Origin of the sequence: Paracoccus beibuensis (assembly GCF_026162625.1) — a bacterium.
Lineage (GTDB): Bacteria > Pseudomonadota > Alphaproteobacteria > Rhodobacterales > Rhodobacteraceae > Paracoccus > Paracoccus beibuensis.
The window spans coordinates 1-49661 of record NZ_JAOTBD010000026.1 but is presented as its reverse complement, the minus strand read 5'-3'; the positions used below and the strand labels follow the sequence as shown (position 1 = coordinate 49661).

Annotated in this window: 50 protein-coding genes, 1 tRNA gene and 1 pseudogene; 23 read left to right on the top strand and 29 right to left on the bottom strand. The window is 67.1% G+C overall.

What is annotated here, in order from left to right; all coding sequences use genetic code 11:
• The first annotated feature begins 450 nt into the window (after positions 1 to 450).
• The gene (locus OC159_RS14605) at positions 451 to 912 is read left to right on the top strand and encodes a tellurite resistance TerB family protein (protein WP_265501910.1); all 462 of its coding nucleotides are present in this window, start codon (positions 451 to 453) and stop codon (positions 910 to 912) included.
• A 108-nt stretch (positions 913 to 1020) separates the two neighbouring features.
• Here OC159_RS14605 and OC159_RS14600 read toward each other — a convergent pair whose 3' ends face one another.
• The 3 genes from OC159_RS14600 to OC159_RS14590 are packed head-to-tail and all read right to left on the bottom strand — an operon-like array spanning position 1021 to position 4390.
• Positions 1021 to 2331 carry an NAD(P)/FAD-dependent oxidoreductase gene (locus OC159_RS14600; protein WP_265501909.1) on the bottom strand — a complete coding sequence of 437 codons (1311 nt, stop codon included), beginning with the start codon at positions 2329 to 2331 and terminating at the stop codon, positions 1021 to 1023.
• Positions 2328 to 3683, bottom strand: coding sequence for a glutamine synthetase family protein (locus tag OC159_RS14595; RefSeq protein ID WP_265501908.1), 1356 nt, complete (start codon positions 3681 to 3683; stop codon positions 2328 to 2330). Before OC159_RS14595 ends, OC159_RS14600 begins: the two co-directional genes overlap by 4 nt.
• Entirely contained in the window at positions 3680 to 4390 is a 711-nt protein-coding gene (locus OC159_RS14590; RefSeq protein WP_265501907.1) for a type 1 glutamine amidotransferase, read from the bottom strand. The genes OC159_RS14595 and OC159_RS14590 overlap by 4 nt, the downstream gene beginning before the upstream one ends.
• 145 nt (positions 4391 to 4535) lie before the next feature.
• On the opposite strand from OC159_RS14590, the gene OC159_RS14585 reads away from it, so the two are divergent.
• Positions 4536 to 5675 carry an aminotransferase class V-fold PLP-dependent enzyme gene (locus tag OC159_RS14585; RefSeq protein ID WP_265501906.1) on the top strand — a complete coding sequence of 380 codons (1140 nt, stop codon included), beginning with the start codon at positions 4536 to 4538 and terminating at the stop codon, positions 5673 to 5675.
• A gap of 48 nt (positions 5676 to 5723) precedes the next feature.
• Positions 5724 to 6185, top strand: a complete 462-nt coding sequence (locus tag OC159_RS14580) for a GNAT family N-acetyltransferase (RefSeq protein ID WP_265501905.1) — start codon at positions 5724 to 5726, stop codon at positions 6183 to 6185.
• A gap of 38 nt (positions 6186 to 6223) precedes the next feature.
• On the opposite strand, the gene OC159_RS14575 is transcribed toward OC159_RS14580, so the two are convergent.
• Positions 6224 to 6520, bottom strand: a complete 297-nt coding sequence (locus OC159_RS14575) for a PRC-barrel domain containing protein (RefSeq protein WP_265501904.1) — start codon at positions 6518 to 6520, stop codon at positions 6224 to 6226.
• Positions 6521 to 6627: 107 nt separating this feature from the next.
• Here OC159_RS14575 and OC159_RS14570 point away from each other — a divergent pair, with 107 nt between their 5' ends.
• Genes OC159_RS14570 through OC159_RS14560 form a run of 3 tightly spaced genes read left to right on the top strand, consistent with a single transcriptional unit; the run spans position 6628 to position 9447 of the window.
• A complete protein-coding gene (locus tag OC159_RS14570) occupies positions 6628 to 7302 on the top strand; it encodes a GntR family transcriptional regulator (RefSeq protein WP_265501903.1) in 675 nt (224 codons plus the stop codon).
• Positions 7303 to 7312: 10 nt separating this feature from the next.
• Positions 7313 to 8527: a mannonate dehydratase gene (uxuA, locus tag OC159_RS14565; RefSeq protein WP_265501902.1), complete on the top strand. Its 1215-nt coding sequence runs from the start codon at positions 7313 to 7315 to the stop codon at positions 8525 to 8527.
• On the top strand, positions 8524 to 9447 hold the full coding sequence (locus tag OC159_RS14560; protein WP_265501901.1) for a sugar kinase: 924 nt from the start codon (positions 8524 to 8526) through the stop codon (positions 9445 to 9447). Before uxuA ends, OC159_RS14560 begins: the two co-directional genes overlap by 4 nt.
• Before the next feature lie 856 nt (positions 9448 to 10303).
• Here OC159_RS14560 and OC159_RS14555 read toward each other — a convergent pair.
• Genes OC159_RS14555 through uxaC form a run of 8 tightly spaced genes read right to left on the bottom strand, consistent with a single transcriptional unit; the run spans position 10304 to position 17888 of the window.
• Positions 10304 to 11704, bottom strand: coding sequence for a mannitol dehydrogenase family protein (locus OC159_RS14555; RefSeq protein WP_407674135.1), 1401 nt, complete (start codon positions 11702 to 11704; stop codon positions 10304 to 10306).
• 1 nt (position 11705) lies between these two features.
• Positions 11706 to 12431, bottom strand: a complete 726-nt coding sequence (gene kduD / locus OC159_RS14550) for a 2-dehydro-3-deoxy-D-gluconate 5-dehydrogenase KduD (RefSeq protein ID WP_265501899.1) — start codon at positions 12429 to 12431, stop codon at positions 11706 to 11708.
• Positions 12428 to 13252: a 5-dehydro-4-deoxy-D-glucuronate isomerase gene (kduI, locus tag OC159_RS14545; RefSeq protein WP_265501898.1), complete on the bottom strand. Its 825-nt coding sequence runs from the start codon at positions 13250 to 13252 to the stop codon at positions 12428 to 12430. The genes kduD and kduI overlap by 4 nt, the downstream gene beginning before the upstream one ends.
• Before the next feature lie 11 nt (positions 13253 to 13263).
• Positions 13264 to 13545, bottom strand: a complete 282-nt coding sequence (locus OC159_RS14540; RefSeq protein WP_265501897.1) for a cupin domain-containing protein — start codon at positions 13543 to 13545, stop codon at positions 13264 to 13266.
• On the bottom strand, positions 13542 to 14822 hold the full coding sequence (locus OC159_RS14535; protein WP_265501896.1) for a TRAP transporter large permease: 1281 nt from the start codon (positions 14820 to 14822) through the stop codon (positions 13542 to 13544). Before OC159_RS14535 ends, OC159_RS14540 begins: the two co-directional genes overlap by 4 nt.
• Before the next feature lie 4 nt (positions 14823 to 14826).
• Complete coding sequence (locus OC159_RS14530; RefSeq protein ID WP_265501895.1) at positions 14827 to 15432, bottom strand: TRAP transporter small permease; 606 nt, start codon at positions 15430 to 15432, stop codon at positions 14827 to 14829.
• A gap of 55 nt (positions 15433 to 15487) precedes the next feature.
• Positions 15488 to 16459: a TRAP transporter substrate-binding protein gene (locus tag OC159_RS14525; RefSeq protein WP_265501894.1), complete on the bottom strand. Its 972-nt coding sequence runs from the start codon at positions 16457 to 16459 to the stop codon at positions 15488 to 15490.
• A gap of 22 nt (positions 16460 to 16481) precedes the next feature.
• Positions 16482 to 17888: a glucuronate isomerase gene (gene uxaC, locus OC159_RS14520; RefSeq protein ID WP_265501893.1), complete on the bottom strand. Its 1407-nt coding sequence runs from the start codon at positions 17886 to 17888 to the stop codon at positions 16482 to 16484.
• An 81-nt stretch (positions 17889 to 17969) separates the two neighbouring features.
• Between uxaC and OC159_RS14515 the strand changes: the two genes are divergently transcribed.
• Positions 17970 to 18668, top strand: coding sequence for a GntR family transcriptional regulator (locus OC159_RS14515; protein ID WP_265501892.1), 699 nt, complete (start codon positions 17970 to 17972; stop codon positions 18666 to 18668).
• Here OC159_RS14515 and OC159_RS14510 read toward each other — a convergent pair.
• The 3 genes from OC159_RS14510 to OC159_RS14500 all read right to left on the bottom strand — a co-directional run bounded on the left by OC159_RS14510 (position 18665) and on the right by OC159_RS14500 (position 20570).
• On the bottom strand, positions 18665 to 19021 hold the full coding sequence (locus OC159_RS14510; protein ID WP_265501891.1) for a DUF983 domain-containing protein: 357 nt from the start codon (positions 19019 to 19021) through the stop codon (positions 18665 to 18667). The two genes, OC159_RS14515 and OC159_RS14510, sit on opposite strands and share 4 nt — an antisense overlap.
• 28 nt (positions 19022 to 19049) lie before the next feature.
• Positions 19050 to 20258, bottom strand: coding sequence for a glycosyltransferase (locus OC159_RS14505; protein WP_265501890.1), 1209 nt, complete (start codon positions 20256 to 20258; stop codon positions 19050 to 19052).
• Positions 20259 to 20483: 225 nt separating this feature from the next.
• A tRNA-Leu gene (locus tag OC159_RS14500) sits at positions 20484 to 20570 on the bottom strand.
• 117 nt (positions 20571 to 20687) lie between these two features.
• Between OC159_RS14500 and lipB the strand changes: the two genes are divergently transcribed.
• The 4 genes from lipB to OC159_RS14480 all read left to right on the top strand — a co-directional run bounded on the left by lipB (position 20688) and on the right by OC159_RS14480 (position 24249).
• The gene (gene lipB, locus OC159_RS14495) at positions 20688 to 21338 is read left to right on the top strand and encodes a lipoyl(octanoyl) transferase LipB (protein ID WP_265501912.1); all 651 of its coding nucleotides are present in this window, start codon (positions 20688 to 20690) and stop codon (positions 21336 to 21338) included.
• A gap of 106 nt (positions 21339 to 21444) precedes the next feature.
• A complete protein-coding gene (locus OC159_RS14490) occupies positions 21445 to 21885 on the top strand; it encodes a c-type cytochrome (protein WP_265501889.1) in 441 nt (146 codons plus the stop codon).
• 184 nt (positions 21886 to 22069) lie between these two features.
• Positions 22070 to 23746 (top strand): cytochrome c oxidase subunit I, encoded by a 1677-nt coding sequence (locus tag OC159_RS14485; RefSeq protein ID WP_265501888.1) that lies wholly within the window; start codon positions 22070 to 22072, stop codon positions 23744 to 23746.
• Positions 23747 to 23808: 62 nt separating this feature from the next.
• Positions 23809 to 24249: a DUF2244 domain-containing protein gene (locus tag OC159_RS14480; RefSeq protein ID WP_322626731.1), complete on the top strand. Its 441-nt coding sequence runs from the start codon at positions 23809 to 23811 to the stop codon at positions 24247 to 24249.
• Positions 24250 to 24324: 75 nt separating this feature from the next.
• Here OC159_RS14480 and OC159_RS14475 read toward each other — a convergent pair whose 3' ends face one another.
• Positions 24325 to 24786 carry a GatB/YqeY domain-containing protein gene (locus OC159_RS14475; protein ID WP_265501886.1) on the bottom strand — a complete coding sequence of 154 codons (462 nt, stop codon included), beginning with the start codon at positions 24784 to 24786 and terminating at the stop codon, positions 24325 to 24327.
• 168 nt (positions 24787 to 24954) lie between these two features.
• Between OC159_RS14475 and carA the strand changes: the two genes are divergently transcribed.
• Together carA and OC159_RS14465 are read left to right on the top strand one after the other, a co-directional pair.
• A complete protein-coding gene (gene carA, locus OC159_RS14470; RefSeq protein WP_265501885.1) occupies positions 24955 to 26103 on the top strand; it encodes a glutamine-hydrolyzing carbamoyl-phosphate synthase small subunit in 1149 nt (382 codons plus the stop codon).
• A gap of 69 nt (positions 26104 to 26172) precedes the next feature.
• Positions 26173 to 28269, top strand: a complete 2097-nt coding sequence (locus OC159_RS14465; RefSeq protein ID WP_265501884.1) for a glycosyltransferase — start codon at positions 26173 to 26175, stop codon at positions 28267 to 28269.
• Here the strand turns inward: OC159_RS14465 and OC159_RS14460 are convergent.
• A complete protein-coding gene (locus OC159_RS14460) occupies positions 28230 to 31061 on the bottom strand; it encodes a [protein-PII] uridylyltransferase family protein (RefSeq protein ID WP_265501883.1) in 2832 nt (943 codons plus the stop codon). The genes OC159_RS14465 and OC159_RS14460 overlap by 40 nt on opposite strands.
• 204 nt (positions 31062 to 31265) lie before the next feature.
• On the opposite strand from OC159_RS14460, the gene OC159_RS14455 reads away from it, so the two are divergent.
• The 3 genes from OC159_RS14455 to ilvN all read left to right on the top strand — a co-directional run bounded on the left by OC159_RS14455 (position 31266) and on the right by ilvN (position 34634).
• Positions 31266 to 32105 carry an arginyltransferase gene (locus tag OC159_RS14455; RefSeq protein ID WP_265501882.1) on the top strand — a complete coding sequence of 280 codons (840 nt, stop codon included), beginning with the start codon at positions 31266 to 31268 and terminating at the stop codon, positions 32103 to 32105.
• Between the two features lie 149 nt (positions 32106 to 32254).
• The gene (locus tag OC159_RS14450; protein WP_265501881.1) at positions 32255 to 34009 is read left to right on the top strand and encodes an acetolactate synthase 3 large subunit; all 1755 of its coding nucleotides are present in this window, start codon (positions 32255 to 32257) and stop codon (positions 34007 to 34009) included.
• Positions 34010 to 34073: 64 nt separating this feature from the next.
• On the top strand, positions 34074 to 34634 hold the full coding sequence (gene ilvN, locus OC159_RS14445; protein WP_265501880.1) for an acetolactate synthase small subunit: 561 nt from the start codon (positions 34074 to 34076) through the stop codon (positions 34632 to 34634).
• A 45-nt stretch (positions 34635 to 34679) separates the two neighbouring features.
• On the opposite strand, the gene OC159_RS14440 is transcribed toward ilvN, so the two are convergent.
• From OC159_RS14440 to OC159_RS14430, 3 genes are all read right to left on the bottom strand, one after another.
• The gene (locus OC159_RS14440; RefSeq protein WP_265501879.1) at positions 34680 to 35054 is read right to left on the bottom strand and encodes a hypothetical protein; all 375 of its coding nucleotides are present in this window, start codon (positions 35052 to 35054) and stop codon (positions 34680 to 34682) included.
• 116 nt (positions 35055 to 35170) lie between these two features.
• Positions 35171 to 36493 carry a DUF2254 domain-containing protein gene (locus tag OC159_RS14435; RefSeq protein ID WP_265501878.1) on the bottom strand — a complete coding sequence of 441 codons (1323 nt, stop codon included), beginning with the start codon at positions 36491 to 36493 and terminating at the stop codon, positions 35171 to 35173.
• Positions 36494 to 36496: 3 nt separating this feature from the next.
• Positions 36497 to 37264, bottom strand: coding sequence for a M48 family metalloprotease (locus OC159_RS14430; protein WP_265501877.1), 768 nt, complete (start codon positions 37262 to 37264; stop codon positions 36497 to 36499).
• A gap of 138 nt (positions 37265 to 37402) precedes the next feature.
• On the opposite strand from OC159_RS14430, the gene OC159_RS14425 reads away from it, so the two are divergent.
• Positions 37403 to 37648, top strand: coding sequence for a hypothetical protein (locus tag OC159_RS14425; RefSeq protein ID WP_265501876.1), 246 nt, complete (start codon positions 37403 to 37405; stop codon positions 37646 to 37648).
• On the opposite strand, the gene OC159_RS14420 is transcribed toward OC159_RS14425, so the two are convergent.
• Complete coding sequence (locus OC159_RS14420; protein ID WP_265501875.1) at positions 37645 to 37887, bottom strand: DUF167 domain-containing protein; 243 nt, start codon at positions 37885 to 37887, stop codon at positions 37645 to 37647. The genes OC159_RS14425 and OC159_RS14420 overlap by 4 nt on opposite strands.
• Before the next feature lie 90 nt (positions 37888 to 37977).
• Between OC159_RS14420 and OC159_RS14415 the strand changes: the two genes are divergently transcribed.
• On the top strand, positions 37978 to 38550 hold the full coding sequence (locus OC159_RS14415; RefSeq protein ID WP_265501874.1) for a nitroreductase family protein: 573 nt from the start codon (positions 37978 to 37980) through the stop codon (positions 38548 to 38550).
• Complete coding sequence (locus OC159_RS14410; protein WP_265501911.1) at positions 38547 to 39263, top strand: EI24 domain-containing protein; 717 nt, start codon at positions 38547 to 38549, stop codon at positions 39261 to 39263. Before OC159_RS14415 ends, OC159_RS14410 begins: the two co-directional genes overlap by 4 nt.
• Here OC159_RS14410 and OC159_RS14405 read toward each other — a convergent pair.
• Together OC159_RS14405 and mce are read right to left on the bottom strand one after the other, a co-directional pair.
• Positions 39220 to 39489: a DUF1467 family protein gene (locus OC159_RS14405; protein ID WP_265501873.1), complete on the bottom strand. Its 270-nt coding sequence runs from the start codon at positions 39487 to 39489 to the stop codon at positions 39220 to 39222. The two genes, OC159_RS14410 and OC159_RS14405, sit on opposite strands and share 44 nt — an antisense overlap.
• A complete protein-coding gene (mce, locus tag OC159_RS14400; protein ID WP_265501872.1) occupies positions 39489 to 39893 on the bottom strand; it encodes a methylmalonyl-CoA epimerase in 405 nt (134 codons plus the stop codon). Before mce ends, OC159_RS14405 begins: the two co-directional genes overlap by 1 nt.
• 129 nt (positions 39894 to 40022) lie before the next feature.
• Between mce and OC159_RS14395 the strand changes: the two genes are divergently transcribed.
• The gene (locus OC159_RS14395; protein WP_265501871.1) at positions 40023 to 40751 is read left to right on the top strand and encodes a response regulator; all 729 of its coding nucleotides are present in this window, start codon (positions 40023 to 40025) and stop codon (positions 40749 to 40751) included.
• 1 nt (position 40752) lies between these two features.
• Here the strand turns inward: OC159_RS14395 and OC159_RS14390 are convergent, their stop codons facing one another.
• The 6 genes from OC159_RS14390 to OC159_RS14365 form a co-directional block, all read right to left on the bottom strand.
• A complete protein-coding gene (locus OC159_RS14390; protein WP_265501870.1) occupies positions 40753 to 41895 on the bottom strand; it encodes a DUF1501 domain-containing protein in 1143 nt (380 codons plus the stop codon).
• Between the two features lie 4 nt (positions 41896 to 41899).
• On the bottom strand, positions 41900 to 43273 hold the full coding sequence (locus tag OC159_RS14385; protein WP_265501869.1) for a DUF1800 domain-containing protein: 1374 nt from the start codon (positions 43271 to 43273) through the stop codon (positions 41900 to 41902).
• Between the two features lie 65 nt (positions 43274 to 43338).
• The gene (gene aspS, locus OC159_RS14380; RefSeq protein ID WP_265501868.1) at positions 43339 to 45333 is read right to left on the bottom strand and encodes an aspartate--tRNA ligase; all 1995 of its coding nucleotides are present in this window, start codon (positions 45331 to 45333) and stop codon (positions 43339 to 43341) included.
• Positions 45334 to 45393: 60 nt separating this feature from the next.
• Positions 45394 to 46056: a CPBP family intramembrane glutamic endopeptidase gene (locus tag OC159_RS14375; RefSeq protein WP_265501867.1), complete on the bottom strand. Its 663-nt coding sequence runs from the start codon at positions 46054 to 46056 to the stop codon at positions 45394 to 45396.
• Entirely contained in the window at positions 46029 to 46838 is an 810-nt protein-coding gene (locus OC159_RS14370; protein WP_265501866.1) for a glycoside hydrolase family 25 protein, read from the bottom strand. The genes OC159_RS14375 and OC159_RS14370 overlap by 28 nt, the downstream gene beginning before the upstream one ends.
• A gap of 145 nt (positions 46839 to 46983) precedes the next feature.
• Complete coding sequence (locus OC159_RS14365; RefSeq protein WP_265501865.1) at positions 46984 to 47328, bottom strand: hypothetical protein; 345 nt, start codon at positions 47326 to 47328, stop codon at positions 46984 to 46986.
• 189 nt (positions 47329 to 47517) lie between these two features.
• Here OC159_RS14365 and OC159_RS14360 point away from each other — a divergent pair, with 189 nt between their 5' ends.
• The 3 genes and pseudogenes from OC159_RS14360 to OC159_RS20365 all read left to right on the top strand — a co-directional run.
• Positions 47518 to 48381: a glycosyltransferase gene (locus OC159_RS14360; protein ID WP_265501864.1), complete on the top strand. Its 864-nt coding sequence runs from the start codon at positions 47518 to 47520 to the stop codon at positions 48379 to 48381.
• The gene (locus tag OC159_RS14355; RefSeq protein WP_265501863.1) at positions 48381 to 49196 is read left to right on the top strand and encodes an NAD-dependent epimerase/dehydratase family protein; all 816 of its coding nucleotides are present in this window, start codon (positions 48381 to 48383) and stop codon (positions 49194 to 49196) included. The genes OC159_RS14360 and OC159_RS14355 overlap by 1 nt, the downstream gene beginning before the upstream one ends.
• A gap of 296 nt (positions 49197 to 49492) precedes the next feature.
• Positions 49493 to 49661, top strand: a pseudogene (locus OC159_RS20365) (IS30 family transposase); the annotation flags it as partial.

Here is a 49661-nt window from a genome sequence, read left to right as displayed (position 1 = left end):
GCCACGACTGCTGAGCGCATGAAGACGAAAGGCGGCATCGGCCGCGCACACCGTTTGCCCCGACAGGCCGGAAGCTCAACGCAGCCGGGCCCGTCCCAAGAAAACCGCTCCGCCTCGGCGACTTCTTTGGCAGTCTGGTAGGGCGGCGGCCAGGAACCGCGGGACGACGGGCTGCGCATTGCCGGCATGACTGCGGACCAGATCGGTCAGCACGTTCGAGCCATGACCTTCTTGCCGGCGGCGGCAGGCGCTGCCCGTCCCTGCCGTCGTTCCCGCCGCTTCATGCCGGTTCCAAGGCGCGAAAGTCATGAGGCGTCCGTCTGCCGGCGCATCGCAATCAGGCAGCCAAGCCGTTAGGGGAACGGGTCTCTGCCGCAGATGTGATCGCCGTCCAGGGATCGGACGGCAAGGCTGCTTGCCACAGGCGCGGGAAGGCGACAGTCTGGGCGCATGTTCAAGGATATCCTGACACGGCTGATGGGCGACGGCCCCAGCACCGCACCGCTGGACGGCGAAGAGGCCGAACTGGCCATCGCAGCCCTGCTGGTGCGGGTGGCGCGGGCGGACGATCACTATGACCAGGCCGAGCGTCAGCGCATCGACCGCGTCCTGGCGCGACGCCGCGGCCTCTCGTCCGACGGCGCTGCAGCTCGACGCGCCGAGGCCGAGGCGCTGGAGGCGGAAGCCGCCGACACCGTCCGGTTCACGCGCCAGATCAAGGACCGCATCGCGCTGGAGGACCGCACCGGCGTCATCGCCGCCCTGTGGGAGGTCGCCTATGCCGATGAGGATCGCGGCATGGACGAGGAGAGCCTGATTCGGCTGATCGCGGGTCTTCTGGGCGTCACCGACCGCGAATCCGCCCAAATCCGCCAGCAAGTTCTGGACCGTATGGGTCAGCGCCGGGGCTGATGGCAGCGAATGATCGGGCGCTCTGGCGGCAGGGAAGCCAGCAGCTTGCGGTACCGGCAGCGGACCACGATGCGGTGCTGGCGGACCGGTAGCAGCCGTTGCAGGGCGCTAGAACCCCAGCCGGTCGCGCAAGCCGAACCAGGCCATGCCCGCAACCAGCAGCGGCGCGCGCAGCATGGCGCCGCCTGGGAACGGACGCGTCGGCACGGCGGCCATGGCGTCGAACCCTTCGGCCTGCCCTGCCACCGCCTCGGCCATCAGACGCCCCGCCAGCGTCGCCAGTGCGACGCCGTGGCCGGAGTAGCCGCTGGCCGACAGGCAGTTCGGCGCGGGGCGCGCAAAGCAGGGCATCCGGTTCATCGTGATGGCCAGCGTGCCGCCCCAGGCATGGGTCAGCCCGACATCGCGAAGCTGCGGATAGACCGACAGCAGGTGCGGCCGCACGACGGCGAAGATGTCGCGCGGGAAGCGATAAGTGGCCGTCTCGCCGCCGCCAAAGACCAGCCGCCGTTCATCGTCCAGCCGCCAGTAGTTCACCACGAACTTGGTGTCGGCTGCGGCATTGTTGCCGGGCAGGATCTCGGGGTGCGTGTTCCCCAGCGGTTCGGTGGCCACGATGTAGTTGTTGATCGGCATCACGCGCGCGGCGATGCCCCGATCCAGCCCACCCAGATAACCGTTGCAGGCGAGGATCACGTGATCGGCGCGCAAGACCCCGGCGCCGGTGTGGATGCGGCTGGCCTCGCCCGCGCGGGTGGCATGGTCGATGCGCATCACTTCGCTGCGGTCGTGGATGGTGGTACCAGCTGCCTGCGCCAGCCTCGCGAGGCCCAGGGCCAGCGCCAGCGGCTGGACGTGACCGGCACCCATGTCCAGGTCGCCACCGACATAGGCGGTGCTGCCCAGCACCTCGGCCAGACCCTCGCGGTTCAGCGGGCGCACGCGATCATAGCCATAGTGCCCGGCCAGATGCTCTGCCATGTGGCTGGCGTGATCCACCTCGGCGGCCGTGCGGCAGGCATGGGCGATGCCGTTCCGGACCGGCACCCCGGCCTCGGTCGCAAGGGCGCGGGTCAGGGCCTTGGCCTCCTCGCCCAGATTCCACAGGCGGCGGGCGGTGTCGCGGCCCAGCTGCGCCTCCAGCCAGTCGACCTCTTGCCGCTGGCCCGAACCGATCTGCCCGCCATTGCGCCCGGACGCACCGAAACCCACCCGCTGCCCCTCCAGCACGGAGACCGACAGGCCCCGCCGCGCCAGGTGCAGCGCCGCCGACAGGCCGGTGTAGCCGCCGCCGATCACCGCCACATCGGCCCGCGCCTCGCCCTGCAGGGGCGTGAAGCCCGGCTGGGATCCAGACTGCGCGGCATAAAGGCTGGGCGGATATTCCCCCGGACGGTCGTTCAGGTGCAGCAGGTTCATACGTTCAGCAGCAGGTGTTCGCGTTCCCAAGGGCTGATGACCTGCAGGAACTCTTTATATTCGTTCCGCTTTACGGATTCGTAGACGGCGGTGAACTCCTCGCCCAGGACGCCGCGCATGGCCTCGTTCTCGATCATCAGGTCCAGCGCGTCGCCAAGGTTATAGGGCAGCTCGTCCTCGGACATGTAGGCGTCGCCCAAGCATTCCGCGCGCGGGTTCTCGCCCTCCAGCAGGCCCAGGTATCCGCAGGCGAGGCTGGCCGCGATGCCGAGGTAAGGGTTGCAGTCCATGCCCGCCAGCCGGTTCTCGATCCGCCGCGCCTCGGGCGACGAGATCGGGACCCGCAGCCCGGTGGTGCGGTTGTCGCGGCCCCATTCCAGGTTGATGGGCGCTGCGAAATCGGGAACATAGCGGCGATAGCTGTTCACATATGGCGCCAGCAGGGCCACCGCCGCGGGCAGGTGCTTTTGCATCCCCGCCACGAAGTGCAGGAAGGCCGGCGTCTCGCGGCCCTTGGCGTCGGAAAAGATGTTCTGCCCGGTCGCGATGTCGGTCACCGAATGGTGGATGTGCATCGCGCTGCCGGGTTCGCCCTCGATGGGCTTGGCCATGAAGGTGGCAAAGCAGTCGTGGCGCAGCGCGGCCTCGCGAATCAGCCGCTTGAAGTAGAAGATCTCGTCGGCCAGGGCCACCGGGTCGCCGTGGTTCAGGTTGATCTCGACCTGGCCCGCGCCGCCTTCCTGCAGGATGCCGTCGATCTCGAAGCCCTGCGCTTCGGCAAAGTCATAGATGTCGTCGATGACCTTGCCGTACTCGTCCACCGCCGACATGGAATAGGCCTGCTTGGCCGCCGCGCGGCGCCCAGTTCGGCCCATCGGCGGGATGATCGGTTGGTTCGGGTCGATGTTGCGGGCGACCAAGAAGAACTCCATCTCGGGCGCGACGACGGGGTTCCAGCCCTTGTCGCGATAGAGCTGCACGACGCGCTTAAGAACGTTGCGCGGCGCGATGGGGACCGGGTTGCCCTGCTGGTCAAGCGCGTCATGGATCACCTGGATCGTCCAGTCGGCGGTCCAGGGCGCCGCGGTGGCGGTCGAATAGTCCGGCGTCATCACCATGTCGGGCTCGGTGAACGCGCCCGATGGATTGTCGGCCCATTCGCCCGTGATCGTCTGCAGGAAGATCGAGTTCGGCAGGTAGAACCGCTCCTGCCGGGCGAATTTCGATGCGGGCATCGCCTTGCCGCGTGCGACACCGGCGATGTCGGCCACGATGCATTCGACCTCGTCCAGCCGCCGTCCGGCCATGAAATCTCTTGCGGCCTGCGGCAGCCGTTCGATCCAGTCACTCATGCGGCACCCTGTGCGTCGTGGCGCGACAGGGCGCGCGGTTGCTTGAAGAACGCCTCGATCCGGTCGGCAAGCAGGGCCGCGCCGTTGGCCGTGCCCATTCGGCGGTCGGCCTCGGCCAGAAGATCTTCGGGCACCACGCCCTTGGCGCGCGTCTCCATCAGACCCTTGATGAAGGCGTCGTCGAATTCGGGATGCGCCTGCACCGTGAAGGCGCGGTCGCCATAGATCAGCGCGGCGTTCTCGCAAAAGGCGTTGCGGCCCGCGACCTGCGCGCCGGGCGGCAGCGCCACGATCTGGTCCTGGTGCCAGGCATTCAGCCGCACCGGCCCGCCGCCGAAGTCGTAATCCTGCGCGCCGACCGCCCAACCGTCCGGATGCTTGACGACCGTGCCCCCAAGCGCCTGCGCGATGATCTGGTGACCGAAGCAGATCCCCACCATCGGCACGCCGGCGTCGTGGGCGCGGCGGATGAAACCCTCGAGCGGGGGGATGAAGGCGTGATCCTCATATGCGCCGTGGCGCGATCCGGTCAACAGCCAGCCATCGGCGTCGGTGACGTGGCCGGGGAACTCCATCTCCTCGACATGCCAGGTGCGGAACTCGAAGCCGCGCCCGTCCAGAAGGCGGACGAACATGTCGGGATAGTCGCCCAGGGCCTGCTTCAACTGGGCAGGCGACTGGCCGCATTGAAGAATGCCGATACGCATGGAAAACCTTGATGTTGCTGACAAGGGGAAGGTAGTCGCGCCACCGGGGGGGCCGCAAGGGGGGATCGGCGCTTGCGGCCTTTTGCGGTCTGGCCGCGGTACGGGTCGCGCGATACCTTTCGGGCAAACCACGAAAGGACCCGCCATGCCCCACCTACGCCCCGAGATCGACCCCGATGGCCTTGACGAGTTCTCGGTCGTCTTCACCGACCGCTCGCTGAACCACATGTCGGGCCGCTTTCAGCAGGTCATGCGCGACCTGTCGGCGGGCCTGGCCGAGGTTTATGGCGCCGCCCAGGTCGCAATCGTGCCCGGCGGCGGCAGCTATGCGATGGAAGCGGTGGCGCGACAGTTCGGCCGCGATGGCCACGCGCTGATCGTCCGCAACGGCTGGTTCAGCTATCGCTGGAGCCAGATATTCGAAACCGGCGGCTTCGCGCGCGAGGTGACGGTCGCGAAGGCCCGCCCGCAGGGAAACGAGCCGCAGCCGGCCTATGCACCCCCGCCCGTCGACGAGGTCGTAGCCCGCATCCGCGAGGCGCGGCCCGATGCGGTCTTTGCGCCGCATGTGGAAACCTCGGCAGGGCTGATCCTGCCCGACGACTATATCACCGCGCTGGCGCAGGCCGCGCACGAGGTCGGGGCGCTGATGGTGCTGGACTGCATCGCCTCGGGTGCGGTCTGGGTGGACATGAAGGCCACGGGCGTGGACGTGCTGATCTCGGCCCCCCAGAAGGGGTGGTCGGCGTCGCCCGCCGCGGGGCTGGTGATGCTCTCGGATCGCGGGGCGGAACGGTTGGCCGCGACGGACAGCGACAGCTTCGCGCTGGACCTGAAGAAGTGGCGCGCCATCATGCAGGCCTATGAGGACGGCGGCCATGCCTATCACGCGACCATGCCGACCGACGCTCTGCTGGGCCTGCGCGACACGATGGAGGAGACGCGCGCGATGGGCTTCGATGCCGCCCGCGATGCGCAGTGGCGGCTTGGCCGCGCGGTGCGCGAGGATCTGGCCGCGCGCGGCATCCGATCGGTCGCGGCAGAAGGTTTCCAGGCGCCCGGGGTGGTGGTCAGCTATACCACCGACCCCGAGGTGAAGTCGGGTCGCGCCTTCGCCGCAGAGGGCACCCAGATCGCGGCGGGCGTGCCGCTGGCGGTCGATGAAGGGGCCGACTTCTCGACCTTCCGCATCGGGCTGTTCGGGCTGGACAAGCTGAAGGACGTGGACGGCACGATGGCGCGGCTGAAGCCGGTCCTGGACAAGGTCCTGGGGGACTTTACCTGAAGGTCAATTCGGGGCTAATTCTGCCGGACAACGCCCGGAAGCCCCGACATGACTCTGACCATCGCCATCGAAAGCCCGCTCGGGCCCGACCTCGACCTGCTGTTCCAGCGCCACGCGGCGGACATGCAGGCCGACACCCCGCCCGAGTCGATCCACATGCTGCCCCGCGATCTGCTGGCCCTGCCAGGGATCACCTTCTTCGTGACGCGCGACGATGGCGTCGCGGTCGCGATGGGCGCCGTCAAGCAGTTGGGCGAGTCCGAGGGCGAGCTGAAGTCGATGCACGTCCTGGCCGAGCATCGGGGGCGCGGCCTGTCGCGCATGCTGCTGCGGCACATGCTGGGTAACGCCCGCTCTGCCGGGTTGCAGCGGCTGTCGCTGGAAACCGGCGCGCAGGCCAGCTTCGCAGCCGCGCGCGGGCTCTATGCCCGTGAAGGATTTTCGGAATGTCCGCCGTTCGGGTCCTATCGCACGGACCCGAACTCGGTCTTCATGACGATGTCAATCTAGCATGAAGGGCGCCCGAGAGGACCGAGGGCCCTTGCTGGTCAGTGTTCGTGACGCGGCATGGCCTGCAGATCGTCCTTGGTCCAGGTGGTCACGCCGTGTACCGTGCCGCTTTCGTCGCGCATGAAGTCGACCTGCCGCGCAGGCACCTTTACGGGCTTTGCGCCGATGCCCAGGAAGCCGCCCACGTCGACGACGACTTCGCAGGATGCACCGGCCCCATGGGTGTGCGAGACGCTGCCGATCTTCTCGTCGCCGGGGCCATAGATGGTTGCGCCGTCCAGGACGGCCTCGGTCAATTCGGTCTGGTCAAGGCGGGTATGGTTGGAATGGTCCATTATAGAGCCTCCTTTGCTCGTCCGCACCTCAACGCCTTTGCCGCAAGACCGTTCCAACAAGACTTTACTGGTATGGAAGTATGGTATAGAGAGGCAGCGGAGGATCCATGATCGACGCAACCCTCATCGCCCGCCCCGTCACGACCGCGCAGCAGGTGCATGACTGGCTGCACCAGCGCATCCTGCGCGGCGACCTGCCGCCTGGCGCGCGCCTGTCGGAAACCGATATCGCCGATCAGATCGGCCTGTCGCGCCAGCCCGTCCGCGAGGCGTTCATCCGGCTTGCCAGCGACGGTCTGGCCGAGGTGCGCCCGCAGCGTGGCACCTATATCGGCAAGATATCCGCCCGGGCGGTCCTGTCGGCGCGCCTGATCCGCGAGGCTGTCGAAAGCGACTTGGCCCGAATGGTTGCGGGCAGACAAGCCGACCTTGCGGCAATGGAGGCGGAACTGGGCGTCCAGGACCGCGCCAACGCGCGGGGCGACGTGGCAGAGTTCATCGCCTCGGACGACCGTTTCCACGGGGCGATGGCGCTGGCGGCGGGACAGGCGGCCGTATGGCAGGACCTTGAACGGCTGAAGTCGCAGATGAACCGCCTGCGCCACATGTCGATGCGGGTCTTCGACCGCAGCGAGACGATCGGCCAGCACCGCGCCATCCTGACTGCCCTTCAGGCGGGCGATGCCGACGCGGCCGAAACCGCTGTGCGAACCCACTTGCGCCAGATGCTGACCGAGCTTCCGCAGATCGCCGCCGCCCATCCCGACTATTTCACCGACTGAGAGGCCTTCGATGCGACAGACCTGGCGCTGGTTCGGACCCGCCGACCCCGTTTCCATCGACGACATTGTGCAGGCAGGCGTCCAGGGCGTGGTCACCGCGCTGCACCACGTCCCCACGGGTCACATCTGGACGCCCGAGGAGATCCGCGCCCGGCAGGACGCGATCGCCACCATGTCCGACGGCGCCCCCTCGGGCCTGGCATGGGAGGTGGTCGAGAGCCTGCCGGTCTCGGAAGCGATCAAGACCCAGACCGGCGACTGGCGCGCCCATGTCGAGGCGTGGATCGCCTCGATGCGGAACCTGCATGCGGCGGGCATCCGTGTCATCTGTTATAACTTCATGCCGGTTCTGGACTGGACGCGCACGGACCTGGCGTGGCGGCGCCCGACCGGCGCGCGCTGCATGCGGTTCGACCTTGTCGACTTCGCGGCCTTTGACATGCACATCCTGCAGCGCCCCGCCGCCGCGACCGACACGCCCGAGGCACTGCGTGACGCAGCCGCCCGCCGCTTTGCCGAGATGACCGAAGACCGCAAGGCGCAGTTGGCCGCCAACGTCGTCTTCGGCCTGCCGGGCGCCGCCGAGCGGCTGTCGATGGGGGACGTGCGCGACCTTCTGGCCAGCTATGCCCCAGTCACCGACCCGGTGTTGCGCCGCCATTTCCACGACTTCCTGGAACAGGTCGCCCCAGTCGCCCAGAAGCTGGGGATGCGGCTCTGCTGCCATCCCGACGACCCGCCCTTCCCCCTGCTGGGCCTGCCCCGGATCATGTCGACCGAGGCGGACTACGTCGAACGCCTCGCCGCCGTGGACCTGCCCGCCAATGGCGTGACGCTCTGCTCAGGCTCACTCGGGGCGCGGCCCGACAATGACCTGCCCGGCATGATGCGCCGCCTTGGCGACCGGGTGCATTTCCTGCACCTGCGCAACGTGCGCCGGGATGAAGACAGCATCCCGACCTCGTTCTTCGAGGACGAGCACCTGGCCGGCGAAACCGACATGGTCGCCCTGATCGACGCCGTCCTCTCCGAGGAGGCCCGCCGCCGCGCCGAAGGCCGCGCCGACACGACGATCCCGATGCGCCCAGACCACGGGCAGGACATCCTGGACGACATCGGACGCGGCGGTCAGCCCGGCTACCCCGCAATCGGTCGCCTGAAGGGGCTTGCCGAACTGCGCGGCGTCGAAGCAGCCCTGTCCCGCAGCCACGGGGTCACCGCATGACCCGCATCCTGTCCATCGGCGAGGCGATGGTAGAGATGTCGCAGGCCGAACAGCCCGGCCTGTGGCGGCTGGGGGTGGCGGGCGACACCCTGAACACCGCGTGGTACCTGCGCCGCCTACTGGGTCCGGACTGGCAGGTTGCCTACCTGACGCGCATCGGCATCGGAGAGTTTTCCCAGCAGATGCTGGACTTCCTGGTCGCCGAGGGCATCGACACCGCAGATGTCCGCCGCGAACCCGACCGCGAAATCGGCCTTTATGCCATCAGCCTGAGGGACGGCGAACGCAGCTTCGCCTACTGGCGCGACACATCGGCCGCGCGGCGCCTGGCCGACGATCCGGCGGTTCTGTCGGGGGCACTGGACGGCTGCCGACTGGCTTATCTGTCGGGCATCACCCTGGCGATCCTGCCGCCCGAGGGTCGCGCGAACCTGTTGGCCGCGCTGCGGGGCGCCAAAGCTGCCGGGACCACCATCGTCTTCGACCCGAACCTGCGCCCGCGCCTCTGGCCCGACGCGGCGACGATGTGCGCCGCCGTCCAGGCCGCCGCCGGAGAGGCCGACCTGGTCCTGCCCAGCTTCGACGACGAGGCCGCCTTCTTCGGCGACACCGACCCTGCCGCGACCGTCGCGCGTTATCTTGCCGCGGGTGCGGGACAGGTCGTCGTCAAGAACGGCGGCGGCGCAATGGCCTTCGGGGGCTTCGAGGGCAACGGAGAGGTCGCCGACCTCGCCCCCGAGACGCCGCTGGACACCACCGCTGCCGGTGACAGCTTCAACGCGGGCTACCTTGCCGCCTGGCTCTCTGGCACCGACTGCGCCACCGCCATCGTGGCGGGTCATGCCCTGAGCCGCCAGGTCATCCGCCACCGCGGCGCGCTCGTCCCGACCGCAGTGGACGCCCTGAGCGCCGGCGCCTGAGGGACCAGCCGCAGCGCGGCCGCAGGGCCAAGCTGCCGTTGCTGCACAACACCGTTCAAGCGGCGCCCGAAACCTTGGTGCCATTGGCCGCATCAGCGTCGCCAGCAGTTCGCTCGGCGGCCTCCTCCCGGCGCTCAGAAATCCGCCTCTCGGACACCGGAGCACGCCATCGCTACCCGAGAAGATCGCGCACCCGGTGCTTCCTTCAGCCACGATGCGATCTGGCGACAGTCCCCGAGGCCCCAGATCCTTTGCCCCCGAACAGCCTGTTGCACAGCCTCGAGGCCTTGTGCCGCTCCGAAAGCAGCGTGTCTTCTCGACTGCGCGGTTCCCCGCCGCGATGATCGGCGGCCGTGCCCCCCCCTCCAGGTGTCAAAGGCGATCTAGCGGTCCGGGCTGGTTCGCAGGCTGTTGCCGCGAAGCAATAGTGCTGCAAGCGGACATGTCCAGCTTTGCTTCAGCAATATTGAAGCAGCTTCCGATCCTTACTCGTCCCTCAGTCGCGCAATTAGCCGCTTGTGCGCCTGAGCGAGATCCGCAGGCTCTGGCACTTGCCGACACCGTATCTCCTGACGAGGCGTAGCAAAAACATAGCGGGAACTGACGCTCCGCACCGCCGGCAGAGCGGAAAGCGTCGGCTTCGTGAGGAGGCCCTGCTCCTCCATCTGGGCGCTGAGAGGTGCAGAGGAAGGTCAACTCCAGAACCGGCCACCCTCGCCCTCAGTAATCCAGCCGAACCTGCACCGGTCGGTCTGTCCTGCTGCTGGGATCGATGCGCTCCGGCCACCGGTTACTCTCCCGCTGCCGAGCAAGACTGCAGCGGCGACCCAGCCTGCCGCGGCCCCAACCATGTTCGTCAGACATCAGCTGCGGCGCGCGCACCGTCTCGGACAAGGCGTCGCAGGGCCTCTGTCAGGTCGGCGGCGAAGCCAGCGTCGTCGCGCAAAGCGGGTGGGAACACCTGAGAGAGGGAGAGGAAGCCCGCCACCGTCTCGGCGGGATCGTCGCGCCAGAGGGCGGCGAGCTGCGGGGCAAGCGGGTCCTTGACCTCGATCGCCCGCCCGGCCTCGTCCTGCCCCGAGGCATAGCGCATCCATGCCGCGACAGCCAAAGTCAGCCCCGGCACCTGGCGGCCTGCCGCGCGCCTTTCGGCGATGGTGCCCAGGATCCGCTGCGGCAGCTTCTGGCTGCCGTCCATGGCGATCTGCCAGGTCCGGTGCCGGATCGCCGGATTTGCGTACCGGTCGTGCAGGGCACGGGCATAGGCGTGCAGGTCCTCGCCCGGAGGGGGCGTCAGGGCCGGGATGATCTCCTCGGTCCACAGCCGGTCGACGAAGCGCGCAAAGACGGGATCGGCCATCGTGTCCGCGATGGTCTCGTGCCCGGCCAAGTAGCCGAGGTACGCGAGGCTGGAATGGGTGCCGTTCAGCATCCGCAGCTTCATGTGCTCGAACGGGGTCACGTCGTCGACCAGTTGCACGCCCACCGCCGCCAGATCGGGGCGGCCGTCCGCGAAGCGGTCTTCGACGACCCATTGGCGGAAGGGCTCGTGCATGACGGGGGCCTCGTCGCGCTGGCCGGTCAGGGCCTCCAGCCGATCGAGGTCGGCGGGCGTGGTCGCCGGGACGATCCGGTCCACCATGGTCGAGGGGAAGGCGCCCTTCTCCTCGATCCAGGACGCCAGCGCCGGATCGATCAGGCGGGCGAGGTCCATCACCACGCCCCGCACGACGCGGCCGTTTTCAGGCAGGTTGTCGCAGCAAAGTACCGTGAACGGCGGCAGGTTCGCCGCCCGCCGAGCCTGGAGCGCGCGCACCAGAAAGCCGGGCGCGGACTTCGGCAGCGGGTTCGAGATGTCGTGGCGGATGTCGGGGTGGTCCGCGTTCAGCCGGCCGGTCGAAGGTTCGTGGCAGTAGCCCTTCTCTGTGACCGTCAAGCTGATGATCCGAACCGTGGGCGCGGCCATGGCGTCCAGCACAGCCTGCGGATCCTCGGGGGCGACCAGCACGTCGCGCAGGACGGTGACGACCTGCGAGGCCTCTCCCTCGGGGCCAAGTTCCAGCGCGGTATAGGCCCAGCCCTGCGCCTTCAGCCGGTCACGCGTGCCGGGCGACTGCAACGAGACGCCAATGATGCCCCAATCGCCGTCCGTCGCTTCCATGGCCTCCGCGATGAACACGGCCCCGTGAGCGCGGAAGAACGCGCCGAGGCCGAGATGGACGATTCCTGCCGGTGCGTCGGAGGGCGGGCGGTGCAACCTACCTTGCAAGCCATCCTCCGTCGACATTCAGGATCGCGCCGTTGATGTAGTCAGAGGCGGGTGCAGCCAGGAACACGGCCGTCTGCGCGATGTCGTCGGGTCGGCCCCACCGGCCCGCAGGAATGCGGTCGAGGATCGCCTTCGACCGATCCGGATCGCCGCGCAGGGCCTCGGTATTGTTGGTCTCGATATAGCCCGGCGCGATGGCGTTCACGTTGAGGCCCTTTGCGGCCCATTCGTTCGCCATCAGCTTGGTCAGCCCGGCGACGCCATGTTTGGAGGCCGTGTAGGACGGCACCCGGATGCCGCCCTGGAAGGACAGCAGGGACGCGATGTTGACGATCTTGCCCATGCCCCGCGGCAGGGCGGCGCGGGCGAAAGCCTGGCAGGTGAAGAACAGTGCCTTGGCGTTCACGTCCATCACCGCGTCCCAGTCGGCTTCGCTGAAGTCGACCGCGTCGTCGCGGCGGATGATGCCCGCGTTGTTGACCAGGACGTCGACCCGATTGGCCGCAAAGACGTCGCGGGCGGCCATCGGGTCGGCAAAATCCAGCGTCAAGCTGCGCCCGGACCCCATCATCTCGAGCGTCTCGTCGCAGTCGCGGCGGCCGCTGGCGATGACATCCGCCCCAGCCTGGGCCATCGCCACCGCAATGGCCTGACCGATGCCCGTATTGGCCCCAGTCACAAGCGCCGTCCGTCCCTCCAGTGAAAAGGGGTTCACCGCATGTCCTCCGGCTGGATGAAGTCCATGTCGGTATAGTCGACATTGTCGCCGGCCATGGCCCAGATGAAGGTATAGCTGCCGATGCCCGCTCCGGAATGGATCGACCAGGTGGGCGACAGCACGGCCTCCTCGTTGGCGACGAAGATGTGGCGGGTTTCCTGCGGCTCGCCCATCAGGTGCAGCACGCGCGACTGCGGCTCCATCCCGTGATAGAGGTAGGCTTCCATCCGCCGGTCGTGGACGTGGCTGGGGATGGTGTTCCAGACCGACCCGTCCTCAAGCGTGGTATAGCCCAGCACCAGTTGGCAGCTTTCCATCACCAACGGGTGGATGAACTGCTTGATGGTGCGCTTGTTCGAGGTCTCGGCCGCGCCCATCTTGACCTCCTTGGCATCCGCCACGGTCACCAGGCGGCAGGGCAGCTGCCGATGCGCGGGGGCCGAGGTGATGTAGAACCGCCCCTGCCCCGAAAAGGTCACCGCCCCCGACCCCGCGCCCAGATACAGCACGTCGCCCTGCGCCATGTCCCAGCCCTGGCCCCCGGCCTCGACCCGGCCATTGCCGCCGATGTTGACGATGCCCATTTCGCGGCGATCAAGGAAGCTGGGGGTCTTCGTCTCCTCGATGGCATCCAGCACCAGGCTGGAGCCGTCCGGCACCGCGCCGCCGATCACGAAGCGGTCGTAATGCGTATAGACCAGCCGGATCTGTCCTTCCGCGAACAGGCCTTGGGCAAGGAAATGCTGCCGCAGCATTCCGGTATCCATGCCCTTGGCGTGGTCCGGGTGGATCGCGTGGCGGGTCTCGACATGGGTCATGGTGGATCCTTTCACAAGAAGTCGTCGCGGCGGGGGGTGAAGCTGTCGATCAGCACGCCCCCTTCAAGGCACAGGCAGCCGTGTTCGGCGCCCGATGGGATAATGAAGGCCTCGCCCGGCCCAACCTCGGATTCCTGGCCATCGACGGTGAAGCGATACCGCCCGGACTGGACGAAGGTCGATTGCACATGCGGATGGCTGTGCAGCGCGCCCTGATCGCCGGTCCGGAAATCGAAGCGGACGACCATGAGGTCGGGCGAATGCGCAAGGACGGAACGGAGGGGATCGCTCATCTGAACACCGAAGGCAGCCAAAGGGAGAGGGCGGGAATGTAGGTCACCAGCATCAGCGTCAGGAACGCAGCGCCGTAGAAGGGCCAGATCGTCCGCATCGCCTGCCAGATGCTGATGCGGCCGACGGCGCAGCCGACGAACAGCACGGCACCCACCGGAGGCGTGCAGAGCCCGATTCCAAGGTTCAGGATCAGGATGACGCCGAAATGCACCGGGTCGACGCCGAAGGCGGTGGCGACCGGCAGGAAAATCGGCGTGGTGATCACGATCAGCGGCGACATGTCCATGAAGGTGCCCAGCACCAGCAGGATCAGGTTCATCAAGAGAAGGATCACCAGCGGGTTGTCGGACACGTTCTGCAGCGTCTCGACCAGCTGAGTGGGCACGCGCAGATAGGCCAAGAGCCAGCCGAAGCAGGCGGCGGTGCCGATCACCAGCAGCACCATGGCGGTGGTGCGAACCGCGCCCTTGGTGGCCTCGACGAACTCGGACCACGGCAGGCTGCGATAGACCAGCGCCGTCACCAGCAGCGCATAGACGACCGCGATGTTGCTGCTTTCGGACGCCGTGAAGATGCCTGACCGGACGCCGCCGAAGATGATGGCGATCAGGATCAGCCCCGGCAGGGCCGACACGAACAGCGTGCCCAGCATGCGCAGGCCGGGGAAAGGCTCGGTCGGATAGCCCTTCTTGCGGGCGACCCACCAGCTGGCCCCCATCAGCATCAGCGCAAGCAGCATGCCCGGAATGATGCCGGCGGTGAACAGGTCGGCGATCGACAGCCGCCCCCCCGCCGCGATGGAGTAGATAATCATGTTGTGGCTGGGCGGGATCATCAGCGCGATGATCGAGCTGACAACCGTGATGTTGACCGCGAAGTCGACGTCATAGCCGCGCGCCTTCATCTGCGGCACCATCAGGCCGCCCACGGCGCTGGCATCCGCCGCGGCGGATCCGGACACGCCGCCGAACATCAGCGACGCCATGATGTTCACCTGCCCCAGACCGCCGCGCAGGTGCCCGACCATCGCGCCCGCAAGCGCCACCAGGCGCCGCGCGATATCGCCGCGCACCATCAGGTCGCCCGCGAAGATGAAGAACGGGATGGCCATCAGCGCGAAGACCGAGATCCCGCTGTTCAGGCGCTGGAACACCACGACGGGCGGCAGGCCGAGATAGAGGACGGTGGCGAAGCTGGCCGCGCCCAGGCAGAACGCGACCGGGGTGCCGATCAGCAAAAGTCCGGCGAAGCTGCCGAAGAGGATCCAGTATTCCATCGGCCTACTCCTTGACCGTGCGGTGCGGGGCATCGCCCTGCAGCATGTCGCGCGCGGGGGCGCCGGTGGCGGTGGCGTCAACCTCTCCATCGGCGGCATCGTCCATGTCGCCGAAGCGCATCGTCTTCAGGCCGGCGGCGCGGCGCAGGATGCGCTCGACCGAGAAGAGCATCAGCAGAACGCCGCCGGCAATTACCGGCGCGAAATCCCAAAGGCGGGAAATGCCCAGGCCCGGCACGACGCCGGATGCCGCACGCGCGGCCAGCTGCCAGCCGTACCAGGCCATGCCAAAGCCGAAGGCGGTGACGACAAGGTCCGACAGGCTGTGAAACCACGGCCGCCAGCTCTCCGGGACGACCATCAGGCCCACGTCGAAGGACAGGTGATAGCCTTCCTTGACCCCCACGGCGGCGCCCAGGAAGATGAACCAGCCCATCAGCATGACCGCGGCGGGCTCGGCCCAGAACAGGCTGGTGCCCAGAACATAGCGATAGACGACCTGCGCGAAAACGAAGGCGGTCATCAGGACCAGCCCTACCCCGGCAAGCCATAATCCGGCCTTGGCGACCGCGCCGGTCACCCTTGCCATCCGGATCAACGTGTCGCGCATCTCGCGCCCCCCGCAAGGAAAAGGGCCGCCTGCGGAACTGCAGGCGGCCGGTCGGTCACTCGGTTTCCTGGATGCGCTTGACCAAGTCCTGCGCCTCGGGGGTGGTGACGTACTTCTCATATACCGGGGCCATCGCCTCGATGAACGCGGTCTTGTCGATGTCGCGGATCACCTCGGCGCCCGCGGCGATGACCTTCTCCTCCGACGCACGCTCTTGCTCGGCCCACAGCTCACGCTGCACGGTGGCCGAATTGCGGGCCGCCTCGCGGATGATCTGCTGGTCCTCGGGACTCAGCTTGTCCCAGGTCACCTTCGACATGGCGACCAGTTCCGGCACCATCAGGTGCTCGTCCAGGGTAAAGTACCTGGCCACCTCGGCATGGCCCGAGCTGTCATAGCTGGGGAAGTTGTTCTCGGCCCCGTCGATGACGCCGGTCTGGATCGAGGAGTAGACCTCGCCATAGGGCATCGGCGTGGCGTTGGCGCCAAGCGCGTCCATCATGTCGACGAAGACGTCGTTCTGCATCACGCGGAACTTCATGCCTTCCAGATCCTCGATGGACTGGACCGGCTTTTGCGAGTTGTAGAAGCTGCGCGAGCCGCCGTCGTAATAGGCCAGCGCGACCAGGTCGCGCTCCTCGAAGGCAGCGCCGATCTCCTCGCCGATGGGTCCGTCCATCACGGCGTGCTGGTGGTCGACCGAGCGGAACAGATAGGGCAGCGACATCAGCTGCGTGACCGGCACGATGTCGTTGAACGACCCGAAGCTGGCGCGGACCATGTCGATGACGCCGAACTGTGTCTGCTCGATGGTGTCCTTTTCCTCGCCCAGCTGGGACGATGCGAAGACCTCGATGCAGATGCGGCCGTCGGTCTTTTCGCGGACCTCTTCGGCCATGGCTTTCACGCCCTCGACCGTCGGATAGCCGTCGGGATGGGTGTCGGACGAGCGCAGCGTGATCTCGCAGGCGCCGGCGATGCTCGCCGATGTCAGCAGCGCGGCAACGGTGGTGGTCAGGAACTTCATCTTATCCTCCCAAATATGAAGCTCAGAGCTTGTAGGCCCGCTTTGCCAGGCCATAGGTCAGGTCGTGCGCGACCTCGGGCGCCTCGTCTTCCGCAAGACGGCCCGTGGCGACAAGGGTCGCCAGATAGGAACAATCGACCCGCCGGGCGACGTCATGACGCGCCGGGATCGAGCAGAAGGCGCGGGTATCGTCGTTGAACCCCACGGTGTTGTAGAAGCCGGCCGTTTCCGTCGTCATCTCGCGGAAACGGCGCATTCCTTCGGCGCTGTCGTGGAACCACCACGCCGGACCAAGCCGCAGGCAGGGCCAGACGCCAGCCAGGGGCGCAAGTTCGCGGGCATAGGACGTCTCGTCCAGCGTGAACAGGATCACCGTCAGGCGCGGGTCCATTCCAACCGCATTCAAGAGCGGGCGCAGCGCCGTCACATAGTCGGTGCGGCCGGGGATGTCGAAGCCCTTGTCGCGGCCGAAGGTCGCCAGCACCTGGTCCGAATGGTTGCGGCGCGCGCCGGGATGGATCTGCATCACCAGACCGTCCTCGAGGCTCATCCGCGCCATCTCGGTCAGCATGTGGCCGCGGAAGGCGTCGGCCTCCTCTGCGGTGTATTCTCCGCGCAAAGCCTTGGCGAACAGCGCCGCCGCATCTTCCTGTGGCAGATCCTCGGTCCGGGCGCTGGCATGACCGTGGTCGCTGGAGGTCGCGCCGTGCCGAATGAAGAACGCCCGGCGCGCGCGGTGTGCATCCAGATAGCCGGCCCAGGTCGTCGTGTCGAAGCCCGTTTGTTCGCCCATCAGCGCAATGTTGTCGGCAAAGCCTGCCATCTCGGGGTCGATCACGCCGTCGGGGCGATAGGCGGTGATCACCCTGCCCTGCCAGCCGCTGTCGCGGATCATCTTGTGCCAGTGCAGGTCATCGGTCGCGGGTTCGGTGGTGGCGATGGCTTCGATCCCGAAGCGGTCGAAAAGGGCGCGGGGCCGGAACTCGGGCTGCGCCAGGCAGTCAGCGATATGGTCATAATACCAGTCCGCAGTGTCGGCCGACAGACGGCGGTCGATGCCGAAGACATGCTGGAAGCTGTGGTCCAGCCACAACCGCGACGGGGTGCCACGCAGCAGGTGATAGTGTCCGGCGAAGAGCCGCCAGATCTTGCGGCCGTCGGTTTCCGTCGGCCCGCCGTCGACGCGCGGCACCCCCAGGTCCGTCAGTGGCACGCCCTGCGAACAGAGCATCCGGAACACATAATGATCCGGCGTCACGAACAGCTGCGCCGGGTCCTGAAAGGGCTGATCCTCGGCGAACCAGCGCGGATCGGTATGGCCGTGCGGCGACAGGATCGGCAGGTCGCGGACCCCATCATAGAGCGCGCGCGCCAGCTCGCGAACGTGCGGCTCAACGGGAAGCAAACGGTCCTCTGCCAGTAGTGCCACGCGATCCTCCTCCGACTCGCTTGCCATCGGGCTGGTCTGGTAATATGCTAGTTTACGAGACGGGTCAACCGGAGCCGCAAGATGCCCCAGCCAAACTTCCGGTCGCCTCCCCTGCCCGAGGACCTGCGCCCCAGAACCGTGACGGACCAAGTGTTCGAGGCGCTCTATGCCAGCGTCGTGAACCTGTCGCTGCCGCCCGGCACGAAGCTGTCAGAGGCCGAGGTCGCCGCGCAGACGGGTGTGTCGCGCCAACCCGTCCGGGACGCGTTCTATCGGCTGTCGCAGCTGGGCTTCATCCAGATCCGCCCCCAGCGGGCGACCACGGTGACGGCAATCTCCGAGGAGGCCGTCACGCAGGCCTATTTCATACGCTCCGCGCTGGAGGAGGCAACGATGCGCGTTGCGGCAACGACGCTGACGCCTGCTGACTTCGACGGCCTGGAACGGCTGATCGACCTGCAGGACGCCGCGATCAAGGGCGACCGGCGGGCCGAGTTCCACGCGCTGGACGACCGCTTCCACCGCGACATCTGCCAGGCGGCGGGCTGCGATTTCGTCTGGACCCTGGTCAAGGACAACAAGGGACACATGGACCGGGCCCGCTATCTGTCGCTGGCCTTCAGCGCCTCGAGCGCCCACCTCGAGCACCGCCAGATCCTGCAGGCCCTGCGCGACCGCGACCCAGAGGCGGCGGCATCCGCCCTGCGCACGCATCTGAGCCATATCGTGGGCATCGTCGCGCGCCTGCGGATCGACCAGCCCGAGGTCTTTGCCCCCTAGGAGCCTCGGTCCCGCTCGTCATGCGCCCAGAGATAGCCGAGAAAGGCGCCCTTCACGAAGCGCAGCAGAACAAGCGTCATGATCGTCGTTATGATGATCAGCCCGATCAGCAGGGTCATGGGGTCGGACCGGAACACCGTCCAGCCAAAGCCGATCATCGGGATCAGCAGAAGCATCATGATCGTGATGGTGAAGAACGCCGGCCCGTCGGCCGAGGGATATGCGCCAAGCGGCTCATCGCAGGCCTCGCAGCGGGGCACGATCTTGAGGTAGCCGCTGAAGACACGCCCCTCGCCGCAGCACGGGCAGCGGTTCAGCGTGCCGCGCAGCATGGCGCTGCGGCTGTCGCGCATTTCGGGTGGCCCAGGGGGCGCATCAGTTTCAGCCTGCTCTTGCCGCATTCCTGCCCCGCAAGGTCAATAGACGCTCTATCTGCTCGACGGCACCGGCGGCACCCGGCAACTGGCTGGCCGCCGCGGCCATGCCGCGGGCATTCGCGGCGAAACCCGGCTCGGAGAGCAGCCGCGACAGCGCGGCTTCGATCCGGCCTTGCCCGCGCGACATTCGGCAAAGGCGCAGGCCGACGCCGGACCGCTCGATCCGCGCCGCCACGCCCGGCTGGTCATGCGCCAAGGGGATCGCCAGCATCGGCACCCCCTGCACCAGGCACTCGAGCGTGGTGTTCAGTCCGCCATGCGTCACGCACAGGTCCGCACGCGCCAGCACCGCCCGTTGCGGCACGAAGCTACGCACCCAGTCGGCGTCGATCCGGGCGGCCGTCGCGGCCTCGAGCATGTTCCCGTGCGAGACGATCACCTGCGCGCCCAGGTTTCGACAGGCCCGCGCGATTCGCGCCATCAACGGCCAGCGGTGCCCCTGCAGCGTGCCAAGGGACACATAGACCAGCGGCCGCGCCGTGTCGGGCTTGATGTCACGGGGGAATGTTTCCGGCGGGTTGCGGCGAAAGGGGCCAAGTTCGACCAGGCGGCCGCTGCTGACGGGCCGCGGGAAATCGAAGCCCGGAACGGTCTGCGCCAGCGTCCCCAGGGGCGAAAGACAGTCGGCGAAGCTTTCTCGCCTCCCAAGCCCCCAGCGGTTCGCCCAGTCCCCGATCACCTTCCGATGCGGGGTCATCAGCAGCCGCGCAACCGTCTGGCCGCCGTCGTTGCGCCGCAGGCCGTCCTCGGTCGGATCGTAGGGCCAGCCCAGGAAGGGCAGCGGCACGCCCGGCTCCGGATCGAACGGCAACGCACAGGCAACCGAGAGCATCCGCACCCCCAGGGCTTCCGACAGCAGGCCTGCGGCAGGCTCGGTCTGGTCGCCCAGGATCAGGTCAGGGGACAGTTCGGTGATAATCTGCGGCCCGAAGCGGCAGAGCCGGTCGGTCCGCCGTGCACCGGCGCGGATGTCGCGGATGAAGCCCCGACCGTGCGGTAAGGCCGTGTCCGGCGGCAGCGCATGGACGACGTGATGGGCCGAGACGCCCGCATCCGGCTCGGCCAGGAAGATGACCTGGTGGCCCCGCGCCAGCAGCTCGTTGCCGATGGCCTCGAAGGCCCTGAGATGGCTGGGAAGCGGCGGGCAGATCATGAGGATTCGCAGCGCACCGTCCGGCAGGGGCCCGGGGATCGCGACACAGGATCGTACAGGGAACGGCGCGGCAGTTGTCATGTGTTCTTGAACACGCCTGCGCATGGATTGTTCCCCAGTGCCAGGGCGCGGCGGCGGTTTCGAATTGCAACCTCTGCGCGCACCACCCCTGCGGGTCTGCATCGACAGCAGGCAGTGCCAGGGCATCGTTCTTCAGAGAAATGTTGGTGCGGTCGAGAAGACTCGAACTTCCACTCCGGTTAAGGAACAGCGACCTCAACGCTGCGCGTCTACCAATTCCGCCACGACCGCATCCGGGCAGTGGCCGCCTGATAGCCGAGCCGCGGGCCGATGAAAAGGGGCATTCTTGCCCCCGTGCGCGGAAATATCGTCATTGACGGCCGCCCTGCCCCGCGCCACATCCCGGGCATGGTTGAATGGATCATCAGCGACGGGCTGACGCCCTATCAGGACGCGGTCGCGTTCATGGAGGCGCGCGTGGCCGCCATCCATGCCGGCAACGCACCCGAGGCCATCTGGCTGGTCGAGCACCCGCCGCTCTATACCGCCGGGACAAGCGCGCGGGCGCAGGATCTGCTGGAGGCGCGCTTTCCGGTGCATCCGTCCGGGCGCGGCGGGCAATATACCTATCACGGGCCGGGGCAGCGGGTCGCCTATGTCATGCTGGACCTGAACCGCCGCGGCCGCGACGTCCGCGCCTTCGTCGCCCGGCTGGAGGCCTGGGTGATCGAGGCGCTGGCACAATTCGGCGTCAGCGGCCAGATCAGCGACGGCCGGGTCGGCGTCTGGGTCGCCCGCCCCGACAAGCCCGCCCTGCCCGACGGCAGCATGCGCGAGGACAAGATCGCGGCGATCGGCGTCAAGCTGCGCCGCTGGGTCAGCTTCCACGGCATCTCCGTCAACGTCGACCCGGACCTCGGTCACTACGGCGGCATCGTCCCCTGCGGGATCAGCGGGCACGGGGTCACCTCGCTGGTCGACCTCGGCTTGCCGGTCGCCATGGCGGATCTGGACGTGGCGCTGCGCCAGGCGTTCGACACGGTTTTCGAGGCGGAGTGATCAATTTTCGTCTTGCGACCTTTCGGTAGCTGGATTCCTTGCAGATCTTGCATGTAGGTTGCCCGTGGAGACATAGCCCATCCGGGTCGAGTGAGGAAAAAGACGCATGAAAGCAGCCATCGTTGGTGCCCTTGTGGGCGCGACCCTAGCCATTCCCGCCGTCGCACAAGAGGCCGGAGACGCCACCGCGGGCGAAAAGGAATTCCGCAAGTGCCGGGCCTGCCACATGATCCAGGACGACACCGGCACCGATATCGTCAAGGGCGGCGGCGTCGGCCCGAACCTGTGGAACATCGTCGGCGCGCCCATCGCCCACATGGAGGGCTATAACTACGGCGACGGCATCCTGGCTGCGAAGGAAGCCAATCCCGACTTCGTCTGGACCGAGGAAGAGCTGGCCGCCTATGTCACCGACCCCACCGCATGGGTCGAGGAAAAGTCCGGCGACGATTCGGTGCGCAGCAAGATGACCTTCAAGCTGAACCGGGGGCAGGCCGATGTCGCGGCCTACCTGGCCAGCGTTTCGCCGGATGCCCCGGCCGAGTAACGGGTCCTGCGGCGATGCGCCGCAGGTTCGCAGGCCATTGCCCCCGCCCGATGTGATATTCTGGCGGGGGCTTGTGGTTCAAGACCACAGTGACGCATTGCCCGGTCCGCGCCTCTGGTCTAAACACCGCGTGATTACGCCGGTCTGCCAGGCCGGCTCGAAGACATCTTGAGGGAGTTCGGGTATGGCAGACGCAGCCGCACACGGCCACGACGACCATCATGACCAGCGCGGGTTCTTCACCCGCTGGTTCATGTCCACCAATCACAAAGACATCGGCATCCTGTACCTGTTCACGGCCGCCGTCGCCGGCCTGATCTCGGTCAGCTTCACCGTCTACATGCGGCTGGAACTGCACGAGCCCGGCGTGCAGTACATGTGCCTCGAAGGCGCGCGTTTCATCGCCGACGCCGCGGCCGAATGCACCCCGAACGGCCACCTGTGGAACGTGATGATCACGTATCACGGCGTGCTGATGATGTTCTTCGTGGTGATTCCGGCGCTGTTCGGCGGCTTCGGCAACTACTTCATGCCGCTGCAGATCGGCGCCCCGGACATGAGCTTCCCGCGCATGAACAACCTCAGCTACTGGCTATATGTCGCAGGCCTCTGCCTCGGCATCGCCTCGCTGCTGACGCCGGGCGGTTCGCAGCAGTTGGGTTCGGGCGTGGGCTGGGTCCTCTATCCGCCGCTGTCGACCAGCGAGGGCGGTTATTCGATGGACCTGGCGATCTTCGCCGTACACGTATCGGGCGCCTCGTCCATCGTCGGCGCGATCAACATCATCACCACCTTCCTGAACATGCGCGCCCCCGGCATGACGCTGTTCAAGGTGCCGCTGTTCGCCTGGTCGGTCTTCATCACCGCCTGGCTGATCCTGCTGGCCCTGCCCGTCCTGGCCGGCGCCATCACCATGCTGCTGATGGACCGCAACTTCGGGACCAACTTCTTCAACCCGGCCGGGGGCGGCGACCCGGTGCTGTACCAGCACATCCTGTGGTTCTTCGGCCACCCGGAAGTGTACATCATCATCCTGCCGGGCTTCGGCATCATCAGCCACGTCATCGCGACCTTCTCGAAGAAGCCGATCTTCGGCTACCTGCCGATGGTTCTGGCCATGGCCGCGATCGGCATCCTGGGCTTCGTCGTGTGGGCGCACCACATGTACACCGTCGGCATGTCGCTGACCCAGCAGAGCTACTTCATGCTGGCCACCATGACGATCGCCGTGCCCACGGGCATCAAGGTCTTTTCCTGGATCGCGACGATGTGGGGCGGCTCGGTCGAGTTCAAGACGCCGATGCTCTGGGCGTTCGGCTTCCTGTTCCTGTTCACCGTCGGCGGCGTCACCGGCGTGGTGCTGTCGCAGGCGCCGCTGGACCGCGTTTATCACGACACCTACTACGTCGTCGCGCACTTCCATTACGTCATGTCGCTCGGCGCGGTCTTCGCGATCTTCGCCGGCATCTACTACTGGATCGGCAAGATGTCGGGCCGCCAATATCCGGAATGGGCCGGCAAGCTGCACTTCTGGATGATGTTCATCGGCGCCAACCTGACCTTCTTCCCGCAGCACTTCCTGGGCCGCCAAGGCATGCCGCGCCGCTACATCGACTATCCGGTCGAGTTTGCCTACTGGAACGCGATCAGCTCGTGGGGTGCCTATCTGTCCTTCGCGTCGTTCCTGTTCTTCTTCGGCATCATGGCCTACACCCTGTTCGCCGGCAAACGCGTGACCCAGAACAACTATTGGAACGAGTACGCCGACACGTTGGAATGGACCCTGCCCTCGCCCCCGCCCGAACACACGTTCGAGCAGCTGCCCAAGCGCGAGGACTGGGACCGCACTCCGGTCCACTAAGGCCCATGCCATATCAATGGACGGAAACGGCCCCGGATGCGTCCGGGGCCGTTTTGCAAACAGTGACCCTGTGGCCGCACCGCTCTCTGCCCCGCAAGGGCTTCGTGTGGTTCATCGGGACAACGGCGGTGCTGTTGCTGCTGCCGATCCTGGCGGTGCTCGGGACGCAGGTGCTGTGGGGGCTGCTGCCCTTCATGCTGATCGCCATCGGCGGCGTCTGGCTGGCGATCCAGCACAGCTATCGCACGGGCCAGACCCGAGAGGAACTGGTGCTCGACCGCGACCGCTTGCAGGTCCGGCGCAGCGATCCGGGGCGCCCGGTGCGGGAATGGCAGACGAACAGCTATTGGGTGCGCGCGGCCATCCGCAAGGGACCCGTCGAGGATTACCTGACCCTGACCGACGGCCAGCGCGAGATCGAGCTTGGCGCGTTTCTCACGCCCGAGGAACGTCGGGCGCTGCGCGATGAACTGACGCGCGCCATCGGGCGCTTGAGGCCCTGATCCGGATGGCGCCCCAATCGAAGGAAAAGGGGCGGCAGACGCGACTGCCGCCCCTTGATCGTCACGACCCGAAAATCACGCCAGAAGGCGGGCCTTCACGGCCGGTCCCACGGCACCGAAGTCCATCTGCCCGGCATGGCGGTCCTTCAGCGTCGCCATGACGCGGCCCATGTCGCGGATCCCCTCTGCACCGATGTCGGCGATGGCCGCGTCGATGGCGGCGCGGGTCTCGGCCTCTGTCATCTGGCGCGGCAGGAACTCCTGGATGATCCGGATCTCGTCCTCTTCCTTGGCCGCCAGCTCCAGCCGGCCGCCCTCTTCATAGGCCTTGGCGGATTCCTGGCGCTGCTTGACCATGCGCGACAGGATCAGCACCAGGTCGCCCTCGTTCAGCGTCTCGTCGCCCTCGCCACCGCGAGCCGCGATCTCCCGGTCCTTGATGGCGGCGCCGATAAGGCGCAGCGTCGACAGCCGCGCGCTGTCCTTGGCCTTCATGGCCTCCTTGGTCGCCGCCTGCAGCCTGGTGCGCAGTTCCATGATCCCGTCTCCGTGACTGAGGGCGCGGGGATGCGCCGGAAAGACTGCGATCTAGTTCCCCCGCCCCCGCTTATCAAGCGGCAGTGCGTGACGGCGGCGGTCGGAGCGACTTGACCTTGGGGCGCGTGGCCCCTATTCACCGGCTGATTTCAGACCAGAGGTGCCGACATGGCCGCAAAACCGACCGCCTGCCTAGCGCTTGCCGACGGAACCGTCTTCTACGGCCAGGGCTTCGGCGCACCCGGAGAAGTCGTGGCCGAACTGGTCTTCAACACGGCGATGACCGGCTACCAGGAGATCATGACCGATCCCTCCTATGCCAGCCAGGTCGTGACCTTCACCTTCCCCCATATCGGCAACACTGGCGTCACGCCGGAGGATGACGAGGCGCAGGACCCCGTGGCCAGCGGCATCGTCGTCAGGTGGGACCCGACCGAGCCGTCGAACTGGCGCGCCGCATCGGAACTGACCGACTGGATGTCTCGCCGGGGCCGGATCGGCATCGGCGGCGTTGACACCCGCCGCCTGACGCGGGCGATCCGCCAGCAGGGCGCGCCGCACGTGGTGCTGGCCCATGATCCCGACGGCAAATTCGACATCGAGGCGATGGTCGCCCGCGCCCGCGACTGGCAGGGACTCGTCGGGCTGGACCTGGCCAAGGATGTCAGCTGCGCGCAAAGCTATCGCTGGGATCAGGGCACCTGGGAATGGGGCAAGGGCTTCGGCCCGGTCGCCAGTGACAAGCCCTTCAAGGTCGTGGCGCTGGACTACGGCGCCAAGCGCAACATCCTGCGGTCGCTGGTGGCCTATGGCGCCGATGTGACCGTCCTTCCGGCAACCGCCACGGCCGAGGAGGTTCTGGCCCATAATCCCGAAGGCGTGTTCCTGTCGAACGGCCCCGGCGACCCGGCGGCGACCGGCGCCTATGCCGTGCCTATGATCCAGGGCCTGCTGGAAAAGGACATGCCGATCTTCGGGATCTGCCTCGGCCACCAGATGCTGGCGCTGGCGCTTGGTGCGAAAACCGTCAAGATGGGCCACGGCCACCACGGCGCCAACCACCCGGTACGCGACGTCGAAACCGGCAAGGTCGAGATCACCTCGATGAACCACGGCTTCGCGGTCGACACGCAGTCGCTGCCGCAGGGCGTGATCGAGACGCATGTCAGCCTGTTCGACGGCAGCAATTGCGGGCTGCGCATGCAAGATAGGCCGGTCTTCTCGGTCCAGTATCATCCCGAGGCAGCACCTGGCCCGCAGGACAGCCTTTACCTCTTCAAGCGGTTCGCGGACTCGATGCAGGCGCGCCGGGGCTGAGGCGCTGCAGCTTTAACCTGTTGTTAAGAACAGCATGTCAGGAAAGGGCGATCCAGAAGGGAATCGCCCATGGCCCTGCCCCTGTCGCTGCCTCGGCCAGCGAACCTGTCCGACCTGCAGGCCGATGATGGCGTCATCCTGCGGGGGCCGACGCTTGGAACCAAGGCGTCGCTGCCGCTCGGGCAGATCCTGCTCGAGGATGGGACGCTTGATCCGGGAGACCTTTTGAAGGCGACTCTTATCGGGCAGCGACGGAACCTGTCGCTGGCCAAGGTGCTGCTGGCCCAGGGGGTGGTCACGCCCGTGGCGCTGGCCAAGGGGCTGGCGCGGCAGTGGCGGACAACGGCGATCGATCCCGACGTGACGCCGCCCGATCCGCGCCTGATCGACGCGGCCGGCGCGGGCTTTTGCCTGACCCATGGCATCCTTCCATGGCGGCGGATCGGCGGCGTCACGTGGATCGCGACCGCGCGACCCGAGGAATTCGCCAGTCGCCTGAACCGACTGCCGCAGGACTTCGGCCATGTCCGCATGTTGCTGTGCAGCGAGGATCAGGCCCAGTCCGGCGTCCTGGCCCACCGCCGCACCCGACTTGTCCGGCAGGCCGAAACGCGCGTCCCGGCCGCTGAGAGCTGTCGCACGCAGAACCAGCAGCGCAGCGGGACGATCCTGGTCCTGCTGATGACCGCCCTTGTGCTTGGGCTGGTGCTTGCGCCGGCGGTCTTCGTGAGCATCCTGACGGGCTGGGCGGTGCTGACCCTTGTATCTCAGGCGCTGCTGAAGCTGGCCTCGTTCGTCGCGGCCTGTCGGGCCGAGAGCGATCGTGACCTTCCCGCGCCGGAGGAACCTGCCGACGACGACCCTCTGCCGATCATCTCGGTGATGGTGCCGCTCTTTCACGAAAGCGACGTGGCGGGCAAGCTGGTGGCGCGCCTGTCGCGCCTCGACTATCCGCGAGAGCTGACCGACATCCTGCTGGTGATCGAGGCCAGCGACAACGTGACCGAAGCCGCGTTGACGGGCGTGCGCCTGCCGCACTGGATCCGCGTGGTCCGCGTGCCCGACGGGCCGATCAGGACCAAGCCGCGCGCCTTGAACTATGCCCTGAACTTCTGCCGGGGCGACATCGTCGGCATTTGGGATGCCGAGGATCGCCCCGACCCCGACCAGCTGCACAAGGTCGCCCGCCGCTTTGCCCATGCCCCGGCGGACGTGGCATGCCTGCAGGGGGTGCTGGATTACTACAACCCGCGGACGAACTGGCTGGCCCGGTGCTTCACCGTCGAATACGCCGCATGGTTCCGGGTTCTGCTGCCTGGCGTGGCGCGGCTGGGGCTGGTCGTGCCGCTTGGCGGAACGACGCTGTTCTTTCGGCGCGATATCCTCGAACGGATCGGCGCGTGGGACGCCTGGAACGTGACCGAGGATGCCGATCTGGGTGTCCGGCTGGCCCGTCGCGGCTTCCGCACCGAACTTCTGGACACGACGACCGAGGAAGAGGCGAACTGCCGCGCACTTCCCTGGGTCAAGCAGCGTTCGCGCTGGCTTAAGGGCTATGCGATGACCTGGGCCGTCCACATGCGCGACCCGGTTGCGCTGCACCGGGACCTGGGGGCCTGGCGCTTCTGGGGGTTTCAGGTGCAGTTCCTGGGAACCCTGTCGCAATACCTGCTGGCCCCCGTGTTGTGGAGCTTCTGGCTGCTGACCTTCGGCCTCCCCCATCCTTTGCGCGCGCCGCTCGACGGTTTCGTGGGGGCATGGATGGTGCCGACGCTGTTCACGCTGTTCGTGGGGTTAGAGGTGCTGAACATCCTGGTCGGCCTCTACGCCGTGCGCCGCGACAAGCACCGGCACCTGATGCCCTGGGTCCCGACGCTGCACTTCTATTTCCCGCTTGGGTGCCTGGCCGGCTGGAAGGCCATCTACGAGGTCGTCGCCCGCCCCTTCTATTGGGACAAGACCGCCCACGGCCTCTTCGGAGAGGCCGAGACGCCGCCAGAGGCGCCGACCCTGCCGGAGGGGTTGGTCTCGATCCCGGTGCTGGGCCGGATCGGCGGCAGGAACCTGGCCGAGGTCGCGGCCGACCTGCAGGAAGCCGCCGAACAGGCCAGCCCCGGCGCACCCCGTCAAGAGGCCGAGGACCCGCTTCGGCTCGCCTCCGGCTGATCCTCGGCCGCAGGCAGCTTCGGCCCGATAATCGCGGCGGCCTCGGCCACAAGGGCCGCCAATTCCTCGACCAGCGCCTCCGGCGAGGACGCGCCGGCTTCCCGCAGCAGGAAGGCCTGGCCGCCCTGCCCGATCTCCTCCATGTCCAGCGGACGGTCGGTCAGCAGCCGCGCCGACGCATGCAGACGCCACAAGCTGCGCCAGATCACGGTCAACCGGTCCGCCTCGGCGGGCGCCAGCAGCCCTGCGCGGTGTCCTGCCCGCAGTTGCGCGACGGTCGTGCGCGCTGGCGCGGCAGCCCGCAGGGCGCAGGACTGCGCCAGAAGGTCGATGTCCTGCAGCCGCCCCGGCCCCTGCTTGGCGTCCCACTGCCCGTCGGGGCCCTTTGCCGAGAACAGCCGCGCCCGCATGGCCGCAAGGTCCGCCATCACGCGGTCGTCCCGCCCCCGCGCCGCCAGGACCTGCATCCGCAGCTCCTCGATCCGGTCGGACAGTCCTGCGGCATCGAAACCGACCTGCGCCACCGGCCGGGCGCGGGTCAGGGCCAGATGCTCCCACGTCCAGGCTTCCGTCATCTGGTAGGTCTCGAAGCTCTGGATCGAGGTGGCGACCGGCCCTTGGCGGCCCGACGGGCGCAGCCGCATGTCGACCTCGTAGAGCCGCCCTTCGGCCGTGGGTGCCGACAGCGCGGTGACCATGGCCTGGGTCAGGCGCGCGTAATAGGGCCGCGCCGACAGGGGACGGGGACCGTCCGACGCCTCGGCCCCGTCGGCGTCGTAGATGACGATCAGGTCGAGGTCGGAACTGGCGTTCAGGACCCGGGCGCCAAGCGACCCCATTCCCAAAACGACCGCGCCCCGACCCGGCGGCGCCCCGTGGCGCCGGGCAAAATCCTCGGCCGTGACGGGGCAGAGCGCGGCCACGCAGGCGCCGGCAAGCTCCGCGTATTGCGACGCGGCCTCGTCGGCGCCAAGAAGCCCCCGCAGATGGTGTACGCCGATGCGGAACTGCCATTCGTGCGCCCATCGCCGCGCCGCGTCGAGCGCGCGTTCGTAGCCGCCGCCCGGCGCCGACAGCGCCCGCTGCAGCACCGTCTGCAGATCCGCCCGCAATGTCGCCTCGCCCGGCCAAGGGGCGAAGAAGCTGCCCCCCAGAACCGCGTCCAGGACCGCCGGGTGCTGCGCCAGATAGCCGGCAAGCCCGGGCGCTGTCCCGCAGATGTCGACGATCAGGTCGATCAGCTGCGGGTTCGCCTCGAACAGCGAGAACAGCTGGACGCCCGCCGGCAGGCCGGACAGGAAGCTGTCGAACCGCATCAACGCTTCTGTCGGGTGGCCGGCGCGGGACAAGCGGTCCAGAAGCGGCGCCTCGATCCGCCGAAAGATCTGCTGCGCCCGGTCCGACCTCAGTGCGGGATAGCCTTGCCACCGCTGGATGATGGCGCGCGATTCCTCGCTCAGCGGCGGACGTTCGGTCGCAGGCTCGTCAGGCGCGAAGAAGCGTTCCGTCAGGGCATGGACGCGCGCCAGCCGGTCCTTCAGCCGCGTGCACCACGCGTCCACGTCGTCCTCGCCCATCAGGGCGGCGACGGTTGCCAGACCTTCGGCCTCTTTGGGCAGGCTGTGGGTCTGGGCGTCGTTCACCATCTGGATGCGATGCTCGATCTCGCGGTGTTCGCGATAGTGATCGGTCAGCTCCTGCGCAACGTCGGCGGGGATCCAGCCCTTTTCAGCCAGCGCCGCCAGCCCTCCGACAGTGTCCCGAAGCCGGAGGTCGCGGTCGCGCCCCCCCGCGATCAGCTGCCGCGTCTGGGTGAAGAACTCGATCTCGCGGATGCCGCCCCGCCCCAGCTTGAGGTTGTGGCCCGGCACCTCCAGCCGTCCGCCCAGCCCCTTGTGGTCGCGGATCCGCAGCCGCATGTCGTGGGCGTCCTGGATCGCCGCGAAGTCCAGGTGCTTGCGCCAGACGAAGGGCCGCAGCTCCCGCAGGAACCGTTCGCCCGCCGGGATGTTGCCGGCGGCGGCGCGGGCCTTGATGAAGGCCGCGCGTTCCCAGGTGCGGCCCTCGGCCTCGTAATAGGCCAGCGCGGCGGCGGTCGAGATGCAGACCGGCGTGACCGCGGCATCCGGCCGTAGGCGCAGGTCGGTGCGGAAGACATAGCCGTGGTCGGTCGCATCCGAGAGTGTGGCGGCCATCCGGCGGGTGGCGCGGATCAGCGCGGCCCGTGCCTCGGCCTGCGCGTCTTCGGGATAGGCGGTCTCATCGAACAGCACGATCAGGTCGATGTCCGAACTGTAATTCAGCTCTCTGGCGCCGCCCTTGCCCATCGCCAGCGCGAATATCCCGCCGGCGTCGGCGGCCGTCGGGGGCAGCTTGCCGCGCCGCGCCTCGGCCGCGACATGAACGCGCAGCGCAAGGTCGACCGCCCGGTCGGCCAAATCTGACAGCGCGCCGGTGACCTGCTCCAGCGACCAGACGCCGCCCAAGTCGGCCAGCGCCGCCTGCGCTGCCACCCGGCGCTTCGCCCGCCGCAGCGCGACCGACAGCGCGTCCGCGTCCAGATCCTCCAGACCGGCGGTTTCCCGCGCAACCACGTCATCATGGTCCAGCGCGGGGATCAGCCAATCCGCCTCTTGCCGGATCAGCCCGGCCAGGAACGGGCTGCTGCCGGCGGCGCCCGCGATCAGGTCGCGCAGCCGGTCCGGAATGCCGGGAAAGAGCCCCGCCACGTCCGCGGCGCGGACGTGGTCGACGGGCCGCGGAAGGCGGGTGATGCGGGTCGCGAAGGCCATAACGGCCACATTAGCCGTCGCGGCCGGGCAGTCAACGCACACAACCCGGGGCCGATGACGCGTGGTATCTTAGGTGTTTCCCGACTTGGCCTGTCAAGAAATCGTTGCTAGGCTTGCCGCGTTATCCCATGGATCGGCAAACGGAACTCGCAGCGCGCGCATGACCAGGCCTTATCTGAACAGATGCCGCAGGGGGGCTGCCTGATGCGCCACACCCTGCCCCATGCGCCGCAATTTTATGTGACGGCGCCGCAGCCGTGCCCTTACCTGCACGGCCGGGCCGAGCGCAAGCTGTTCACGGCGCTGCAGGGCGACAACGCGGCGGACCTGAACGACGCGCTGTCGCGGCAGGGGTTCCGGCGCTCGCAGAACGTGCTTTATCGTCCCAGTTGCGAAAGCTGCGTGGCCTGCATGTCGGCCCGCATTCGCGTGGCCGACTTCAAGCCGTCTCGCACGCAGCGGCGCGTTCAGTCGCGCAACGGGGCGATCCGCCGCCTGGCCACCAGTGCCTGGGCGACCGAGGAGCAGTTCGAACTGTTCCGCCGCTACCTCGACAGCCGCCACGCTGATGGCGGAATGGCCGACATGGACATCTTCGAATTCGCCGCCATGGTCGAGGAGACGCCGGTGAAGACCCGCGTGATCGAGTATCGCTGCAACGGCGACGACCTGTCGCAGATCATTGCGGGCGACGACCACCTGGCGGCGGTCTGCCTGACGGACGTGCTCGATGACGGTCTCAGCCTCGTCTACAGCTTCTATGATCCGATCCTGCGGCCGGCCAGTCTTGGGACCTATATCATCCTCGATCATATCGAGATCGCCCGGGCGGCAGGGCTGCCCTATGTCTACCTGGGCTATTGGGTGCCGGGCAGCCGCAAGATGGACTACAAAGCGCGCTTCGACGCGCTCGAAATCTACAAGGGCGGCGTCTGGCAGGACATCGGCAATCCCGGTGCCCATTCGAACGAGGCGCATCCCCTGTCGGTCGATCCCATCGTCGAGCAGGTGGCACGGATCGCTTTACCGCAGTTTGACCGCTAGGCCGCGAAACAAAGTTTCAATTTGCCCCTCGGCTGCGTCACTTTACCCGCCATTCCCCATTGACCATACCCGGAGGTGCCCCTAGTTTGCGCCGACGCCGGGTCGGAATGTTTGCACTTGGCGCATAACAGCATGGATGGAGCAAGACGATGTCCCGAACGATGACGGGTGCGAGAATGGTGGTCGAAGCGCTGCGCGATCAGGGCGTCGATACCGTATTCGGCTATCCGGGCGGGGCGGTACTACCCATCTATGACGAGATTTTTCAGCAGAACGACATCACCCACGTCCTGGTCCGCCACGAACAGGGCGCGGTCCACATGGCCGAGGGCTATGCCCGCGCCACGGGCAAGCCGGGCGTCGTTCTGGTGACGTCGGGCCCCGGCGCGACCAATGCCGTCACCGGGCTGACCGACGCGCTGCTGGATTCCATCCCGCTGGTCGTCCTGTCGGGCCAAGTCCCGACCTTCATGATCGGCACCGACGGCTTTCAGGAAGCTGATACCGTCGGCATCACCCGGCCCTGCACCAAGCACAACTGGCTGGTGAAGGACACCGACAAGCTGGCGGCGACGATCCACAAGGGGTTTCACGTCGCCACCTCGGGGCGGCCAGGTCCGGTGCTGATCGACGTCCCGAAGGACGTCCAGTTCGCGACCGGCACCTATGTCGGCCCCAAGCAGGTGGACACGGGCAGCTATCAGCCCGCGAAGAAGGGCGACATCGGCGCGATCACCCGCCTGGTCGAGCTGATGGAACAGGCCGAGCGGCCGATCCTCTATACCGGCGGCGGGGTCATCAACTCGGGCAGCGGCGCCAGCCAGCTGCTGCGAGAGCTGGCGGATGCGACGGGCTTCCCGATCACCTCGACGCTGATGGGGCTTGGCGCCTACCCGGCCTCTGGCAAGGGATGGCTGGGGATGCTGGGCATGCACGGCACCTATGAATCGAACCTGGCGATGCACGGCTGCGACCTGATGATCAACATCGGCGCGCGCTTCGACGACCGGATCACCGGCCGCATCGCCGATTTCAGCCCCGGATCGGTCAAGGCGCATATCGACATCGACCAGTCCTCGATCAACAAGGTCGTGCGGGTCGACGTGCCGATCGTCGGCGACGTGGGTCACGTGCTGGAAGACCTGCTGAAGGTCTGGAAGTCGCGCGGCCGCAAGGTGAACAGGGCCGGCCTGCAGGCGTGGTGGGCCCAGATCGAACAATGGCGCGCCCGCAACTGCCTGGCCTTCCGCAACAGCGACATGATCATCAAGCCGCAGCACGCGCTGCAGCGGCTGGAGGCGCTGACCAAGGGCCACGATCGGTATGTCACGACCGAGGTCGGCCAGCACCAGATGTGGGCCGCGCAGTATCTTGGCTTCGAGGGCCCGAACCGCTGGATGACGTCTGGCGGGCTGGGGACGATGGGCTATGGCCTGCCGGCATCGATCGGCGTGCAGATGGCGCATCCCGACGCGCTGGTGATCAACGTGGCTGGCGATGCCAGCTGGCTGATGAACATGCAAGAGATGGGGACAGCGGTGCAGTTCCGCCTGCCCGTCAAGCAGTTCATCCTGAACAACGAACGCCTTGGCATGGTGCGCCAGTGGCAGCAGCTGCTGCATGGCGAACGCTACAGCCAGTCCTGGTCGGACAGCCTGCCCGATTTCGTCAAGCTGGCCGAGGCGTTTGGTTGCGCCGGCGCCCAGGTGCGCGAACCGAAGGACTTGGATGCGGCGATCCAGCAGATGATCGACTATGACGGTCCCTTCATCCTGGACGTGCTGGTCGAGAAGCACGAGAACTGCTTTCCGATGATCCCCTCGGGCAAGCCGCATAACGAGATGCTTCTGGGCGAGGCCGAGACGCAGGGCGTGATCGAATCGGAAGGTGCGGTTCTGGTCTGAACCCGCGGGGGCACTGCCCCCCGCACCTCCACGATATTTCTGCACAGAAGATGAGGGCAGAGCCATGAATGCACTGAACATCCAGAAGGGCATGTCGAGCCATTCGGCCTACGACCTGCGCGACCCGCATGCGCAGGTCGAAGAAAGCCATACGCTGGCCGTCCTCGTCGAGAACGAACCCGGCGTCCTGGCCCGGGTGATCGGGCTCTTCTCGGGGCGCGGGTACAACATCGACAGCCTGACCGTGGCCGAGGTCGATCATACCGGGCACCGGTCGCGCATCACCGTGGTAACGCGCGGCACGCCGTCGGTGATCGAGCAGATCAAGGCGCAGCTTGGGCGGATCGTCGTCGTTCACGAGGTGCATGACCTGACGGTAGAAGGTCCGGCGGTCGAGCGGGAACTGGGACTTTTCAAGGTTCGCGGCCACGGCGAGAAGCGCGTCGAAGCCCTTCGGATTGCAGAGATCTTCCGGGCCAACGTGGTCGATTCGACGCTGGAAAGCTTTGTCTTCGAACTGGTCGGCCCGCCGTCCAAGCTGGACGCCTTTGCCGATCTCATGCGGCCCTTGGGGCTGACGGACCTGGCGCGGACCGGCGTTGCCGCCTTGTCACGTGGAGTCTGAGCGGAAGCGCCTGTCGCTGGCGCCTTTCAAGGGCCGGCGATTGCCCTAGCGGGCGACGCCGGTCCGGACCAGGTCGTGGGTCCGGCACAGCGGCGAATGCGACGGAGCGGAGGCCGCGCATTCAGGCAGATCCTGCGTCGACACCAGCCGCAGTTGCGGCTGCTTCACGGTGCTATCCGACTGTGCCAACGCTTCGGGGATCTGGGGGCAGCACCGTTCGGAGATCATCGACACGTTCAGGGCGTGGCGCAGGTTGCCCACGGTCATCGTTTCAAGCTCGACAAGATCGCCCGGTTGCGGCCATTGCCGGATATCGACAAGGTTCCCGGCTCCTTGCAGATAGGCCAGCGTCGCCTGATCCTCGCACCAGATGATCGCCTTTTCGCGCGATCCGTTGCTCCAAACGACAACGCCGATCATGGGCGCCCCTTCACAAGCTGGACGCCTCAGCGTCATGTTATCACTAAAGTTTGTATTTTTGTGTGAACCTGAGGCGACTAAAGCAGAAACCCGCCGATTAGCCAGCATTATTCTGCTTATAGCGTATTTTTTTTCATCTCGGGGTTGCTGAGTGGCGTCAACGGCACAACCGCGTCGCAGGTAGCGTAAACCTGACCTGAAAGGTTGGCGATCTCCTCTATGTCGACTGCCAGCGACAGGCCGTTGCGCGCATAGTCCAGCATCTCGCGGCTGAGGTCGGCGGCAGCGCGACCGAAGACCGGCGGTGACAGCTGGACCAGGGCAAGCAGGCAGTCCTGCAGCGTCCGCTGAACCTCGACCATGCCGGCACCGTCCCGTGACAGCGGCAAAAGGCTGTCACGCAGCATCTGCTCGACGGTCAGCCCGGGCACATAGACGCGGGGATGAACAACCTCTGGCGTCGCCGCAGACGTCCATCGGGACAGGACCCGCAGCATGCAGATCGTGACCGCCTGCGCCGTGCCGGGATCGTTGACGGCAGGAGAGAGAGCGCGCTGCCCGATCTCTGACAGGACCGCCAGGCCGAAGCGCGGGTCCTGGTCGAAGCTGCGGGTGCGGCGCAACGTGACGCAGGCGATCAGCCGGTCGTCGAACTTCGGATCGGCCGGACGCTGCGAGACGTGGAAGAGCGGACTGGACAGGTGCACCAGGTCGCCGGGCTGCATCATGACGTAGATCAGGATGCCCGCATCCTCGGCCAGGTCCGACAGAGCCTGCATGTCGCAGTTGCGCACATGCCCCACCTCGGGCGACATGATCGGGACGCTGCTTGCCGGGGGCGGACCACGCAGGGGGTTGCCGCCCAGCCAGGGCGCGGCCAGCCGGGCGACCAGCGCTTCCTCGGCCGCCTGCTCTACTCGGGTCAGGTTGTCGCCGATCAGCCCCAGTTCGCCAAGTCGGTTGATCCAGCGCAGCAGCGACACGATGACGATCAGGATCACCACCAGCGTGACCGCGAACAGGACCACCCGCCCGCCGTCGCCGTAAAGCTGCGTCTGCAGCATGATCAGCCCGACAAGGCTGAAGACGAAGGCGCCGATGAAGGTCGCCAGCACCGTCTGGCTGACGCCGTCGCGGACCAGAAGCTGCACCGCCCGCGGCGTCGATCCCGAACTGGCCGTCGCATAGGCCGCCGTCAGGATCGACAGCGAAAACGTCGTGACCGTCAGCATGGACGAGGCGATGATCTGCAGGATCGGCTCGATCGCGTCGGCACCCACGATCCCCGCCAGGCTGTCGGGGATCAGCGGCCGCAGCGCGAAGGCCGCAAGTGCCGTCGCCAACCCCAGCACCGCGAACGAGGTCACGCGGACCCACAGCTTCTCCATCAGCTCGCGAAGGCGAAACCGCAGCCTGCCGATCGTGTGCGGACCCGCCACGATCTAGCGGACCCGCCCCGCCTGCACGTCCTCGACCGCGCGGCGCACCTGCGCCAGGCGCTGCGCGCGCGACGGGTGGGTGCCCAGCACGTGATTGCCCGGATCGGGGATCCTCTGGAACAGCCGAGAGCCGTTGATCGGGTCATAGCCCGCGTTCAGCGCGATGATCGAGCCGAGGTAGTCGGCCTCGAGTTCCCATTCCTTGGAGTAATAGCGCGATCCGACCGAGGCACCGATCTGCTGCGCCCGCTCGACTGCGGCCGCGTCGCCGCCATAGGCGGTGGCCAGGCTGCCCAGCACGACCGCCGCTGCGGTCGATGCCCCCGATTTGCGGTCGAGGTGGTTCAGGATGTGGTGTGCGGCCTCGTGCCCAACGACGAAGGCGATCTCGTCCGGGCTGACGGTCTGGGCGATCAGCGACAGCGTGAACCCGACCACCGGTCGGCCGCTGCGGTCGATGGTCTGGAAGGCGTTCGGCTCCAGCCCCGGGCGGTCGTCGACCACGAAGATGAAGTCGCAGCGGATCGGGCGGGTGCGGCGGTTCAGGCAATCCTGCTGGACCGCAGGCTCCATCCGCCGCATCACCTGCACGAAGCTGCGTGCAGCGCCATCCGGCGTCGCCGCATGGGGGGCCGCGGGTGCCGGCAGGACAGGACGGGCCGGCTGCGGCACCGGCAGCGGTGTTACGACGGGGACCGGCGCACAGGCCGACAGCGTCAGTGCCGTCGCCATCACCGCTGCCCGCCAGCGCCGCCAGATCTGCTTGCCCATGAATCGCGCCTTTGTCCTTCCGGTGCCGTCCCGGCCTTCGTTTCGCCCAGTTTACCTTGCCGACTTCCGGCGTAAAGCCCGGCTGCTTGCCGTCGGACCAACATCACGCGAATGTCGCATCTGCCAAAGGAGATTCTGATGTTCACAATCGAGCATGACTTCGACGCGACCGTGATCACCTTGATCGATGAGGCCGAGCCCGGAGCGAGGCCCCTGAACGAGGATGTCGTGATCCTCAGCTTCGACGACCGCGTCGTGCTGGAGCAGATGAGCCCCGAGGGCGACGAGGTCGTCCGCGTCACCCTGTCGATGCACCAGCTGACCGAGCTGCGGCTGGCCCTGAACCTGCCCGAGGGCAACTACCGCATCGACAGGAGCGTCTAGTCCAGCTTGACCAGCTTGTCGCGGGCGGTATCGCCACGGTTCACCGTCAGGCGCGACCGCGCCACACGCAGGGCACGCGCCAGCAGCTTCAGGACGGCACGGTTGGCCTTGCCATCTTCGGGCGGGGCGGTGACGCGGATGCGCAGCAGGTCGCCCTCGGCCTCCACCGCATTGCGGCGCGGGGTCACGCGCAACGTCAGAAGAAGGCCGGAACGGGCCAGGTGCCTCAGGTCGGTCATGACCCTTCCTTGCGCAGTGCACAGCCGACGGCAAGCCTTGCGACGGCCCGGACCATCTGAAACACATGGCCCACCAAACAGGAGATCCGCATGGACCACCGCAACGACGAGGCGCTGCGTTTCCTTGCCACGCGCCGTTCCCATCCGCCGAAGCTGATGACCGGGCCCGCCCCCGACCAAGAGGACTTGACCCGGCTTCTGACCCTTGCAGCCCGGGTCCCGGACCATGGCAAGCTGGAGCCTTGGCGCTTCATCGTGCTGGGGCGGCAGACGCTGGACGCGCTGGCACCCGCGCTTCACAAGGCGGTGCTGGCCGATGGGCAGGACCAGGCCGCCGCCGACAAGGCCGCGTCGGCCTTTGCATCACCAGTGATCGTCGCGGTCGTGCATTCCCCCGTCAACAGCCTCAAGGTGCCGGAGTGGGAGCAGGTTCTGTCCGCAGGTGCCGTCTGCCTTGGCCTTGTAAACGCTGCGCTGGCGGCGGGCTGGGGCGCGGCCTGGCTGACCGGATTCGCGGCACTGGACGTCGGCTTCGCGCAGGCGCATCTGGGGCTTTCGCCCCAGGAACGCATCGCCGGCCTGATCCACATCGGCACCCGTGGCGCCACGCCCCCCGAACGCCCCCGCCCCGATATCAAGGCCAAGACCGAGTGGCGGCCATGATCCCGGTCCGGGCGCTTGCCAGGGGCTGGGCGGACCTGTTGCGCCCCTCGGTCCTGCGGCTGGTCCTGCTGGGCGTCGCCTTGACGATCGGCCTGTTCGTGGCGCTTCAGGCGCTGATCTTCTGGGCGATCAGGATATGGCTGCCCGGCGGCCTGACCCTGCCATGGCTGGGACAGGTCGAGTTCGGCGCCGTCCTGTCCTGGGGGTCGCTGGCGCTGTTCCCGGTGATGGGCATCTTCCTGATGGCGCCCGTCGCGGCGGGCTTCGCAGGGCTCTTTGCCGAGAACGTCGCCGACGCGGTGGAGCGCCTGCATTACCCGAACCGTCGCGGCCGGTCGCCGGATTTCCTGGACGGGCTTCTGGAGTCGCTGGCGGTGCTTGTCGCCATCCTGGGCGTGACCGTGCTGTCGCTGGTGCTGACGCCGTTCCTGGGCCCGCTGGCGCCCGTCCTGTTCTATGGCGCGAACGGCTGGCTGCTGGGCCGGGAGTTCTTCCAGATGGCCGCCCGCCGCCACCTGGCCGAGGGGCCTGCCCATGCGCTCCGCCGCGCCAACACGGCGCGGGTCACGCTAACGGGGGTTCTGGTGGCGATCGGCCTGACCATCCCGCTGGTCAACATCGCGCTGCCGCTGTTGGCCGCAGCGGCCTTCACGCACCTCTTCCAGATGGTCAGCGGATCAGCTGGTCCAGCATCGAGATATCGGTGCGGGTGATCATCCCGCTGAGGATCACGAAGGCGATGACGCCCCAGATGATCGCGGTGATTCCCGTCGTCCACAGCAGCTTGCGCCGCCAGGGCACGCCCGACGGTGCGCCCGCATGGGTGCCGGGAACGACGCTGCCGGCGTCGGCCTGGCTGCTCTGCCCGATGGGCATCACGCAGAACAGCGTCAGGAACCACAGCGAGGCAAAAAGGACGATGCCGCCGGTCAGGTTCATCAGACTTGCTCCAGTTCGATCAGGCAGCCGTTGAAATCCTTGGGGTGCAGGAACAACACCGGCTTGCCATGGGCGCCGATCTTGGGTTCGCCCGTGCCCAGCACGCGCGCCCCCTCGGCCTTCAGCGTATCGCGGGCGGCGATGATGTCGTCGACCTCAAAGCACATGTGGTGGATGCCGCCCGATGGGTTCTTGTCCAGAAATCCCCGGATCGGGCTGTCGTCGCCCAGGGGATAGAGCAGCTCGACCTTGGTATTCGGCAGCTCGATGAAGACGACGGTGACGCCATGGTCGGGCTCGTCCTGCGGCGCACCGACCTTGGCCCCCAGCGTGTTGGCGTATTGCGCCGCGGCGGCGTCCAGGTCGGGAACGGCGATGGCGACATGGTTCAGGCGACCGATCATCTGATCCTCCGTGTTCGAGCCCCTATCTAGTCGGTTTGACCGGCGCGGGAAAGGAAAAGCGCGGCGATTAACCGGTTCTTAGAGAATCGCGGCTTTAATGATCGTGAAGACATGGATGGGGACCAAGACATGTTGACGGAAACGCAGACCGACCCGGTCAAGCCCTTGCCGCAATGGCGTTTGTCGTTGCCGCAGCGGCCGCTGTCCGGCCTGACCGTGCTGGTGATCGAGGATTCGCGTTTTGCAAGCGAGGCCGTTCGCCTGCTTTGCCTCAAGTCCGGCGCGCGGATTCGCCGCGCGGACTGCCTGCGTTCGGCGGCGCGCCACCTGAGGACCTATCGTCCCGCCGTGGTCATCGTCGACCTGGGCCTGCCCGATGGCGACGGCACCAACCTCATCGGCGAGATGCACGCGGTCGAACCGCGCGTGCCGGTGATCCTGGCGATGTCGGGCGACCCCGACAAGGCGGCATCGGCGCTTGCGGCTGGCGCCGACGGCTTTCTGGCGAAGCCCGTGGAAAGCCTGGCCGTCTTCCAGCAGGCGATCCTGTCCGCGCTGCCGATGGAAGCGAAGACCCTGCGCGTCCTGCCCGACGACGTGATCCAGCCCGACAGATCGGGACTGCGCGACGACCTTGTCCATGTCGCCGAGGTTCTGTCGAACGCGCAGGACACAGCCGCCATCGACTATATCGCCCGCTTCCTGGCAGGCGTGGCGCGATCCGCCCACGATCCCGCGCTGGAGGCGGCGGCCACGGCGCTGGCGCGCGACCACATGGCGGGACATGCGCTGGCCACGGACTTGGCCCGGATCAGCGGCATGGTGCACGACCGTCTGTCCCGCGTGGCCGAGATGTGATCTAGGCGAGCAACCCTGGATCCTGCCCGATGTCGAGGCCGGGAAATACCGCACGTTCCAGCCGGTCCTTCGCAATGCCGAACTTGGCGTGCATCGCCCAGGCCGCATAGGCCCTGATGTCGCGCACCGGCATCAGGTCCCGGCCATCGTACAAAGCGCCCTCGGCAAGGCCGGGCCAACCACCCAGAACCTGACCGCCCCGGACCGCGCCGCCGGCGACCAGCATCGCGCCGCCCGTCCCGTGGTCGGTCCCGGCAGAGCCGTTCTCTCGGGCGGTCCGGCCGAACTCGGTCATCGCCATCACCGTGGTCGTGTCCCAATGCGCACCAAGGCCCGCTTGCAGCGTCAGGATGGTCTTTGACAGGCGCCCCAGCGCGCGGGTCAGCGTCCCCGCCTGACCGGCGTGGGTATCCCATCCCGCCAGAGAGAAGGTCGCGATCCGCGTCTCTCGGTTCAGGCGGTCGGCTGCGAAGCGCGCCAACTCCAGGTGCTCGGGCTGGCGCTTCTTGTCCGGCTGGCGCGGCGACAGGCCGGCGACGATCTCCAGCGCCTCTGCGCTGGCGTCGCGAAACAGCGGGTCGTTGTGGTAGATCCGCGACAACAGCATCTCGGCCTGCGGGCTGAGGTTCAGCGTAGCATCCGGGCTCCAGCTTTTCGCCGGGGCAGGACCGCGCAGAATCCGCATCTGCTCGGCCCCCATCGAATAGGCGGTTTCCGACACCTGACCCGGCATGACCTGCAAAAGGCGGTTCAGCCAGCCGTCCTGCTGCGCATCCAGGTCTAGGTCGGTACCCGTCCCCGCCTCGAGCATGTTCTGCCCGTCGAAATGGCTGCGCTTGTCGCGATAGGGCGTCGAGACGGCGGGCGCGAACGTCATCTGCCCTGCCCGCCACAGCGGCAGCAGGTCCGACAGCCCGGGATGCAGCGCAAAGAACCCGTCAAGATCGGTCGCCCCGTGATCCGGCCCCAGCGACAGCGTGCTGCGCAAGGCGTCGATGCCGTCCATGGCGCCGCGCAGGATGATGACGACCAGCCGGTTTTCCCCCGGCGCGCTGGCGAAGGCGGCGGACGACAGCAACGGGTGCGCCGCGGCCGAACATCCGATGACGGCCGAGGTCTTGAGGAACAGGCGGCGGCTCAGCATGGCGTCATCTCCGATTGAAGTCGGCGGAGGCGAGGACCAGCGCGATCCCCTCGGCCCGGCTTTCGGCGCGCGGCACGGCCCAGGCCACCGCCTCGGACGCCGTTCCGCCAAGGGCATGGGCCAGGAAGTCGCGCGGGTCGGGCAGATCGCCCGCAAGGCCGGCGACGTGGGTCAGCGCCCAGTTGATCCGCATCGCAATACCTTGCGGAGCGCCCCAGACCTCGGACGCCTCGGGCCACCCGTCGGGACCGTCAGGCAAGCCCCAGGGCTGGCCCATCACCGCCATCGGCCGCAGCAGGCGCTGGTTCAGCACGCCCGGCTTCAGCGCCGACACCTGCGGGCCGTCGGCACCAAGCGCCCGAAGGCTGGTCACCAAAAATTCGAATGGCTGGCGCAGCTTCTGGCGAAAGTGGCTTTCCAGCTCCGGCGCCTCGGCCAACGCCAGGTTCATTGCCGCAAGATCGCCGCCCGCATCGGTAAAGACACCCGCCAGCCGGTCCACCAGCGCCTGCGGAGGATCGTCCGCCACGAAATGCACCGCCATCTTGCGCGCGATGTGCCGCGCGGTCGCATCGTGGGTCGCCAAGTCGTCGATGACGTCGCGGATGTCGCTGAAATTCGCCACGGCCTGCGGGCTTCCATAGGTCTGCCCAAGCACCTCCTCGGGACCCGGCTCGGCCAGCTTTGGCTGGAATACGCCCGGATGCTTCGGATGATAAGTCAGGCCGGTCAGAAGGGCGGCCAGTTCCTCGACATCGTGCTGGGTGTAGCCCGCACCGACGCCCAGGCTGTGCAGCTCGATCATCTCTCGCGCCAGGTTTTCGTTCAGGCCGCCGGCCCGTTTGGGATTGCGCTGCGCCACGATCGAGTTCGGGCCGACCGACCGGCCCTGGTCCAGGTAGCGCAGCATCGCGGGATGTGTCTCGGCGGCGTACATCATGTCGGCGAACCGCCCCGCCAGGTGCGGCCGGATCGCGTCCTGCACGAATGCCGCCATCATCAGGTTGGTATAGAGCGTACCGCCCGCCACCGTGAAGTGGTCGGACCAGAACCAGACCAGCCGCTCGCCGAACCCGCCGGGATCGTCGACCGCCCTGGCGAAACGCGCCAGAATATCCGCCCTGTGACGCGAGCCGAGGCGCATCCGGTATTCGCGGCTGGCCCGGCCGGCCTCGGCGCCACCCTTTCGGGCGGCCCTGGCAAGCCTGTTGCCGGTCCTCTGCCATTCGCGCATCCGGTCGAGCGTGATCCCGTCCGGGTCGGGCGCGGCGCGTGCGACCGATGCCGCGACGGCGGCCGGGTCGCCCGGCGAGGGCTGTCGCGGCGACAATCCGAACCCCAGCCGGATCGCGGCAAGCTGGTCGTAGGGGATTGACATGGGCAGGCGCTCCCGTGGCATTCTGCTCTGCAGCAACATGCCACGGCGGGCGCCGCCCTGTCAGGTCACTCTTTCGGCAACGCGCGCAGGCGCAGTTCGCGCATCTGCTCGTTGGTGGGCTCGGAGGGCGCGCCCATCATCAGGTCCTCGGCCCGCTGGTTCATCGGGAACATGATGACCTCGCGGATGTTCTGCTCATCCGCCAGCAGCATGACGATGCGGTCGATACCCGCCGCGCAACCGCCGTGCGGCGGCGCGCCATAGCGGAACGCCTTGACCATGCCGCCGAAACGCTTCTCGACCTCCGACGCCGGATAGCCGGCGATCTCGAACGCCTTGAACATGATCTCGGGCTTGTGGTTCCGGATCGCTCCGCTGATCAGCTCGTACCCGTTGCAGGCCAGGTCGTACTGATAGCCCTTGACCGCCAGCGGATCTCCCTCCAGCGCCTCCATCCCGCCCTGCGGCATGCTGAACGGGTTGTGGCTGAAGTCGATCTTGCCGTCGTCGGTCTTCTCGTACATCGGGAAATCAACGATCCAGGCGAACTTGAACTGGTTTTCGTCGATCAGGCCAAGTTCGCGCCCGATCTCGGTGCGGGCACGGCCGGCAACGGCCTCGAACTGCTCGGGCTTGCCGCCAACAAAGAAGGCCGCGTCGCCCTCCGCCAGGTTTAGCTGCTGACGGATCATTTCGGTCTTTTCAGCGCCAAGCGCCTTAGCGATGGGACCGGCGGCTTCGAGCGGACCGAAATGATAGTCGATCAAAAACTTTGCTCGCAAGTATTCGCTAGAATCGATCGCCTTCTGTATTGCACCCTTCGCGTCAGAATTTTCTTTCTCGTGAAGAAAATCACGAACTTTCAAGAAAATCTCTCCAAGTTTTTGTGGGTCATCAACGTCGATTTGGGCAATTGGGCCGTTCGGCAGAGCATCAATACTCTCTATGAGGTCTGCGGCATCGGGAACCGGGGGTCTTTTACGCCAGAAGATATAGCCCATGCCGGGCAGGCCTTGGTTCTGAGCAAAGGCGTTCATGCGGTCGGCGAACTTACGCGATCCCCCGCCCGGTGCAGGAATGGCGCGGACCTCGGTTCCCTCCTGCTCCAGCAGCTTGGCGAAGATGCCGAAGCCCGAGCCGCGGAAATGTTCGCTGACCACCTGCATCTCGATCGGGTTGCGCAGGTCCGGCTTGTCGGTGCCGTATTTCAGCAGCGACTCGGCGTAGGGGATCAGCGGCCAGTCGGTGTCGACGCGGCGCCCGCCACCGAACTCCTCGAAGAGACCCTGCATGACGGGCTGAATCGCCGCGAAAACGTCCTCTTGCCGGACAAAGGACATCTCCATGTCCAGCTGGTAGAAGTCGGTGGGCGAACGGTCGGCGCGCGGGTCCTCGTCGCGGAAGCAGGGGGCGATCTGGAAATACTTGTCGAAGCCTGCCACCATGATCAGCTGCTTGAACTGCTGGGGGGCCTGCGGAAGGGCATAGAACTTGCCCGGATGCAGGCGCGAGGGCACCAGGAAGTCGCGCGCGCCTTCGGGCGACGATGCCGTGATGATCGGCGTCTGGAACTCGGTGAAGTTCTGGTCCCACATCCGGTTGCGGATCGAGCGGATGACCTTTGACCGCAGCATGATGTTGTTGTGCAGGCTGTCGCGGCGCAGGTCCAGGAAGCGATAGGCCAGGCGCGTTTCCTCGGGGTAGTCCTGGTCGCCGAAGACCGGCAGGGGCAGCTCGTCCGCGGGGCCCAGCACCTCGATCTCGGTCGCATAGACCTCGATCTCGCCGGTGGGCAGCTTGGGATTGACCAGCGACGCGTCGCGCAGCTTGACGCGGCCGTCGATGCGGATCACCGTTTCGGCGCGCAGCTTGTCCATCGTGGCAAAGGCCGGGCTGTCGCTGTCGGCCAGCACCTGCGTCATGCCGTAGTGGTCGCGCAGGTCCACGAAGAGCACGCCCCCGTGGTCGCGAACGCGATGCACCCAGCCCGACAGGCGGACGGTTTCACCGGCATTGGCGGCTTTCAGATCGCCGCAGGTATGGCTGCGATAGGCGTGCATGATCGGTCCCCGGTTGTTCAGCCCCCGCACAAAGCGCGGGACGGGCGGGAAGTCAACCGCTCAGAAGGGACGCACCACGTTGCCGGTATAGAAATAGACCCCCATCCCGACGGTGAAGAGAACGTTGCCCGCAACGGCATGCAGCACCCAAGCCGAAGGCAGGCCGTGGCGCAGATAGGCCCGCGCAAAGATCAGCCCGCCGACGAAGGTCATGATCGCGACGATCCAGGACCAGTACATCAAGTGGGCGAAGGCGAAGATGGCAGCGTTCAGGACGATTGCGGACTGGCCCTGCGGCAGGATCGCGCCATAGCGATGGAAGAACAGGGGCCGGAAGATCAGTTCTTGCGGCAGGGCGGACAGTATCGGGTAGAAGGCCCAGATGACGGGCAGGAACTCTGGCCGGTTTCGCGGCAGGGAAAACAGCGCCTCGGGCGCGGCGATCGACAGGATGGCGATGCCCGACACCAGCGTGGCGGCCGCAATGCCCATCACCTCCAGCCACGGGATCAACCGCCAGCCGCGCACCAGGACGCGCCAGCGGAACCCGCCGGTGAACCACAGAAGGCCCAGGCCGGCGACGCTGAAGATCGCCAGCGCCGTGAACAGCCCGTCCGGCGGCAGGAACAGCGCGATGGCCAGCGGCGCCCCGATATAGAGCGCCGCGAACTCGACCCGCAGCCAGCGGTGAGCCGTTATCGTACCAGACGTCTCTGCAACCATCTTGCCCAATCCGCTGCGGAGCCGGCAAATGCGTTCAGGTCCGTGTCGCCCTGGATGCCCGGGACGATCCCGGTGCCGGTATATTGCCAGAAGGCCCAGCTTTGACCGGGATAGGTCACCCTGGGATGAGCCGCGACCGAGCGCAGCCAGAATTCGGCGTTCAGGCGGCCCATCTGGTTCTCGCGGTAGAAATCAACGGTGGTGTAGATGATCGGGCGCTGGCCATAATGCCGGCCCACGATCTGCAGGAATATCTCGGCCTCTCGCAGGACCTCGGCAGCCGGGGGGCGGCGCGGGCAGTTGCGGGAATTGGACCATTCCATGTCCAGGACGGGTGGCAGCGAGCCTGCCTCGCGCGGGACGTTGCGGATGTACCAATAGGCATTCTCAGCCCCCGATCGGCAGAAGTAATAGAAGTGGTAGGCGCCGCGCGGGATGCGGGCCTGCGCGGCCTCGTACCAGTAGCGGCGGAAGTTCGGGTCCGCGTGGTCGCCACCCTCGGTCGCCTTGATAAAGGCGAAGCTGATCCCGGCATTGCGAACCCTGTTCCAGTCGATGTCGCCCTGCCACCGAGAGATGTCGATCCCGTGAACCGCGTGCCCATAGGGCGCGCCGCGCGTCCATTCGTGCGGACGCCGGTCGCCCAGCTGCGGATTCGCCCCCGGCCCCGGCGCAGCCTGATATCCGCCATATCCGCCCGGCCCGCGTGGTGGCGTCCTTGCACAGGAGACCGCAAACCCCAAAACCGCCATTGCCAGCAGCAACCTGACCAAAACCTTCATTCCTGCCCCATGCTCCAAGATCCCAAGTACCACCCGATGCGCGTTTCGCGTCTTTGAGCGGCGTTATCTCAGGAGCGTGAGGTTTTGTCATCGGCTCTGGCCAGTCACGGTTGCGTCAGCGGGACGAGACCGTCCCCCGCACAAGTCAGTTTGCAGGGGCGACCTCTTCAACCGGCCCCTCGGGCGAACCCGGTTGGGTCGGCTCGGCGCCTGCGGGCAGATCGGCGGCTCCGACGGGGGATTGGGTGTTGGCGGCAGGCGTCTCGGCGTCCGAAACGACAGGTGCGCCTTCCCCCAACTCCGTGCCCTCGGCCTCGGTCACCGTGGTGCCCGCAGGCGGCTCGGTCGTGGCGATGCCGTCGTTGTTTTCGTCTGCGCCCGGCGTGAAGACCAGGAATGCCACCAGCGCCACCGCCAGCACGAAAATGATCGCGATGATCGCGGGCTTGTGCCGCGGAGCGGCGCGTTCGGGTTCGTGGTTGTGGGACATCGGCTTACCTCGGCAGGTGGTTCATCGGAAAACGTTTCCTGCCGAACCTTGGTTCCGGTCGCAAAGCCGTTCCCACCAAAGGGCGCCGATCCTGCGGGGCTTGGCAATCGCAGCGCGGGTCTGTCATGTAGCCCATATGCCACCGTCATAGGGTCCGGCCCGTTGACGTCTTGCCTCAGGACCTTGCCCATGAATTCTTCAAGCCCCTCGACCGCCCATTTGCCCGAAGGCTTGCTGGCCGAAGCGCCCTGCCACGCCGACCGCGCCTTCGTGACGCTGGTCAGCAACCCTGACTACCTTCCGGGGGCAGAGGCGCTGCTGAGGTCGCTGCGGCTGACCGGAACCGGCGCGGACTTGGTGGTGATGCATCGCGGCCTGCAGCCCGAACACTTGGACCGTCTGCGACAGCTTGGCGCGCGCCTGATCGCGGCGGACCTTCTGCCAACGTCCGAGGCATTCGATCTCGCCCATGCCCGCGATGCGCTGCATTCGCGCGCCGCCTTCACCAGGGGGGGCAAGCCCGATTTCCATACCCCGCTGGACAATTTCGTCAAGCTGCGCCTGTGGCAGCTGGATTACGACCGCTGCGCCTTCATCGACGCGGACGCCATCGTCCTGCGCCCTGTGGACAAGCTGTTCGACATGCCGGAATTCTGCGCCGCCCCCAACGTCTATGACGGTCTGGACGGCTTTCACCGCATGAACTCGGGCGTCTTCACGGCCCGTCCGGACCCTGCGACTTTCCGGGCGATGATGGGCCATCTGGACCGGCCGGGCGTCTTCTGGCGGCGCACGGACCAGACCTTCCTGCAGGACTTCTTCCCCGACTGGCACGGCCTGTCGATCAACCACAACCTGCTGCAATATGTGTGGATGCAGATGCCCGGCCTGTGGAGTTGGGACGACATCCGCATCCTGCATTTCCAGTACGAAAAGCCCTGGCAGGATCACGACAAGGCCGACCGGCTGCGCCCGCTGATCGACCTGTGGCGCACCATCGCGGCAGGGGGTCCGATGCCCGACCTTTCGGCGCTGCCCGGCCCCTCCGCCTGATGCGGGTCGCCCTTACCGGCGCAAGCGGCATCGTCGGCGGCTTCGTTGCCTCGGCGCTGCTGCGGGCGGGCCACGAGGTGACTTCGCTGGACCGCGCGCATGGCTGGAGCCTGGGGCAGCCCGCGCCGCTGGCCGGCCACCACGCGCTGATCCACTGCGCCTTCGCCCATGCCCCCGGCCGCTATCGCGGAGGAGAGGGCGACGATCCGCAAGGCTTCGTTCAGACGAACCTGGGTGGCAGCCGCGCCATCTTCGATCAGGCCGTGGCCGAAGGGGTCGGCCGCGTCCTGTTCCTGTCGTCACGAGCCGTCCACGACGGCCACCCGCCCGGCACGCGCCTGAGCGACGACCTGGAGCCCGCCCCCACCAGCCTCTATGGTGAGGTCAAGGCCGAGGCCGAGGTGCAACTTGCATCGCTGCGCTCACGCGGAATCGCCACCTGCGCCCTGCGCGCCACCGGGGTCTACGGCCCCCGCGCGGCGAACAAGTGGCGGTCGCTCTTCGCCGACTACCTTGCCAGGCGCCCCGTCGCCCCCCGCGTCGCTACCGAGGTTCACGCGGACGACTTGGCGCAGGCGCTGGTGCTGCTGCTGGACGACCCGGCGCCGCCGCCCACGCTGAACTGCAGCGACATCGTTCTGGACCGACACGACCTGCTGGCCCTGATCGACAGCCCCCATCCGCTGCCACCACGCGCGGACGCCACTGCCTTGCGGGTGCCGGATTGCCGCGGCCTGATCGCGGCGGGCTGGCGGCCGGGCGGCATGGCGCGCCTGCGGGCCACGCTTCCCGACATGCTGAGGCTGAACCCATGATCCTTCCCGGGATAAGGGACATCGTCCGAGACCGCCCGCGCGGCGGGTGTCCTTCTGCGTCATCCGTCCGATTTGTCATCACGGCAGGCGCTCCATCTTCCTGGCCGGTAGAACCTCCACGCGATCCCGCGCACGCTTGGTCGCGACAGGAACGTCGACACCTCAAGACCCAAGGCGAAAGCAGATAGCAGATAGCAGATAGCAAATAGCAAATAGCAAATAGCAAAGAAGCCACCGGTGGGTTCAACCTGTCAGCGCAACATCTTTGATCCGAGATGTTCTGGAGGGGACCCGCGATGGCACGAACCGGTCGCCCGGGCTTGTCGCATGATCAGAAGACCGAGCTCTGGCGCCGTTGGAAGGCCGGGGAGACGCTGAGTGGTATCGGGCGGGCTTTGGGCAGGCATGCCGCTTCGGTGTTTGGCGTTGTCGCGGCAAAGGCTGGCTTTGCACCGGCGCCCCGAT

Excerpts from the sequence above, each read along its gene's own strand:
- OC159_RS14605 (WP_265501910.1), top strand. The coding sequence starts at position 451 with ATGTTCAAGGATATCCTGACACGGCTGATGGGCGACGGCCCCAGCACC.
- OC159_RS14600 (WP_265501909.1), bottom strand. The coding sequence starts at position 2,331 with ATGAACCTGCTGCACCTGAACGACCGTCCGGGGGAATATCCGCCCAGC.
- OC159_RS14595 (WP_265501908.1), bottom strand. The coding sequence starts at position 3,683 with ATGAGTGACTGGATCGAACGGCTGCCGCAGGCCGCAAGAGATTTCATG.
- OC159_RS14590 (WP_265501907.1), bottom strand. The coding sequence starts at position 4,390 with ATGCGTATCGGCATTCTTCAATGCGGCCAGTCGCCTGCCCAGTTGAAG.
- OC159_RS14585 (WP_265501906.1), top strand. The coding sequence starts at position 4,536 with ATGCCCCACCTACGCCCCGAGATCGACCCCGATGGCCTTGACGAGTTC.
- OC159_RS14580 (WP_265501905.1), top strand. The coding sequence starts at position 5,724 with ATGACTCTGACCATCGCCATCGAAAGCCCGCTCGGGCCCGACCTCGAC.
- OC159_RS14575 (WP_265501904.1), bottom strand. The coding sequence starts at position 6,520 with ATGGACCATTCCAACCATACCCGCCTTGACCAGACCGAATTGACCGAG.
- OC159_RS14570 (WP_265501903.1), top strand. The coding sequence starts at position 6,628 with ATGATCGACGCAACCCTCATCGCCCGCCCCGTCACGACCGCGCAGCAG.
- uxuA (WP_265501902.1), top strand. The coding sequence starts at position 7,313 with ATGCGACAGACCTGGCGCTGGTTCGGACCCGCCGACCCCGTTTCCATC.
- OC159_RS14560 (WP_265501901.1), top strand. The coding sequence starts at position 8,524 with ATGACCCGCATCCTGTCCATCGGCGAGGCGATGGTAGAGATGTCGCAG.
- kduI (WP_265501898.1), bottom strand. The coding sequence starts at position 13,252 with ATGACCCATGTCGAGACCCGCCACGCGATCCACCCGGACCACGCCAAG.
- OC159_RS14540 (WP_265501897.1), bottom strand. The coding sequence starts at position 13,545 with ATGAGCGATCCCCTCCGTTCCGTCCTTGCGCATTCGCCCGACCTCATG.
- OC159_RS14535 (WP_265501896.1), bottom strand. The coding sequence starts at position 14,822 with ATGGAATACTGGATCCTCTTCGGCAGCTTCGCCGGACTTTTGCTGATC.
- OC159_RS14530 (WP_265501895.1), bottom strand. The coding sequence starts at position 15,432 with ATGCGCGACACGTTGATCCGGATGGCAAGGGTGACCGGCGCGGTCGCC.
- OC159_RS14525 (WP_265501894.1), bottom strand. The coding sequence starts at position 16,459 with ATGAAGTTCCTGACCACCACCGTTGCCGCGCTGCTGACATCGGCGAGC.
- OC159_RS14515 (WP_265501892.1), top strand. The coding sequence starts at position 17,970 with ATGCCCCAGCCAAACTTCCGGTCGCCTCCCCTGCCCGAGGACCTGCGC.
- OC159_RS14510 (WP_265501891.1), bottom strand. The coding sequence starts at position 19,021 with ATGCGCGACAGCCGCAGCGCCATGCTGCGCGGCACGCTGAACCGCTGC.
- OC159_RS14505 (WP_265501890.1), bottom strand. The coding sequence starts at position 20,258 with ATGATCTGCCCGCCGCTTCCCAGCCATCTCAGGGCCTTCGAGGCCATC.
- lipB (WP_265501912.1), top strand. The coding sequence starts at position 20,688 with ATGGTTGAATGGATCATCAGCGACGGGCTGACGCCCTATCAGGACGCG.
- OC159_RS14490 (WP_265501889.1), top strand. The coding sequence starts at position 21,445 with ATGAAAGCAGCCATCGTTGGTGCCCTTGTGGGCGCGACCCTAGCCATT.
- OC159_RS14485 (WP_265501888.1), top strand. The coding sequence starts at position 22,070 with ATGGCAGACGCAGCCGCACACGGCCACGACGACCATCATGACCAGCGC.
- OC159_RS14475 (WP_265501886.1), bottom strand. The coding sequence starts at position 24,786 with ATGGAACTGCGCACCAGGCTGCAGGCGGCGACCAAGGAGGCCATGAAG.
- carA (WP_265501885.1), top strand. The coding sequence starts at position 24,955 with ATGGCCGCAAAACCGACCGCCTGCCTAGCGCTTGCCGACGGAACCGTC.
- OC159_RS14465 (WP_265501884.1), top strand. The coding sequence starts at position 26,173 with ATGGCCCTGCCCCTGTCGCTGCCTCGGCCAGCGAACCTGTCCGACCTG.
- OC159_RS14460 (WP_265501883.1), bottom strand. The coding sequence starts at position 31,061 with ATGGCCTTCGCGACCCGCATCACCCGCCTTCCGCGGCCCGTCGACCAC.
- OC159_RS14455 (WP_265501882.1), top strand. The coding sequence starts at position 31,266 with ATGCGCCACACCCTGCCCCATGCGCCGCAATTTTATGTGACGGCGCCG.
- OC159_RS14450 (WP_265501881.1), top strand. The coding sequence starts at position 32,255 with ATGTCCCGAACGATGACGGGTGCGAGAATGGTGGTCGAAGCGCTGCGC.
- ilvN (WP_265501880.1), top strand. The coding sequence starts at position 34,074 with ATGAATGCACTGAACATCCAGAAGGGCATGTCGAGCCATTCGGCCTAC.
- OC159_RS14440 (WP_265501879.1), bottom strand. The coding sequence starts at position 35,054 with ATGATCGGCGTTGTCGTTTGGAGCAACGGATCGCGCGAAAAGGCGATC.
- OC159_RS14430 (WP_265501877.1), bottom strand. The coding sequence starts at position 37,264 with ATGGGCAAGCAGATCTGGCGGCGCTGGCGGGCAGCGGTGATGGCGACG.
- OC159_RS14425 (WP_265501876.1), top strand. The coding sequence starts at position 37,403 with ATGTTCACAATCGAGCATGACTTCGACGCGACCGTGATCACCTTGATC.
- OC159_RS14420 (WP_265501875.1), bottom strand. The coding sequence starts at position 37,887 with ATGACCGACCTGAGGCACCTGGCCCGTTCCGGCCTTCTTCTGACGTTG.
- OC159_RS14415 (WP_265501874.1), top strand. The coding sequence starts at position 37,978 with ATGGACCACCGCAACGACGAGGCGCTGCGTTTCCTTGCCACGCGCCGT.
- OC159_RS14410 (WP_265501911.1), top strand. The coding sequence starts at position 38,547 with ATGATCCCGGTCCGGGCGCTTGCCAGGGGCTGGGCGGACCTGTTGCGC.
- OC159_RS14405 (WP_265501873.1), bottom strand. The coding sequence starts at position 39,489 with ATGAACCTGACCGGCGGCATCGTCCTTTTTGCCTCGCTGTGGTTCCTG.
- mce (WP_265501872.1), bottom strand. The coding sequence starts at position 39,893 with ATGATCGGTCGCCTGAACCATGTCGCCATCGCCGTTCCCGACCTGGAC.
- OC159_RS14395 (WP_265501871.1), top strand. The coding sequence starts at position 40,023 with ATGTTGACGGAAACGCAGACCGACCCGGTCAAGCCCTTGCCGCAATGG.
- OC159_RS14390 (WP_265501870.1), bottom strand. The coding sequence starts at position 41,895 with ATGCTGAGCCGCCGCCTGTTCCTCAAGACCTCGGCCGTCATCGGATGT.
- OC159_RS14385 (WP_265501869.1), bottom strand. The coding sequence starts at position 43,273 with ATGTCAATCCCCTACGACCAGCTTGCCGCGATCCGGCTGGGGTTCGGA.
- aspS (WP_265501868.1), bottom strand. The coding sequence starts at position 45,333 with ATGCACGCCTATCGCAGCCATACCTGCGGCGATCTGAAAGCCGCCAAT.
- OC159_RS14375 (WP_265501867.1), bottom strand. The coding sequence starts at position 46,056 with ATGGTTGCAGAGACGTCTGGTACGATAACGGCTCACCGCTGGCTGCGG.
- OC159_RS14370 (WP_265501866.1), bottom strand. The coding sequence starts at position 46,838 with ATGAAGGTTTTGGTCAGGTTGCTGCTGGCAATGGCGGTTTTGGGGTTT.
- OC159_RS14365 (WP_265501865.1), bottom strand. The coding sequence starts at position 47,328 with ATGTCCCACAACCACGAACCCGAACGCGCCGCTCCGCGGCACAAGCCC.
- OC159_RS14360 (WP_265501864.1), top strand. The coding sequence starts at position 47,518 with ATGAATTCTTCAAGCCCCTCGACCGCCCATTTGCCCGAAGGCTTGCTG.
- OC159_RS14355 (WP_265501863.1), top strand. The coding sequence starts at position 48,381 with ATGCGGGTCGCCCTTACCGGCGCAAGCGGCATCGTCGGCGGCTTCGTT.